Genomic DNA, 57,671 nt, shown 5'->3' with positions numbered 1-57,671 from the left:
CGCCAGCGCCTGCGTCACGCCGGCGAGGCTGCTCGCAAGCTGTTCGCGGCGCGAGCGGTAGAGCGCGGTCTCGGTGCGCACGAGGTCGTCGTCCGACTGCACCTCCGGCGGAAACGCCAGCGGCATGCCGCCCACCTCGGCCGCGAGGCGCGCCGACATGGCGAGCGCGGCGCGCACGCGCGAGGCGCTTTCCTGCACGGTCGACTCGGTCTTGGTCCTGTCGAGCTGCGCGAGCACCTGCCCCGCATCGACGATGTCGCCCTCGCGCACCTTCAGGTCCACCAGGATGCCGCCTTCGAGCGACTGGATCATCTGCTCCTTCGACGAGGGCACCACCTTGCCCGTGCCGGTGGACACCTCGTCGAGCTTGAAAGACCACGCCCAGGCCAGCAGCGCGACCAGCGCCGTCCCGACGATCCACACGACCAGCGAGGCGCGCGGCAGCGGCGGCTCGGCTGGCGAATAGCTCACTACGGGAGGCGTCTTCGGGCGCGGAAGCTGTGCTCCCTGCTTGCCCTGCCCGACCTGTGTTCCCTTTGTGCCTTGCGGGTCAGCAACCCCGGCCGCGGCACCGGCCACCACCGCCACGCTGCGGGCACCTCGTGGGCGGGTTGTCTCAGGCGTTGTTGCCATGCGAAAGCTCTCCAATAATCCGGTCCCTCGGCCCGTCCATCACGATGCGGCCGCTGTCGATCACGATGATGCGGTCCACCCAATGCAGCACCGGCATGCGGTGCGTTGCCACCACCAGCGTGCGCGACCCCAGCCAGGCGCCCACCGACTCGATCACCTGGCGTTCGGTGACTTCGTCGAAGTGCGCGGTCGGCTCGTCCAGCAGCAAGACGGAAGGCTGGCGTATCAGCGTGCGCGCGAGCAGCAGCGCCTGCCGCTGGCCGCCCGAGAGTCCGAGTCCGCCTTCGTGGATCAGGTCGTCCAGCCCCTCGGCGCGCGACTGCACGAAGGGCAAGGCGCCCGCCATCGTGATGGCCTCCAGCACCTGCGCATCGGTCGCCAGCGGCATGCCTATGGTGACGTTTTCGCGGACGGTGCCGTAGAAGAGCCGCGCGTTCTGCGTAAGCAGCCCCATGTCGCGGCGCAGGTCGGCCGGGTCGATCAGCGCGAGGTCGAGCGAATCGAGCGCCACGTTGCCGCGCTGCGGTGCCTGCAGGCCCGCCAGCAGCTGAAGCAGCGTGGACTTGCCCGCGCCCATGCGGCCCAGCAGCGCGACCTTTTCGCCGGCCTGGATCTGCAGCTGCGCGCACGAGAATGCCGGGCTCCTGTCGTCCTTGCCGTAGCGAAACTCGACGCCCGTGACGTTGTAGCGACCCTGCAGTGCTGGCACGTGCACCATCCGCGCGCTCTCGGGCTGGTCGACCGGGCGCTGCATGAGCTGGTCGAGCCCGGCGCGCGCCACCTTGGCCTGCTGCCAGCGCGCGAACACGCCCGACAGCTGCGCCAGCGGCGAGATCATGCGCGAGGCCAGGATCGACGAGCCGACCAACGCGCCGGTCGTCATGTCGCCCCGCATCACGAGGAAGCAGCCCGCGAGCAGCATCACCGCGTAGACGATGGTCTGCACCTCCTGTGTCCAGGTCATGAGCAGGCCCGTGAGAAAGCGCTGGCGCATGCTGACGCCGGCCGCGACGTCGTTGGCATGGTTCCACTGGTTCTGGAAGCGCGGCTCGGCGCGCATGAGCTTGATGTCCTCGATGCCCTCGACGGCCTCGACCAGCAGCGCGTTGCGCAACGCCGATTCGCGCATGCCTTCATTGGCCAGCCGCGCGAGCGGCTTCTGGATCAGCAGCCCCGGAATCACCAGCAGCGGCACCGCCGCCAGCGCCACCAGCGCGAGCGGGCCGGCCACCATCCACAGCACGACCAGGAAGAGAAAGAAGAACGGCAGGTCGGCCACCGCACCGATGGTGGTGGAGGTGAGCAGCTCCCGCACCTGCTCGACCTCGCGCACCTGCGCGATGAAGGAGCCGGTGGACTTGGAGCGCGCGTCGGTGCGCACCCGCAGCGCATGGCCGAAGACGAGGTCGGACACCTTGAGGTCGGCGCGCTTGCCGATCACGTCGGAAATGTGCGTGCGCGACATGCGCAGCAGGAACTCGAAGGCCACGGCGAGCATGACGCCGCCGAACAGTACCCACAGCGTGGGTTCCGACTGCGCGGGCACCACGCGGTCGTAGATCTGCATCGAGAAGATCGTCGAGGCCAGCGCCAGCACGTTGGCGAAGACCGAGGCCAGCACGATGTCGCCGTAGCGGCGCCAGTCGCGCAGGGCGATGGCCCAGAACCAGTTGGGCTTGTAGGGCTTGACGTAGTCGTCCACACGCGCGTCGGGCACGGCGGTGTTGGGCCGCAGGATGGCGACGCGCTTCGCGCGCCGGCGCAACTCATCGATGGGCAGCGCCGTCTCCAATCCGTGGTCGCCGCCTTGCAGCACGCCCAGGCTGCCCTTGCCGTCGGAAGCGCGCACGACACCGATCTCGCCGTTGTCGAACTCCACCACCAGCGGCAGCCGCCACGGGTCGATCTGCGCGTTGGAGAACGCGTCCAGCCGCAGCGCCAGGCCAAGCTGCCGCGCCATGTGGTCGAGCAACGTGTCGAACGGCGCGCCGCGCTCCCATGCAAGCGAGACGCGCACGCTCTCTTCTGAAGCGCCAATGCCGTAGTGGCGGGCGACGAAGAGCATGGCGTCGAGCCAGCTCGTGTACTGCGGGGGCAGACTCATGGAAGCAGTTCCATTCCTTGGACGGTGGTGTTGTTGAGGCCGTAGTACGTGCGGCCCTGGCCGGTGGCGCCGATGTAACCAATGCGGCTTGCCCAGAGGTCGTGCAGCACGCCCTCTTGCTCAGCTGCGGCCTGGTGGATCTCCTGCTCGGCATTGAGCAGGTCGAGGATGGAACGGGAGCCGAGCTTGTATTGCTCGCGGTAGAGGTCGCGCGCCTCGCCGATGCTTCGGCGCCTATCTGCGAGCACGCCCAGGCGCTCCCGCGCGCCGATGACCTGTTCCCGGAAATTGCGCGCCAGGTCGCCCGCGTTCAGGCGGGCGGTTTCGACGCGCATGCGCGCGGCCTCTTCGGCGGCGACTGCTGCGCGCACCTGGGCGTCGAGCGCGCCGCCCTGGTAGAGCACGCTCGAAAGATTGAGCATGACCGAGTGGTACATGCCGTTGCGTTCCAGCGTGCTGGGGTTCACTCCGCCCATGGCCTTGTTGGCGGAAACGTCGAGGCTGATGGTGGGGTAGCGCTGGGCCCTGGCCACTTCGACCTGGGCCGAGGCCACGCGCCGCTCTGCCTCTGCAGTCAACACATCGGGCATGAGGCTGGCGTCGGGTAGCTGGTCGATGCGCAACTCGCTGGCCAGCCGTTCCGGCAGCGGAGCCACGGCCGGCGGTACCGACTTGCCCAGCAGCGTGCCCAGACGCTCCCTCCACTGCGCGAGCTGTGACTTGACCTGCAGCAGATTGGCACGCGCGCTGTCGACGCGCGACTCGGCCTGGATCGGGTCGGCCTTGGTGCTGATGCCCGCGCCGGCGCGCAGCCGTGCCGTCTCCAGAACCTTCTCGACGGCATTGACCTGCTCCTGCGCGATCGCGACCAGCGACTGGTAGCGGTGCGTCATGACGACGGCCTCGGCCGCCTGCTGCGCGACGGTATCGATCTGCTTGAGGATCGCGGCCTGCTGGCGCCGCACCTGTGCCTCCGACTGGTTGACTGCGCCGTCGACCTTGCCGAAGTCGTAAAGCATCTGGGATACGGAGGCCGTGGCCAGTGTGCCGGCGCCGCGCCCCCGGCCAGCGCCGGATGCACCGTTGTTGGCGCCCCCGCCCATGCCCACGCGCACCGCCGGGTAGTAGCCGGCGCGCGCCACGTCGACGCCGCCCGACTGCTGAGCCAGCGCGGCGATGGCGTCGGAGATGGACGGATGGCGCGCCACCGCCTGGCGCACCGCATCGGTCAGCTCCAGCGGCGTCGTGGTCTCGGGCGCCGAGGGCAGCTCGGGGCCGGGCCGCACGCCCATGTCCCGGACCAGCGCGCTCGGTGCGAGCCGCCGCGCCACCGTCAATCCGCCGGAGATGATCTGCGCAGCGGCCGGCATGCTGACGAAGGCCAGCCATGCGGCTGTGGAGGCCGCGCAGAAGGCGGTAGGGCCTGGTTTCACTCGGGTCGCTCCTCTTTGGAAATGCTGTCGGCCGCGCCAAGCTCGCGCAGCCGGTTCATGTAGATGGCCACGCGCTGGCGGCTGGCGGCCGGAAGGCTCGCCAGTTCGGCAGCGGCGGCTTCGGGTGGCACCACGCCCAGCGGCGCGGCCACGAACAACCAGTTGATGACGTGGAAGATGCCCTGCCATCCGTGGATGGCGTAGTTCTGTACGTCGATGAGCCGCGGCGTGCGCTGCTGGAAGCACTGCCGCAGCTCGGAGTAGCTGGGCGGCAATGGCAGGGCCGCCACGTCGCGCCAGAAGGCTGTGTCGCGCCGCGGGCAGTCGTAGTGCATGCGCAGGAAGTCGCGAATGCCCGACCAGCACCGCGCATTGGCTTCGTTGAAGCCATCAATCAGGTGGCCCGACACCACGCCGTCGCCGGCGGTGACGATGCGCTCGAAGTTGCGCAGCTGCTCCAGCATCTGGCCGATGGAGGTTGCCTCCAGCGGCTCCACGAAACCCGAGGCCAGCCCGATCGCCATGACGTTGCCGACCCACACCTGCTCGAAGTGGCCGGGCTCGAAACGCAGAGTGCGCATCGGCTCGACATCAGGGCCGATGCAGCGATGGATCTCGTCGATGACCTGCGTCTCGTCGGTGTGGGCGCTGCTGAAGACATAGCCGGCGCCGACGCGCTCGACCAACGGGATCTGCCACATCCAGCCGGCCGGCATCGCGATCGCGCGCGTCACCAGCGACGGGTTCTGCTGCGGATGTGGCATGTGAAACGGCACGGCGCGGTCGAGCAGCAGATGCTCGGAAAACGAGCGCCAGCGAATGCCGAGCTTCTTGCCGATGCCCAGACGTGCCAGCCCCGAGGCGTCGATGAGCAGGTCAAGGTCGATGATTTCGCCGTCATCGATGCGCACGCCGCGCGCCATGTCCTGCGCGTCGCACATCAGCTCCTCGACGTGGGCTTGCTGGTGCACCACGCCGCGCGAGACGGCCACGCGGCGCAGGTAGTCCGCCAGCTTGTGGCTGTCGAAATGGAACGACGCCGACAGGCCCGACCTTGCTCCGAGCTGCAGCATCGCCGCCGCCTCCTGCTGCGATGCATTCGACGCGATCGCGGCAAAGCCGGGGATGTAGCGGTGAAGCTCGACGCCCTCGCGCACCATGCCGGAGAACAGCGGACGGAAGCCGCCCTCCATCCAGTCGGTTTCCTGCAGGCCGGGCCGGCCGAAGAGGTGGTAGTAGCGGTCGTCCTCGGCGCCGGTGCGCCAGCCTTCGTAGGAGAAGCCCAGCTTGAAGGCCGTGCCAGTTTCGCGCACGAATTCGTTGACGTCGATGCCGTTGCGGCGCAGCGCGTCGATGAGGTTGAGCAGTCCGCCCTCCCCCACGCCGACGATGCCTATTTCGGGCGACTCGATCACCCGGATCTCGACCTGTGGTGCGAACACGCGGCGCAAGGTCAGGGCCGCGAACCAGCCTGCGGTGCCGCCGCCGATGACGACGGCGCGGGTGGCATTGCGAAGATTGAGCATGTGTATGTTTCCCTGGGCCGGACCGGGAAAAAGGGGCACACCGGGTGCGCCCCTTTTCTTTCATCCAGTGATGAGCGTCAGGCCAGGACGAGCTGGTGGTTGGCCAGCAGCGTGGCGAGGTCGGTGGTCACGCCGTTGAGGGTGATCAGCGCCGTTGCCGAATAGGCACTCCCCGATCCGTCACGGTCGATGTTCAACGTCGTATTGCCACCGCTGACCGTCACGCTCAGGTAGTTGCCGATGGCATCCCCCGAATCGATGGTGGCCACGCCATTGATGTAGCGCGCCGCGCCATCCGCGTCGGCGGTGTAGCCCACCAGCAGATCCTTCAGCTCGATGCGGTCTGCATTGGCCGTGGCTTCGAAAGTCCCGACCTCGAACGAACTGACCGCGTCCGCACCGTTGCCGCCCGTGGCATCGGTGGTTGCGAGCAGCTTGTACAGCAGCGTGTCCTTGCCCCCGCCCGTGAGCTTGAAGGTGTCGTTGCCGGCACGCCCCTCGAACACGTTGTCTCCCGCGTTGTCGGTGAAGGTGTCCGCGCCGCTGCCGCCCGCCAGGCCTTCGATGTTCTTGAAGGTCGCCGTGCCGAAGCCGGTGTTCTGCGCGCCGGTGTTGCCCAGGTCGATCGTGAGCGGTGCACTGTCGGCGAGCTTGTAGTCGACGATGTCGATACCGCCGGTGTTGCTCCAGGCCCTTACGCCGGACACCGTTACCGCGCCGCCACCGCCTTCGAACTTGTCGTTGCCGCGGGTGGCGAAGAAGGTGTCGTTGTACCCGGTGCCGACGATGCCGTTGCCGATGTTGGCATCGGCAACGTTGCTCCCGGATTCAGTCGTCAGCACAAAGGCGTGGTTCGCCTCGCCGGCCTTCAGTCCGGTCCAGGCGGCATTCACGTTTTCGATCGTGTTGCCGCCCAGGTTGCCCAGCCCGCCGACGTCTGCCGCCTTGCCATTGGCGATGCGCAGGAGTGCCAGCGTGTAGGTTTCCTTCGGGTCGAGCCCGTAGAAATCGACGATCGCCGAGCTGTCGTTGGTCTGGTTGCCGGACTGCGGATTGATCATCTGCGTGGCCACCCGCTTGCCCGACGAGTCGAACAGCTGGACGGTGTTGCCATACAGCGCGTTGATGCCCTGCGCATCGAAGATGCGGAAGTGCAGCGACGTGCCGTCGGCCACCGTGCTGGTGTTGGCGATGAACTTCGTGTTGCCCTTCTGGGTGAACGCCAGCAGATCCCTGTCGCCATCCCAGTCGATATCGGCTGCGATGGCACCGGTCACGGCGTTGTTTGTCAACGGGTCGCCGGTCCAGTTGCCGATCGTGCTCGACCCGCCAAGCAGATTGACCCTGCCGAACTCGATCTTTCCAGCCGAACTGTTGTTCGTATAGAGATTGATCTGGCCGGTGTTGCCGATGGCCGTCAAGCCGCCGGTGGCACCGAAGCCCGGCAGTTCGATGGCGTCCATCTTGCCGTCGCCGTTCCAGTCGACTGCGAGCGAGGGGCCGCCCTGCTGCCAGGGAGGGGTGCCGCTCCCGCCCCAGTCGGCGAAGGTAAACATGTTCGTCGGCGTATTGCCGATCTTGTCGCCATTCCAGTCGTCCATCGCCAGCTTGCCGGTGCCGTCGTTGAACAGGAGGCGGCTCTGATACTGAGAACCGACCGCCGGGCTGTAGCCACGACCCATGAACAAGTCCATGTAGCCGTCGCCGTTGAAGTCGGCCCAGGTCATGGAGATGCCGTTGCCGTAGCTCGGGTCGTCGTCGGCGCGCTGGAACGTCTGCTCGATGATCTGCGTGTTTTCCCAGGTGCCGTCGCCCTTGTTGGTCGCGACGACCAGGCGATACGGATCGGAGCTCTTCGCCGTGGATGCCAGGGCCGGATCAGCGGAAGGCCCGCCGATTTTCGTGAGGCCCGCCGTCGCGTGATAGACGATATCGACCTTGCCGTCGTTGTTCAGATCGACGCCCGACAACTCCATGTCGAAAGTGGCGTTCTGGTAGTTGCTCGAATTCGCAGGGCCGGGAGTGGCTGCCTGGTCATCGGTGTAACCGCTGTCCTTGGTCATGCCGAGGATGCTGCCGTCGACATTCAGCACGACCTGGGAGTCGTACCCTCCTCCGCTCGTGGAGTCGTTGGGCGTCTGGTCGCCATAGGCCAGGTCGATAAAACCATCGCCCGTCTTGTCGAAGGCCATCACGCCGCCGTACCAGCTGAACGTGTTTGCGCTGCCCAGGGTGAGCTTGTCGCCGCCTACGGCGGACGGCCCACCGACCTGCACCGCGGTGTAGCCGCTGCCATTGAAGATGAAAGCCTGCTGACCATCGTCATAGGTGCTGTCTTCAGCAAACAGGTCCATGTGCCCGTCGCGGTTGAAGTCCATGAACGTGGCGTTCTGAACGTAGTTGCGTCCGACATATCCCGAGTCGTACCCCAAGCTCCCCGCTTCGTTGGTGTTGCTCCACAGATGGGTTTGATTGAAGTTGCCAAGCGAAGCGCTGTCGGTCCCGCTGGCATCCAGCATCGTCTGGTTGGTGTGGATGCGCCACATGCCGTTCTCGCCGAGCGTGTAGGCGGTTGCCTTCTGGTTCGGGTCACTGGCCGCGGAGCCGACCGTCACCGTAGGCGCGGCAGAGACGATCAACTCGCCCTTGGTATCGTCGGAAGCGATCAGCACACCGGAAGCGCTCTTGACAACGGCCTTGACGTCGTAGGTTCCAAGCGCGATCGCCGACGGCACCTGCACATACCAGGTGTTGTGCTGCGAATCGACGACCACTGCGCCATTGGCCGAGCTGTAGGTCTTGCCGTCAATGGTGACCTCGATGAACTCGCCGTTGGTCAGCTTGAAGGGCATCGTACCGGTGACGAGTGGCGTCGTGTCCACGGTCACCTGGCTGTTGACCGTCACGGCATAGTCGACGGTGATCGTGAACGTAGCCCAAGCGCCCCCCCGGTTGCTCACCGCGTCCTCGACGCGGGCGGTGTAGCTGTAGGTCTTGCCATCGGCCAGACCCGCGTCCTCGAAGGTCCATGTCGCGCCGCCGGTCATGGTGGCGTTACCCAGACGGGTGCCGTCGCGATAGACAGCCACAACCTCGCTCGCGCCGAGCGAGCCTGCAAGCGTGCCGTTGAGCACCGGATTGGCGTCGTCAGTCGTGGTGCCGCTGCCGAAACTCCCCTTGGACGAGCCCTGGTCGTCGGTGTAGCTCGTGATCGCTACCGTCTGGGTTGGCGCCTGTTGATTGCCGCCCGAGTTCACGACGACCGTCACTCCCTGCTGGATCCAGATGTCTCCAAGCGTGTTTTCGGCTGGCAGCGTGCTGTTGTGATAGATGCTGTAGCTCACCCCACCAACGTTCGTAGTTCCCGTGTTGCTCCAGCTGTCGGTCCCGCGGAGCAACTCCACCGTGTCGCTGGCATCCCCGGTCACACGCAAGTGGCCTTGGCCCGCGCCATTGCCGGTACCGGTGCTGCTCTGCTGGCTCAGGACATCGGCGATCCGCAACTTCAAAACGTTGCCCGTGTTGCCCGCGCCCCGTCCCAGATCGAAGTTCTCGAAGCCCTTCACCTTCAGGCCCAGTTGCGACAGGTCGAGCGTGACGTTCGAGCTGTCGATGGCCAGGGTGTCGATCCACAGGCCGCCGTCCACCCGGACCACGCCATTGATTTCGTTGATGTGGATGCTGTCGTTCCCCGCGCCGCCATACGCGCTGTCTCCTGCCTGCACACCGGTGATGACGTCGTTGCCGGCGCCGCCGGAGAGCCTGTCTCTGCCAGCCGTCGCCTTGATGACGTCGTCGCCAACAGTCATCAAGTTGGTGAAGTTGAATGCGTCGGCATAGACCACTTCCAGGTAGCCCGCCGCAGGCGTCCAAGGCATGCCCTGGTATGCGGAACCGAGGGCCAGGTCGGCCTGGCCATCACCGTTCAGATCGGACAACGCCACGTTCACACCGAGCATCGATCCGGAGTTTGCATCGCCCTTCTGTCTATAGGTGAAGCTCGCGCTGTTCGCCAGCTTGGCACCCGAATAGGTTGCTGCGACGCTCATCGTCCCCGAGTAGCCGCCTTGCTGGCCATACACGATATAGACCGCGCCGTTGTTGATGCCTCCAATGTCGGCCAATGGTGCGCCAATGGCGATGTCGTCGATACCGTCGCCGTTGAAGTCGCCCACCGAAGTCCCGTTGCCGAACATCGCATCCGGCGTGCTGTCCGATGCCGTGATGACGAAGCCATCGGCAGACGAGAGGTTGGCGAGGTTGATGTTGGACTTCACGCCACCGGCCTTGCCGTAGACCACGTAGACGCGACCTGGCCCACTTTGCTCTCCCGCATCCGGTCCGAATTGCGGCGAACCGATGATCAGGTCCGCAATGCCGTCTCCATTGACGTCGCCAGAGGAAGTGGGCATGCCGGTGTTCGACAGATACCCGTACGGCTCCGGATCGATGTAGGTGCCGAGGAACTGGCTTGCCTGCTCGCCATAGACGCGGAAGCCATTGGCGATGTTCGTGTAGTCGGTCTGCAGGCTGTAGTCCTGCGGGAAGCCTTTCGCCGTGCCATAGATCACCTGAATGGCCCCGGCATCGCCCAGGTTGGCCACGGGGTTCCTGGCGTTGTACAGGCTGTAAGCAAAGTCCGAGTACCCATCCCCATTGATGTCCCCGATGTTCACCACGTTAACGGGATAACCGTTCGTGTTGTCGTTGTAGATGACAGTGTGGGGTCGCGAGCTTTCCGTGGACGAGCCGCGACTGTCCGAGACATAGCTCGACGGGCTTGAGCCGGTAAAGCCGACGTAGTAGTTGGCCCACGCTGCAGTGCCCGCTGCCCCGGCATGCCCATAGATGATGGCCGTGCCCGAGGAGCCAGTTCCCCGCTGCCAGTCCTGCATGACGATGTCGGCATACCCGTCGCCGTTCACGTCCACGAGCGCGCCGCCCGCACCGAACCAGGTCGATCCCCCCTCGCGCTGCACGATGGCAACACCGTCGCTGTCGCCGCCAGACGAGATGATGGTGCGGACATCCACGTTCACCGGTGTGGAAGTGGCGCTCGCGGAAGACCTCCCGAAGATGACCCAGTCGCTGTTCAGGTTGTCGTCGTAGACGATCACGTCCGAATAACCGTCGCCATTGACGTCGCCATAGCCCTGCACGGCAGTCAGGATGTTGGAGTCGGAAATATCCCCCGACGTATATATCTTCAGCCCGTCGGTTCCAGGCAGGTGTGCAATATCGCTCAGGTCTGGCAGCCCTTGCTTGCTGCCATAGAGAATGTTGACGCTCCATTTGTTCGCGCTGCGTTGGGCGGACGATCCATGAGGTGCCACGACCGCGAAGTCGTTGTAGCCATCTCCGTTGAAATCGCCGATTGCCTGCACGTCGTAGCCGAAGTTGTCATGGCTGGCGCTACCGGAAATCTTGCTTGTGCCGCCACCCACGGTCACCGTTGCCGGTGCCGAAAGGTTGCCGTTGTAGTCTTGCGCCACAGCCGTAACGATCGCGCCGACATTCACCGGCGCGCTTTTCGCGTCGATGCTCCATGTGCCGTCAGCGGTGACCGTGGCCGTGAATGGAAGCACGTAGTCGACCACGCCATCGGCGTTGCTGTCGACGCTGAGTCTCACGGTGATCGGCCTCGTTGCGGTGGGGGAAACCACCGGCATGTCGGCGTCCGAGGTCGTTCCCGAGAAGCTGTTGCCATCGGATTTCTGGATGGTGACCGCAGGCGGCGTTGTGTCGGCAGCCTGCGTTCCCTTGCTCGAAGCATTGCCGGCAAGGTCGTAGGCAACGGCTGAGACGACCGTGTTGGCCGCGATGGGCGTCGACGAAGTCCAGGTCCAGTTGCCGTTGGTATCCGCCGTGACGCTCGCCTCGACAGACCCGTTGTTGCCCACGTCGATCGCGACAAGTGCATAGGCTTCAGTTGTGCCTGCAACCAGGGTGCTGCCGACGCGTTGCAGGTCGAGCCCAGGGCTGGTCCGGTCCACCGTTACCGCGATGTTGTTGGCCGCCGCCGTGCTGTTGCCCGCCGCATCCGTGAGGGTCGCGCGGAAGAGATATTTGCCGTCGGACAGGTTGTTCTGCGCGGCGGTCGTTGCCTTCCAGACCAGACCGCCGTCGGTGGATACCTCATAGCTTGCGGTCGAGGCGTCGGCACCGGTCAACACGAGATCGAAAGTGTTGTCGTTGCTGTTGTGGTCAGACGATTGATTGGCTGCCAATGTGCCCGCCGCGGGGAAGCTGTCCGAGTAGTTGCCCAGGCTCAGTGTTGCAACGGGCGGCGCCACGGTGTCGACGGTGAAGGTCAGCGGTGTCGACTTCGGACCCTCGTTGCCGGCCGCATCGACGTTGCTCGTCGTCAGGCTGTGTGCGCCGTTGGCCAGCTCCTTGCCAGGCTCGGGCGTAAAGCTCCAATTGCCCCTGCCGTCCGCCGTTGCGGAGCCGATCAGCGTGCCGTTGTCGTAGACCCTGACGATGCCGTTGGGCTCTGCTCCCGCTCCCTTGAGTACAGGGTGGGTTTCGTTGGTCGTGCTACCCGAGGTGATCGGACCGCTGACCGGATCGATGTTGTCCATGACGCTGTCTACGGAAGGCGCCGTGGAGGGCGCGACCGTGTCGACCGTGAAGGCCAGCGGTGCCGACCTGGGCCCTTCGTTGCCAGCCGCATCGACGTTGCTCGTCGTCAGGCTGTGCATGCCGTTGGCCAGTTCAGACCCCACTGCGGGCGTGAAGCTCCACTTGCCTGCGCCGTCCGCCGTTGCAGTGCCGATCAACGTACCGTTGTCGTAGATCCTGACGGTGCCGTTCGGCTCTGCTCCCGCGCCCTGCAACACAGGGCGGGTTTCGTTGGTCGTGCTGCCCGAGGTGATCGGGCCGGTGACCGGTGCGGTGTTGTCCATGACGCTGTCGATGGAAGGTGCCGCAGACGGTGCAATCGTGTCGACTGCGAAAGTCAGCGGTGTCGACTTCGGACCTTCGTTGCCAGCCGCGTCGACGTTGCTCGTCGTCAGGCTGTGCGCGCCGTTGGCCAGTTCCTTGCCGGCCTCGGGCGTGAAGCTCCACTTGCCCGCGCCGTCGGCAGTTGCAGAGCCGATCAGCGCGCCGTTGTCGTAGACCCTGACGGTGCCGTTGGGCTCTGCCCCCGACCCCTGCAGTGCCGGACGGGTTTCATTGGTCGTGCTGCCCGAAGTGATCGGGCCGATGACCGGTGCCGTGTTGTCCATGACGCTGTCGATGGAAGGCGCTGCCGTAGGCATGCTCTGGTCGACGGTGAGGGTGAAAGCAGCCGAGGTGGCGCCTCGGTTGCCCGCCGCGTCCTCGACGCGGGCGGTGTAGCTATAGCTGGTGCCGTTGGCGAGACCGGCGTCCTGGAAGGTCCAGGTCGCGGCGCCGGTCACGGTGGCAGCGCCAAGGCGAACGCCGTCGCGATAGACCACCACCTCGCCCGCGCCGAGCGTGCCGGCAAACGTACCGTTGAGCTGCGGCGTTGCATCGTTGGTCGTGCTGCCTGACGTGAAGGTGCCTTGCTGCGGGTCCTGGTCGTCGGTGTAGCTCGTGATCGCCACCGTCTGGGTCGGTGCCGTCCGGTCGAGCGTGATCGCGTAAGCCGCACTCGGAGCGCCCTGGTTGCCGCCCGAGTTCACGACGCGGGCGGTGTAGCTATAGGTCGTGCCGTCGGCAAGGCCCGCATCGCTGAAGCTCCAGCTGGTGTTCGTCACAGTGGCTGTGCCGACCACCGTGCCATCGCGCAGCACCTGGACCACGTCGCCTGCGTTCAGGGCGGTCGAGATCGAGCCGCTGAACGTTGGCGTGGTGTCGTTGGTCGCGCCACCGTTGGCCACATTGCCCTGCACCGGATCTGTGTCGTCCTGCACCTGCAGGATCTGCACCGTCTGGGTGACACCCGAGGTGTTGACGGTGAAGCTCAGGCTGTTCGAGGCGGCACCGGCGTTGCCGGCAGCGTCCATTACTCTGGCCTCGTAGGTGTAGGTCGTGCCGCTCGAGAGGCTTGCGTCCTCGAAGGTCCAGGCCGTGCCGGTCACCTTCGCGGTGCCGACGTGCGCGCCGTTGCGGAACACATGCAGCTGCTCGGTGCCATTCAGCGCCGCCGAGAGCGTGCCCTCCAGCGTCGGCGTGTCGTCGTTGGTGCTGCCGTTGGCCGCGATGTCGCCCGAAACCGGGTCGACGTTGTCGATGGCGCGGGTGAGAACCACCCTTTGCGTCGGCGCCGTGGTGTCGATGCGGATGGTGTAGGCGTTGGAGTCGGCACCCGGATTGGCGGCCGCATCCTGGATGCGGGCGGTGTAGACGTAGGTGCCGCCGCTGGCGAGGCCGCTGTCGGCATAGGTCCAGTGCGTTGCATCCGTCATGGTCGCGGTGCCGACCTCCTTGCCGTCACGCAGCACGACGACCTTCTCGCCGGCCTGCAGCGCTGCGGTGATCGAGCCCGTGATCTGCGGCGCCGTGTCGTTGGTGTCGCCGTTGTTGGCCACGGTGCCTTGCTGCGGATCGACATCGTCGATCACTGCCGTGATCGTGGCGGTGGTGGCCGAGCCGGTGGTCTGCAGCGTGATGGCATAGGGCGAAGAGGCCGCACCGGCATTGCCGGCTGCGTTCTCGACCCGGGCGGTGTAGCTATAGCTCGACGCGTTGACGAGGCCGGTTGCGTCGATGAAGGACCAGCTGGTGCCGGAGACCGATGCGTTGCCGATCCTGGCGCCGTCGCGATAGACCACGACCACTTCGGTGCCGCCGAGGCCAATCGACAGCGTGCCTCGCAACTCGGGCTGCGAGTCGTTGGTGGTGCCGCCGTTGGCGATGTTGCCCTGGCCCGGATCGACGTTGTCGAACACGGTCGAGATCGTTACCACCTGCTTCGGCACCGAGGTGTCGATGTTGATGGCATAGCTGCCCGAGATGGCGCCGCGGTTGCCGCCCGCGTCCTCGACGCGGGCGGTGTAGCTGTAGGTCTGGCCATTGCTCAGGCCTGCATCATTGAAGGTCCAGTTGGTCGCATCGGTCATCGTCGCGGTGCCGACCACTGCGCCATCGCGCAGCACCACCACCGTCTCGCCGGTATTCAGCGCGACCGAGATCGTGCCCGCCACCTGCGGCGTCAGGTCGTTGGTGTGGCCGTTGTTGGCCACCATGCCCCGCTGTGGATCGAGGTCGTCGTTGACCGCAGTCACAACCGTCGATTGCGTTGGCGCAATGGTGTCGACCGTGAAGGTCAGCGGTGTCGACTTCGGCCCCTCGTTGCCAGCCGCGTCGACGTTGCTCGTCGTCAGGCTGTGCGCGCCGTTGGCCAGTTCCTTGCCGGCCTCGGGCGTGAAGCTCCACTTGCCCGAGCCGTCCGCCATTGCGGTGCCGATCAGCGTGCCGTTGTCGTAGACCCTGACCGTGCCGTTCGGTTCTGCACCGGCTCCCTTCAACTCGGGGCGGGTGTCGTTGGTCGTACTGCCCGATGTGATCGGACCGGTGACCGGTGCCACGTCGTCCATGGCGCCGTCGATGGAAGGCGCCGCCGTGGGCGCGCTCTGGTCGACTGTGAGCCTGAAGGCGGCCGAAGCACCACCCCGGTTGCCCGCCCCGTCCTCGACGCGGGCGGTGTAGCTGTAGCTGGTGCCGTCGACGAGGCCCGCGTCCTGGAAGGTCCAGGTCGTGGCGCTTGTCATGGTGGCGGCGCCCAGACGGATGCCGTCGCGATAGACCGCCACCACTTCGCCCGCAACGAGCGTGCCGGCGAGCGTGCCGCCGAGCTGCGGCGACGTGTCGTTGGTCGTGCTGCCAGATGCGAAGGTGCCCTGCTGCGGGTCTTCGTTGTCCGTGTAGCCCGTGATCGCTACCGATTGGAGCGGCAAGCCGGTGTGCACGGTCAGTGTGAAGTCGGCCGAGGCCGTGCCCTTGTTGCCTGCCGCATCAGCGATCACCGCCGTGTAGTTGTGGGTGCTGCCATTGGCCAGTGCCGGCGTGGCGAAGGTCCACGTGGTGTTTGTCACGGTGGCCGTGCCCAGCAACGCGGTGCCTTCGTAGATCTGCACGACGTCGCCGGTCTTCAGGCCCGAGACCGTGCCCTTGAGCACCGGCGTGGTGTCGTTCGTGCTGGTGCCGCTGCCGTATTCGCCGGTGTTGGGCGCAACGTCGTCGGTGTAGGCGGTGATGGCCACGGCGTTGTCCGTGGTCGGTGCGCTGCTGTCGATGACCACGACTTGAGAGGTCGCCTGCGTCGCGTTGCCTGCCGCGTCCACCACGCGTGCCAGGAAGGTATGGCTGCCATCGGGCAGCGAGACGCCCGTGTTGTCGTACTGGTAGGTGCTGCCGCTGACCAGCGTGGCGTTGTTCCAGGTCTTGCCGTTGTCCAGCGAGACCTGCACCGTGGCACCCGCCTCCATTGCCGCGTCGATCGTGACCGTTGCCACGAGAGTGCGGTCGCTGGTGACGAAGTCGCTGCTGCTCGTGCCGGTGTCAGTGCTGATCGCGCCGAGCGTGGCCTTGATCGCGGGCGCCGTGGTGTCCACGTTGATCACGAAGTCGCCCGAGGGCTTGCTCTCGTTGCCCACCGGGTCGATGGCCGTAGCGGTGAGCCTGTGCGCCCCCTCCGCCAGCGGTGTGGTCGGCGTGAAGCTCCAGCTGCCGTCGGCCTTCACCGTCGTGCTGCCGATGGCGCCGCCGTTGTCGTAGACCTGAATAACGTCGCCCGGTGTCGCACCGCTGCCGGTGAGCGTGGGCGTGGTGTCGTCGCTGGCGCCGCCGCTTGCGAGCGGGCCCTGCACCGAGCCGACGTCGTCCGAAGCTCCGCCGATGGCCGGCACGTTCGGCGCGCTCGTGTCGATGGTCAGCGCGAGGCTGGCTGCGCCGTTCTTGCCTGCGGCGTTCACCGCGGTGGCCGTGTAGTTGTGAGCCCCCTCGCCCTGCACTGGCAGCGTGAGGCTCCAGTTGCCGTTGGCATCCGCCGCGGTGGAGCCGAGAACGGCCGCACCTTCCTTGACGGTCACGACGGCACCCGCCGTGGCCGAGCCCGCGAGCGTGGGCGTGGTGTCGTCGGTTGACGCGCCGGCGGCGAGATTGCCTTGCTTGCTGCCCTTGTCGTCCAGCGCCTGGGCGATGCTGACGACGACATCCGTGGTGTCGACCTTGAAGTCCAGCGGAGCGCTGGCGACGCTGGTGTTGCCCGCGGCGTCGGTGAGCGTGTGCGTGATGCTGTGCGCGCCCTGGCCCAGTGGCGTGCTGGGCGTGGAGCTCCAGCTGCCATCGGCCTTGACAGTGGCACTGCCGAGGAGAGTGGCACCGTCGTACACCCTGGCGGTGTCGCCGGCCTGGGCGCCGCTGCCGCCGAAGGTTGGGGAGGCGTCGTCGGTGGTGCCGCCGGCCACGATCGGACCGGTGACTGCGCCCTGGTCGTCCGTGGCCCCGACCACGCCCGGAGTCGCCGGTGCCGTGGTGTCGAGCAGGATCGGGTAGGCGCCCGTGGCTGGGCTGGTCTGGCCCGCGCCATCGACTGCAACGGCGCTCAGGTTCTTGACACCGTCGCCGCTCAATGGGCTGGTGGTCACGCTCCACGTGCCGTTGGCGGCTACGCTGGCCGATCCGACGGGCACGCCGTCGGCGCGCACGATCACGATCGTGCCGGCCGTGCCGGTGCCGTTCAGCGTGAGGGTGTTGTCGTCGGTGCTGGCGTTAGGGGCAACGCTGCCGCTCACGCCACCCTTGTCATCGTTCACACCGGTGATGGCCGGTGCTGCGGGCGCATCGCCCAGCAGGGTGAAGGTCGAGGCGAGCGTCACGGAGCTGACGTTGCCCGCCGCATCCACCGCCTGCGCGGTGAGGCTGTGCGGGCCCGTGGCCAGGGGCAGCGCGGGCTCGAAGCGCCAGCTGCCGTCGGCATTCACTGCCGTGCTGCCGATCAGCTTGCCGTTGTCGTAGACGTTGATGCTCGACACCTGCGCGGCGTCTGCCTTTCCGGTGTACACCGGCTTGCTGTCGTCGGTCTGCGCGCCAGTGGCGATGGGGCCTGTCACGGCACCCACGTCGTCCAGCACCTGGATCAGGGACGGGTCCAGCGCCGCGGGCGCCGTGGTGTCCACGTTGAGCGTGAAGGCACCCGAACGCGGGCTCTCGTTGCCGGCCGGATCGGTCAGCGTGTAGCTGAGCTGATGCGTGCCCTCGCCGAGCGGGTTGGTCGGCGTCAGCGTGCCGGTGGCCGGGTCGTAAGTCGCGGCAACCTTGGTGCCATCGACATACAGCGATGGTGTCGAGCCAGCCGCAACCGTGCCGATGTTGATGCCGGGCGTGGTGTCGTCGGAGGTCGCGGCGACGCTCGCCGGATTCCTGATCGCGCCGGCATCGTCGGCATAGCTCGTCGCGGCGGCCGGAGCAGCCGGAGCGGTCGTGTCGACGGTGATGGCGAGTGCCGGTGACGGCTTGCTCTCGTTGCCGGCCGCATCGGTCAGCGTGTAGCCGATCTGATGTGCGCCCTCGCCCAGGGGGTTGGTTGGCGTCAGCGTGCCGGCAGCTGGGTCATAGGTCGCTGCAACCTTGGTGCCGTCGACATACAGCGACGGCGTCAAGCCAGCCGCAACCGTGCCGATGTTGATGCCCGGCGTGGTGTCATCAGTGGTCGAAGCGGTGCTTGCCGGGTTCTGGATCGCACCGACGTTGTCGGCATAGCCTGCCGCAGTGGCTGGCGTGGCCGGAGCGCTGGTATTGACGGCGACGGCGAGCGCCGGGGCCTGCTTGCTCTCGTTGCCCGCGGCATCGGTCAGCGTGTAGCCGATCTGGTGCGCGCCCTCGGTCAGCGGCGTGTTCGGCGTCAGTGTGCCGGCGACCGGGTCATAGGTTGCGGCGACCTTGGTGCCGTCGACATACAGAGACGGCGTCAAGCCGGCCGGCACCGTGCCGATGTTGATGCCGGGCGTGGCGTCATCGGTGGTCGAAGCGGTGCTTGCCGGGTTCTGGACCGCGCCGATATTGTCGGCATAGCCTGTTGCTGCGGCCGGGGTGGCCGGGGCGGTGGTGTCCACGTTGACCACGTAGTCGCCCGAGGGCTTGCTCTCGTTGCCCACCGGGTCGACGGCCGTGGTGGTGAGCCTGTGCGCGCCCTCGGCCAGCGGCGTGGTCGGCGTGAAGCTCCAGCTGCCGTCGGCCTTGACCGCCGTGCTGCCGATGGGGCTGCCGTTGTCGTAGACCTTGATGACGTCGCCCGGCGTCGCGCCGATGCCGGCAAGCGTGGGCGTGGTGTCGTCGGTAGCACTTCCGCTCGCAAGCGGGCCTTGCACCGAGCCGACGTCGTCTCCGGCCTTGCCGATGGCCGGCACGCTCGGCGCCGTCGTGTCGATGGTCAGCGAGAGGGTGGCCTCGCCCTTCGTGCCGGCGGCGTTCACCGCGGTGGCCGTGTAGTTGTGCGCGCCCTCGCCCTGCTCTGGCAGCGTGAGGCGCCAGTTGCCACCGGCATCCGCCGTAGTGGAGCCCAGAACGGTCGTGCCTTCCTTGACGGTCACGATGGCTCCTGCAGTGGCCGTGCCCACGAGCGTGGGCGTGGTGTCGTCAGTGAGCGCACCAGGGGCGAGGTTGCCCCGAATGCTGCCGTGGTCGTCCACCGCGTGGCCGACGCTGACGACGACACCCGAAGTGTCGACCGTGAAGGCCAGAGGTGCACTGGCGGCGCTGGTGTTGCCCGCGGCGTCGGTGAGCGTGTGCGTGATGCTGTGCGCGCCCTGGCCCAGTGGCTTCTCGGGCGTGAGGCTCCAACTGCCGCCGGCCTTGACCGTGGTGCTGCCGATGAGGGTGGCGCCGTCGTACACCTTGACGATGTCGCCGACATTGGCGCCGCTGCCACTGAAGGCGGGCGAGGCATCGTCGGTGGTGCCGCCGGTCGTGATCGCGCCGATGACAGCGCCCTGGTCGTCCGTGACCACGACCACAGCCGGTGTGAGTGGCGCCGTGGTGTCGAGCACGATCGGGTAGTCGCCCGTGGCCGGGCTTGCCTGGCCCGCACCATCCACCGCGATGGCTTTGAGGTGCTTGACGCCGTCGCCGCTCAGAGGGCTGGTGGTCACGCTCCAGGTGCCGTTGGCGGCCACGCTGGTCGAGCCCACGGCCACGCCGTCGGCATACACAGTCACGATTGTTCCGACAGTGCCGGTCCCGCTGATGGTGGGCGTGTTGTCGTCGGTGCTGGCGTTCGGGGCAATGCTGCCGCTCACGCTGCCCTTGTCATCGCTCACACCGGTGATGGCAGGTGCCGCGGGCGCATCACCCAGCAGGGTGAAGGTCGATGCCGGGGTGACAGCGCTGACGTTGCCTGCCGCGTCCACGGCCTGCGCGGTGAGGCTGTGTGCGCCAGTGGTCAGGGGCAGCGCGGGCGTGAATCGCCAGCTGCCGTCGGCATTGACGGCCGTGCTGCCAATCAGCTTGCCGTTGTCGTAGACATTGACGCTGGCCACTTGCGCGGGGTCGGCCTTGCCGGCGTAAGTCGGCTTGCTGTCGTCGGTCTGCGCACCGGCGGCGATGGGCCCCGTTACGGCGCCTACGTCGTCCAGCACCTGGATCAGGGACGGATCCAGCGCTGCGGGCGGCGCTGTGTCCACGGTGACGGCGAATGCCGGTGACTGCTTGCTCTCGTTGCCTGCGGCATCGGTCAGCGTGTAGCTGATCTGATGCACGCCCTCGCCAAGCGGGTCGGTCGGCGTCAGCGTGCCCGTGGCTGGGTCATAGGTCGCGGCGACCTTGGCGCCATCGACATAGAGCGACGGTGTCGATCCGGGTGCAACCGTGCCGACGTTGATGCCGGGCGTGGTGTCGTCGGTGGTCGCGGCTGTGCTTGCCGGGCTCTGGACCGCGCCGAAATTGTCTGCATAGCCCGTCGCGGCAGCCGGCGCGGCCGGGGCGGTCGTGTCGACGGTGACGGCAAGTGCCGGTGACGGCTTGCTCTCATTGCCGGCCGCATCGGTCAACGTGTAGCCGATCTGGTGCGCGCCCTCGGCGAGCGGGGATGTCGGCGTCAGGGTGCCCGTGAGGGGGGCGTAAGTCGCGGCGACCTTGCTGCCGTCGACGTAGAGCGATGGCGTCAAGCCGGCCGCAACGGTGCCGATGTTGATGCCTGGCGTGGTGTCGTCGGTGGTCGCGGCGACGCTTGCGCTATTCCGAACCGGACCGGCATCGTCGGCGTAGCCCGTCGCGGCGGCTGGAGTGGCTGGCGCGGTCGTGTCGACAGCAACGGCGAGTGCCGGCGACTGCCTGCTCTCGTTGCCGGCCGGATCGGTCAGCGTGTAGCTGAGCTGGTGCGTGCCCTCGCCGAGCGGATTGGCCGGTGTCAGCGTGCCGGTGAGCGGGTCATAGGTTGCGGCGACCTTGGTGCCGTCGATATACAGCGATGGCGTCAAGCCGGCCGCAAGCGTACCGATGTTGATGCCGGGCGTGGTGTCGTCCGTGGTCTTTTCGACGCTCGCCGGGTTCTTGACTGCACCGGAGTCGTCGGCATAGCTGGTCGCAGCTGCTGGAGCGGCCGGCGCGGTCGTGTCGACGTTGATCACGAAGTCGCGCGATGGCCTGCTTTCGTTGCCCACCGGGTCGATGGATGTGGCGGTAAGCCGATGCGCCCCCTCGGTCAGCGGCGTGGTCGGCGTGAAGCTCCAGTTGCCGCTGGCCCCGACCGCAGTGCTGCCGATGGCGCTGCCGTTGTCGTAGATCCTGATGACGTCGCCCGGCGTCGCACCACTGCCGGTGAGGGTGGGCGTTGTGTCGTCGCTGGCTGCGCCGTTGGCGAGCGCCCCCTGCACCGAGCCGACGTCATCCGCTACCCCAGCGACAGCCGGCACATTCGGCGCACTGGTGTCGATGGTCAGCGCGAAGCTGGCTTCGCCGTTCTTGCCCGCGGCATTCACCGCGGTGGCCGTGTAGTTGTGAGCCCCCTCGCCCTGCACCGGCAGCGCGAGGCGCCAGTTGCCGCTGGCATCGGTCGTGGTGGAGCCAAGAACGGTCGTGCCTTCCTTGACGGTCACGATGGCGCCGGCCGTGGCCTTGCCCTCGAGCGTCGGCGTGGTGTCGTCAGTGCGTGCACCGGGAGCGAGATTGCCCCGCACGCTGCCCTGGTCGTCCGCGGCACGGGCGATGCTGACGACGACGTCCGTGGTGTCGACTTTGAAGTCCAGCGGCGCGCTGGCGACGCTGGTGTTGCCAGCGGCATCGGTGACCGTGTGCGTGATGCTGTGCGCGCCCTCGCCCAACGGCTTGCTGGGCGTGACGCTCCATGCGCCATCGGTCGCCGCCGTGGTGCTGCCGATGAGGGTGGCGCCGTCGTACACCTTGACGGTGTCGCCGGCCTTCACTCCGTTGCCGCCGAAGGTTGGCGAGGCGTCGTCGGTGATGCCGCCGGCTGTGATCGGGCCGGTGACTGCGCCTTGGTCGTCCGCAGCCACAACGATGGCCGGAGTGGCCGGTGCCGTGGTGTCGAGCACGACCGGGTAGAGCCCCGTGGCCAGGCTGGCCTGGCCCGCGCCGTCGACCGCGACGGCGCTCAGGTTCTTGACGCCGTCGCCGCTCAAAGGACTGGTGGTCACGCTCCAGGTGCCGTTGGCGGCCACGCTCGCCGAGCCCACGGCCACGCCGTCGGCGTATACGGTCACGACTGTGCCGACCGTGCCGGTGCCGCTCAGCGTGGGCGTGGTGTCGTCGGTACTTGCGTCCTTGGCGATGTTGCCGCTCACGCTGCCCCTGTCGTCGCTCACGCCGGTGATTGCCGGAGGCGTGGGCCGATCGCCCAGCAAGGTGAAGGTCGATGCGGGCGTGATGACGCTGACGTTGCCCGCTGCATCCACAGCCTGCGCGGTGAGGCTGTGTGCTCCTTCGGCCAGTGGCAGATCGGGTGTGAAGCGCCAGCTGCCGTCGGCGTTCACCGCCGTGCTGCCGATCAGCTTGCCGTTGTCGTAGACATTGATGCTCGACGCCTGCGCCGGGTCGGCCTTGCCGGTGTACTCCGGCTTGCTGTCGTCGGTCTGTGCGCCGGCGGCCAGCGGGCCCTTCACGGCGCCCACGTTGTCCAGCACTTCGATCCTGGAGGGGTCCAGCGCCGGAGGCGGCGTGGTGTCGACGCCGACCCTGAAGGCACCGGAACGCGGGCTCTCGTTGCCGGCCTGATCTGTCAGGGTGTAGCTGAGCTGGTGTTCGCCCTCGGCGAGCGGGGAGCTCGGCGTCAACGTGCCGGTGGCCGGGTCGTAGGCTGCCGCGACCTTGGTGCCGTCGACGTAAAGCGACGGGGTCAGGCCGGCCGCAACGGCGCCGATGTTGATGCCGGGCGTGGTGTCGTCGGTGGTCGCGGCAACGCTTGCCGGGTTCTTGACCGCACCGGCATCGTCGGCATAGCTCGCCGCATCGGGCGGAGCAACCGGGGGCGTTCGGTCAACGGTGATCGAGAAACTGCCCGAATGCACGCTCTCATTACCCACCGGGTCGAGGGCCGTGGCGGTGAACCGATGCACGCCCTCCTTCAGCGGCGTATTCGCCATGGTGAAGGCGAAGCTCCAACTTCCGTCGTCCTTGACCGTCGTGGTGCCGATGGCGATGCCGTTGTCGTAGATCCTGATCTTGTCGCCTGGCGTCGCACCGCTTCCGGCGAACGTGGGCGTGGTGTCATCGGTGAAGCCGCCGTTGGCGAGCGGGCCCATCACCGAGCCGGCGTCGTCCATGACCTCGGCGATGGACGGCACGGCCGGCGGGGTCGCGTCGATGGTCAACGCAAGGGTAGCCTTGCTGTTGGTGCCGGCGGCGTTCACCGCGGTGGCCGTGTACTGGTGCGCTCCCTCGCGCTGCACCGGCAGCGCGAGGCGCCAGTTGCCGCTGGCATCCGCCGTGGTGGAGCCGAGAACGTTCGCGCCCTCCGTGACAGTCACGACGGCGCCTGCCGTGGTCTTGCCCTCGAGCGTTGGACTGGTTTCGTCGGTGAATCCGTCGGGGAACGTCTTTGACTGGCGCCCGGACGCCAGCTTGAGGTTGACGGGCACGCTCGTGGTGTCGACCTTGAAATCCAACGGCGCACCGGCGGCGCTGGTATTGCCCGCGGCATCGGTGGCCGTCTGCGTGATGCGGTGCGCGCCCTCGCCCAGCGGCGTGCCGGGCTTGACGCTCCAGCTGCCGCCGGCATCGACCGTCGTGCTGCCGATGACGCTGCCGTTGTCGAAGACCTTGATGACGTCGCCCGGCGTTGCGCCGCTCCCGTCAAACGCGGGCATGGTGTCGTCGGTGGTGCTGCCGTTGGCGAGCGGGCCCCGCACCGGGCCGGCGTTGTCCGTGACCGCAGCGATGACCGCGGCCGGAGGGGTCGTGTCGAGCACAGCACTGTCGGCCACCGCCGACGTGGAGACATTGCCGGCAAGGTCACGGCTGATCGCGCTGACGCGGATCGCCCTGCCTTCGGTCGGGTTGGCGAACGAAACATTGACGAAACCGTTGGCGACATCCGCCGCGGTCAGCGTGACGCTGGGCGTGGCCGTGCCGTCGGTGAGGCTGATGACGTCGCCCACGGCGGCGCCGGACACGAGCGTGACCTTCGCGGTCACGTCGGCGCCCTTCTCGCTGGCGTTGATGAAGCCGTCGTTGTTGGCGTCGTTGACGATCGCGACGCTGATGACCGGCGCAGTCCTATCGACCGTGGCCGTGGCTTCGGGGCCGGTGTTGCCAGCCGCGTCGGCGGCGGCAGCGCGCAGCACGGTGCCCTCCGGCAAGGTGGCCGCCGGCGCGACGCTGTACTTGCCGTTGAGCGCAACAGTCGTGCCGACGACGTTGCCTGCGCCGTCCTTGATCGTGACCACGGAGTTGGCCTCGGCGGTGCCCGTGATCGCACTCCCGTTGGTCGGGTTGATGGTGGGCGCGGCCGGAGGCTTGCTGTCCACCGTCGCCGTGGCCTCGGGGCTGGGGTTGCCAGCCGCGTCGGTGGCAACGACGTGCAGCACGGTGCCGTCCGGCAGAGTGGTCGCCGGCGTGACGCTGTACGTGCCGTTGGGCCCGGCGGTGGCGCTGCCGATGAGGTTGCCTGCGCCGTCCTTGATCGTGACCAGGGAGCCGGCTTCAGCCGCGCCAGTGATCAGGCGGCCACTGGTCGGGTTGATCGTCGGCATATCGACCGCCGCGCTGTCGACCTTGGTCGTGGCTTCGGGGCTGGTGTTGCCCGCCGCATCGGTAGCGACAACGTGAAGCACCGTACCGTCCGCCGGGACGGTTGCCGGTGTGACGCGGTACGTGCCGTTGGCCGCGGCGGTGGCGCTGCCGACGATGTTGCCCAGGCCGTCCCTGATCGTGACGACCGAGCCGGCTTCGGCCGTGCCCGTGATCGGGTCGCCGTCGGTCGGGTTGACCTTGGGCGCACTCGGGGGCGTTCTGTCTACTGTTGCCCTGGTTTCGGGACTGGTGTTGCCAGCCGCATCGGTGGCGGCAACGTGGAGCACCGTACCGTCCGCCGGGACGGTTGCCGGCGTGACGTGGTACGTGCCGTTGGCAGCGACGGTGGCGCTGCCGATGACCTTGCCCGAGTCGTCCTTGATCGTGACGACAGCGCCGGCTTCGGCAGTGCCCGCGATCCGGCTCCCGTTCGTCGGGTCGACCTTCGGTGCAGCGGGCGGCGCGCTGTCGACCGTGGCCGTGGCGGGCTGGCTGGCGTTGCCCGCTGCGTCCGTTGCCACGACGTTGATCACCGTGCCGTCGACCGGAGGCTTCGCCGGGGTGATGGTGTAGGTGCCGCTGGGCCCGGCAGTCGTGCTGCCGATGACGTTGCCCAGGCCGTCCTTGATCGTGACGACTGAGCCAGCTTCGGCCGTGCCCGTGATCGGGTTGCCGTTCGTCGGGCTGACGGTCGGCGTAGCGGGCGGCATGCTGTCGACCTTGGTCGTGGTGGGCAGGCTGGCATTGCCGGCCGCGTCCGTCGCCACGACGTTGATCACCGCGCCATCGGCCGGAGGCTTCGCCGGGGTGAAACTGTAGGCGCCATTGACTGCGGCGGTCGTACTGCCGATGAGGTTGCCCAGGCCGTCCTTGATCGTGACGACCGAGCCGGCCTCGGCCGTACCGGTGATGGGGCTGCCATCGGTCGGGTCGACGGTCGGCGCGGCGGGTCGCGCGCTGTCGACCGTGGTCCTGGCTTCCGTACTGACGTTGCCGGCGGCATCAGTGGCGACAACATGCAGTTGCGTGCCGTTTGCCGGAGGCGTTGCGGGCGTGACGCTGTACGTGCCGTTGGCAGTGACGGTGGCGCTACCAACGAGCTTGCCCGAGTCATCCCTGATCGTGACCAGGGAGCCGGCTTCGGCCGTGCCGGTGATCGGGCTGCCGGCGGTCGGGTTGACGGTCGGCGCATCGGGCGCCTTGCTGTCGACCGCGGCCGTGGCGGGCAGGCTCGCGTTGCCGGCCGGGTCTGTTGCGACGACGCTGATCACCGTGCCGTGGGGCGGCGGCGTGGTGGGGGTGACGGCATACGTGCCGTTGGGCGCAGCGGTTGCACTGCCGATGACCTTGCCCGCGCTGTCCTTGATCGTGACCATGGAGCCGGCTTCGGCCGTGCCCGTGACCGGGCTGCCGTCGGTCGGGTTGACAGTGGGCCTTGCCGGAGCCGCGCTGTCGACGGTGGTCGTGGCCGGCTGGCTGACATTGCCGACCGCGTCCGCGGCCACGACGTTGATCACCGTGCCGTGGATCGGCGGCGTGGCCGGCGTGATGCTGTAGGCGCCGTTCTGTGCCGCGGTCGCCTGGCCGATGACGGTGCCGTTTGCGTCGATGACCGTGACCACCGAGCCGGGCTCCGCAGTGCCGGTGATCGGACTGCCGTCGGTAGGGTCGACTGTGGGCATCTGGGGCGGCGTGCTGTCGACGGTCGTCCGGGCGTCGGGGCTGACATTGCCGGCCCGATCCACGGCGACGACACGAAGCTCCATGCCGTGCGGCGGCGGCGTGGTGGGGTGGACGACATAGCTGCCGTCGGGCGCGACGGTCGCGCTGCCGATCTCCTTGCCCACACTGTCGGTGACCTTGACGATCACACCCGGCTCTGCGGTGCCGGTGATCGAACTGGCATTGGCCGGGTTGACGGTGGGCCTGGCCGGGGGCGTGGTGTCGCCCGATGCCGCGAGTGGGAGAACCGGCAGTTGCTGACCACCGCCTCCGCCGCCACCACCGGCAGCGCCCGCGACGGCCAGCCCGCCTCCGACCAGCCAGGGCAGCACGCCGAAGTTGAAGTCCTGGTGCAACAGCAAGGGTTCGATGGAATCGATGCCCGTGTAGCCGACCACCAGGTCACCCTGCCCTTCACCGAATCCGGCCAGCCACAGGCCATCCTTGTCGTCGCTCAGCACCAGGTCGTTCTTGTTGCCGTCGAACGACGCGAAGAACTCGCGAATGGTGATGACCTCGCCGGAAACGGCGGTAATGACCAGATCGTTGCCGACACGGCGCATTCCCTTGATCTGTTCTTTGGACAGGCCGATGCGGACAACCGATGCCTCTTTCAGAAGAATCTCGTTCATCGAGACCTGATTGGCTCCGCCGCCGCTCTTGCTTATTACTTTCAACGAAATCATTTTTTAATCCCTGACCTTTTAATCAACAACAATCTGAGCCTCCAGGCAATTCGACATTCATTCCATCGTCGATGTCACCGTGTGCAATTTGTATCCGTGCCCGAATACGGATCTGAGCATCAGTCCATTTATCGGCTCTATTTTCAATTTCCTGCGGATCTTGAAAATGCACACATCCAGTGCGCGAGAACGTAAATTGACCATGTCCCGCCACAAGAGGCTGTACAGCTCGTCTCTGTTCAACAGGCGATCCCTGTTGCGAAACAACTCGAGGGCAAGGTCGTATTCGCGAGGCTGCAGGCGCATCTCCCGTCCTTCATGGAAAACCCTGCGCTCGCCGATCTGAAAGCGATAGCCTCTATAAACCAGCAATTCATTGCTCACCGAGCTCGGCGCGGCAAGGCTCGCCTGACTCAGCAAACGCTGCGCCTTCGATTTGATTTCCTCCAGATTGAATGGGGGAAGAACAAAATCGAAATTCTTTTCACCGGGAAATTCGCTGCCGATGCGCCGCAATGTATCCATGCTGTCGGCATTGGCCGCAAACAGCACCGGCGCGTCGGTCAGCCCACGGATCGCCTGCAGCCAATGGACGTCGGCACCTGAAGGCAGGGTCAGGAGCAGCACGCCAAAGCGCCGGCCCGCGTGCAGCGCATTCGCGAAGTCGCTCAGCAAATCGAATGCGACGGGGGGAAGCCCGGTCGATTGACGCTGCTGCGCGAGCAGATCAACCGCGGTTTGCGCCATCGAGCGCTCCCACGAACAAGAAAACCGGCGCTATGGTGATGGCACCGACCGCGCTCCATTCAGATGCTTGCAGACGCAAGCCGTGGGCGCGGGACTCTGACGAAATCATTCCGACCTCTCCGTTACAACAATCAATGGATGTCGCGGAGAGGCGTCTCGCCGCACTCCGCTATGCCCTTTTGGGCAGCGGAATGTATCGGCTCACAATCACATTAGACAATGACAATTAAAGACAGTTAATGACCGTCGTTAGCAAGCTCGGAAGCTTAAGAAATGCGAACTTTCGACTCATACCATGCAGGAAATCGCGCTTTCAGCTCGGCACCCAGAAAAGATGCACATACGCGGCCTCATTTGCCACTTGTTAATGACGGAGATTGGCAATAAATGCCCCATCCGAGACAATGAAACCGTTTTCTTTTCGCGTCGAAAACTTCACACTTTCAGTGCCGGCGCCTCGAAACTTGCCGCATGGGGCGCTTCCTGGTCTTGATGCCCGAGGTCCAGCGGCAATGTCAGGCAGAACACCGTGCCTTCGCCGTCGCTGGCAACCAGCGTGACGTCGCCGCCGTGCTGCTGGGCGATGGTGCGTGAAATGTGGAGGCCGAGCCCCGAGCCGGGCACGTTGGCAGACGTGGCGCCCCTGAAGTAGCGTTCGAACAGGCCGCTTCTCTCGAACTCCGGAATCGGCGCTCCCTTGTTCGAAACGGTCACGCTGAAAGAGTCCGCGCTGGTGTCGCATCGAACATCGACTGCCGAATCCGCCGGCGAATATTTCAGGGCGTTCTGGACCAGATTCCGGATTGCCATTTCGATTCTTGTCTGATCGCCCCGACACATCGCCTGGCCCCGCGCCACGCTGATACTCAATCGGGCGTTGTCCTCAGGCAGCCCGATGCTGCGGATGTTCCCGATCACGTCCCAAAGATCGAAGCTCCGGGCGACGGGCCTCGAGCCGACTTCCAGCGCGTCGTCCAGCAGGATGTTCTCGATCAGCGCGGCGAGCCGGCGGATCGCCTTGCGGATCTTCCCGACGCTGCGCTTCACCCGGTCGTCCTGCCCGGACGGAGACAGCTCCAGCGCGTGCGCCACCGCGTCGACAATGGCCAGCGGCGTGCGGAACTCGTGCGAGACGATGGCCACGAACTCGCGCTGCCGGACTCTCTCCTCAAGCGCCTGCTTGGCGACCTTCATCGAGTCGAAGGCGCGCTTGCGCTGGGCTCTCAGCTTCAGTTCCGCCTGCCTGGAACGGCTGGCCACCGCGAAGTTGAGCAACGCCAGGTTCGCCAGCTGCGAGAACGGGATCAGGGTTTCGAGAATGAACGATTGGTCCACCTGCACATAGCCCAGGAGCACCAGCGAGAAGAAAATCCACGACAGATCCACCACGCCGAAGACCACCGCCGCAAGGAGGTACTGGCGGGCGCCTCGGCCGACAACGATCCACACGACGAATGCAAGGTTGAAAAGCGCGACGACTATCTCGAGATACACCGCCGGCTGGATGATGTTGCCGATGCCCCACCAGAGGGAAAATGGAATCATCGCGGCGAAGGCGGCCGCTGCCAGGTACATGAACCGCGCCGCCCAGACCGAGTACTGGCCATAGTTGAAGAACCGGCATGCGAACACGGCCGCAATCGACATCAGTGCGCACGACGTCACATCGACAAAGCGGTCGGCGCGCAGCGGGTCATCTGGGAAGAACAACGAGCTCGAATACCCCTGCATGGCAACAATTGCGACCAGCATGGCCACCAGGAACAGCGCATAGATCGGATAGATGCTGCTTCGCAGCCACACCCAGAAAATCAGGTTCATGAGCACCATGACGCAGATCGCTCCCGCGAACGCGGAAAAGAATATCGTCCGGTTGATTTCCGATCTTTCGAGGGTCGATTTCTGCCAGGCATTCAGATCGAAAACGGTCGGCCCATGCGTTTTTATTCGCAGGTAATAGGTTCTGGGCGAAGAATCCAGGGCCACCGGAAAAGCCAGCACGCTGGTCTGTATGGCCCGGCTGGCAAATGGATGCCTATCTCCCAATTGATGGAGGGATATTTTTCCAGCCGGATCCTGGCTGTACACCCTCACATCGTCGACCCAGGTCGGAAATATCTGCACGACCCAGTCGGACGCTGCACCAGGCTCTTGCTGCAATGAGAAGCGGATCCAGAAAACGTCGTCCGAGTGCTTCTGGAGATAGCGGACATCCCTGGGTATAAACTTTATGCCACTACCTGCCGATAAGATGTCTTCGATGGTGATATTCCCGGGTGCATCCCGGAATATTTCCACTTCCCCAGCCAATGAAATCGGCCCTTCCTTGCCTTTGCTTTCCTGCAGAACAAGGGCTTCCGCGCCCTGAGCAAACAGCCAAAGCAATACCGCGAGAAAAAGAACAAGGCAGGGTTTTGCTTTCATGCTATTGATATATCCGGCTTACCTTCGACGCCCAGCACTCTCGATTCTGAAAAACCGAAGAGAGGCGCACCATGACTACAAGACCCGACACCGATAAAAAAATAGTCGTCTATCTGATCGAAGACGAAGAAGACCTTCAGGAAGCGCTTGTCTACAGCCTCAACCAGCTGGGCTTCGCAGCCTCCGGATTCTCGACGGCCTCCGAGTTCTACCGGGCCTATGCCGTCAGCCGCTGCGACATCGTCGTCATCGACATCGAACTGCCGGACGAGAACGGATTTTCGATTGCCCAGCACCTGCGTTCCGCCAGCAACGTCGGCATCGTGTTCGCTACCGCGCGCGGCGAGCTCAACGACCGCGTTCGCGGCTTGCGCGGCGGCGCCGACGCCTATTTCGTGAAGCCGGTGCATGCCGAGGAGCTTGCGGCCACGCTCGAAGGCGTCTACCGGCGCATCAAGGCATCGAAGAGCAGCGCCGAACGGGGGCAACCACCGGCGGCCCCGCGCGGCACGGGACGCTGGACGCTCAAGGAAGGCGACTGGATCCTCTGCGACCCCGACGGGCGAGGGCTTCGCCTCACCATGTCGGAGCGGGCCATCGTGGCCTGCCTCTTCAAGCAGCGCAACAAGCCCGTCGACCGCTCGCAGCTCGCGACCGCGCTTGGCGGTGATCTCGAGAATTTCGATCTTCAGCGCGTGGATGCGGTGGTCAGCCGCCTGCGGCGCAAGGCGCTTGCGGCGGGCATGTCGCTGCCGCTGCACGCGGTCAGGGGCACCGGCTACCAGTTCCAGGCATGAGGCACGACAACCGCAGCGCGCGGGCTACTTGAACTCGTCCACCGTCACGCCCAGCTTGCGCACCTTGTCGTGCAGCGTCTGGCGCGCAATGCCCAGTGCGGCAGCCGTGGCCGGCTGGTCGCCGTGCTGGCGGCGCAGCTCCTCGACGATCACCGCGCGTTCGAACGACTCCACCTGCTGGGGCAACCCGCGCGGCAGGGCGGGCACGCCTTCGGCGCTGTTGCCGCCGCGCGTCTGCGTCAGGCGCTCGCCGAGCAGGCCCAGCACGAAGCGGTCGGCCACGTTGCGCAGCTCGCGCACGTTGCCGGGCCAGGCGTAGGCCATCAGGTCGGCCAGCTGCGCATTGCTCAAGAGCGGCGCGGGACGCTCGTAGCGGCTTGCGGCCTGCAGGGTGAAGTGCTCGAACAGCAGCGGAATATCTTCACGCCGCTCGCGCAGCGGCGGCAGCTCGATGAAGGCCACGCCCAGGCGGTAGTACAGGTCGGCCCTGAACTTCTGCTGGTCGCTCATGGCCTTCAGGTCGTCCTTGCTCGCGGCCACCACGCGGCAGTCGAAGGGAATGGTCTTGTTGGAGCCGATGCGCTCGATGCTGCGCTCCTGCAGCGCGCGCAGCAGCTTGATCTGCACCGCCATCGGCATGCTCTCGATCTCGTCGAGGAACAGCGTGCCGCCGCTGGCGTATTCGAACTTTCCCACGCGCATGCGGCTGGCGCCGGTAAAGGCGCCGGCCTCGTGGCCGAACAGCTCGCTCTCAGCCAGCGACTCGGGCAGGCCGCCGCAATTGAGCGGCACGAAATGCTGTCGGCGGCGCGCGCTGTGGTCGTGCAGGCAGCGCGCGACCAGCTCCTTGCCGGTGCCGGTCTCGCCGTAGACCAGCACGTCGGCGGAGGTTTCGGCCAGCGTCTTCACGGTCTGGCGCACCTGCTGCATCTGCGCCGATCGGCCGATCAGCACCGACTGGATGCCCTGCCAGTTCTCCAGCGCGTCGCGCAGCGCGCGCACCTGCAGGCTGAGCTGGCGGCGCTCGATGGCATGGCGCACGATGGCCACCAGCCGCTCGGAGCTGAAAGGCTTTTCGATGAAGTCGTAGGCGCCCTCGCGCATGGCCTGCACGGCCATCGCGATGTGGCCGTGGCCGGTGACCAGGATCACGGGCAGTTCGGCATCGACGTTGCGCAGCTCGGGCAGCCACTCGGTGCCGCTCAGGCCCGGCAGGCGCACGTCGCTGATGACGACGGCCGGCACGCCGAAGCCGATGTGCGGCCGCGCGCGCTCGGCGCTGGCGAAAGATTCGACCTCGAAACCGGCCAGGGTCAGCACCTGGGTGGTGCTGATGCGAACGTCTTCGTCGTCCTCGACCAGCAGCACCCGGATGGCAGGGGCTTCGCTCACTTGGGGGTCACTCCTGTTGTGCAATGGAAAGGGGGGAATGGGAGGGGACAGGTGGGTTGTGGATCACGGCAATGGCAGCGGGCAGGTCGATGACGAAGCATGCCCCGCCGCCGTCCAGGTTGGCCGCGCGCAGCGAACCGTCCATGGACCGCACCAATTGTGCCGAGATCACAAGCCCCAGGCCCAGCCCCGAGCCCGCGGCCTTGCCGGTGACGAAGGGTTCGAACAGGCGCGGCAGGATGTCGGGGCGAATGCCCGGGCCGGTGTCTGTCACCGACAGGAGCACGCGCCCCTCCTTCGGCCGCGCCTCCAGGCGCAGCGTGCGGACCGGCGCGTCCTGCATGGCGTCGATGGCGTTGCGCATCAGGTTGGCGAGCACGCTGCCCAGCGCGGCGTCTTCCGCCATGACGCTCAGCGCCGGGGGTTGCACGTCGACCTCGATGGTCACGCGCTGCTTCTTCGAGGCCTCGGCGACGATCACCTGCGCGTCGGCGATGGCATGCGACAGCTGCACGGGCGCCAGCGGCAGCTCGCCCTTGTAGGCGAAGGTTCGCAGCTGCGAGGTCAGCCGCGCGAGCCGGTCGACCATGCCGCGGATACGCTCGAGGTTGCCGCGCACGTCGTCCAGGCGGCTCTTGTCGAGCAGGATGGTGGCGCTCTCCGACAGCGTGCGCATGGCCGTGAGCGGCTGGTTGAGTTCGTGCACCACGCCGGCAGACATCTGGCCCAGCGCGGCCATCTTGCCGGCGTGCACCAACTCGCCCTGTGCGGCGCGCAGCTGCGCAGTGCGCGCCACCACGGTCGATTCGAGCGTGTCGTGCGCCGCCTGCAGCGCGGCCTGGTTGGCCAGCTTCTGGCGTACCGCGCGGCGGCGCTGCCACAGCGCGACGGCCACAAGCAGCAGCACCGCCATCGCGAGGCTGGCGGTAATGGCTGCATTGCGCGCCGCCACGCGCAGCGGCGCCAGGTCGTCGAGCACCACCAGCTGCCACGGCGCGCCGCGCAGGGTGCGGGCCGAAGCGAGCTGGTCTACGCCGTCGAGCGAGATCACCTGCACGTCGCGGTCGAGCGCTTCTTTCTGCGTCCACTGCAGCGGCTGCAGGGTGGCCTCGCCGTAGGGGCGCGAGCGCAGCACCTCGGCGCGCTGCAGCGCATCGAGCGGCAGCAGCGGGCGGAACTTCAGGTTGTCGCGCGTGGAAAGAATGACCACGCCGCGCTGGTCGATCAGCGCCACGTCGCCGGGCAGTTTGCGCCAGGCGCGCTCGGTCTCTTCGAGGTTGATCTTCACGGCCACCACGCCGCGCGCGGACTGGCCGCGGCGCAGCGCATACGAAAGGTAGTAGCCCGGCCGCTTGCTGGTGATGCCCACGCCGTAGAAGCGGCCCCTGCCCTGCCCCAGCGCGTCGATCACGTAGGGCCGGAACGACAGGTCCTGGCCGACGGTGGTGCCGGGCTTGTCCCAGTCCGATGCCGCCAGCGAAGTGCCGGAGGCGTCGAGCACATAGAGCATCTCGGCACCGGCGGTGGCGTTGACGCCGTCGAGGTAGCGGTTGACCACGTCGCGCAGGCGAGTGTCGGTCGGCGTGCCGAGCAGCGCCGGCACGACGGGCGTCATCTCCAGCAGCGCGGGGAGGTAGTCGAAGCGGGCCAGGTCGGCGTCGAGCCCGGTCGCGAGCATGTCGAGCCGGTGTTCGGCCGCCTCGCGCAGGCGCGCCAGGCCGGCCTGCATGGCGATCTGGTGGCCGGCGAAGGCGGCCACGGCCACCAAGGCCAGTGCGCCCCACCAGCGCGGCAGGCCGCGCCATCCCTTGGCATTGTCGGAAGGTCCATCGAAACGCCGGGCCGGCTCCCTTGAAATCATGGGAGCGTTATTGCACAAGGCCGGGCCGTCCGCATCGGTGGCAGCCCGATGGCCCTGCGCCGCCCCGCTTTCGCGGGGCCGGTAAGGAAGGGGTCAGGCCTGCCGTGCCGGGCTGGCAGGCATGTGCGCCTCGGTCGCGTCGAGCACGCGCTCGGGCTCGTCGGCTTCCACCGTGCTCTCCTGGTCCAGGTGCTGGTGCATGCGCACGGTGTCGAGGTCGCCGGTCCACTTGGCGACCACGATGGTGGCCACGCCGTTGCCGATCAGGTTGGTCAGCGCGCGAGCTTCCGACATGAAGCGGTCGATGCCCAGGATGAGCGCCAACCCCGCCACCGGCACATGGCCCACCGCCGACAGCGTGGCCGCCAGCACGATGAAGCCGCTGCCCGTGACGCCCGCAGCGCCCTTCGAAGTGAGCAGCAGCACGGCCAGCAGCGTGAGCTGCTGCGTCAGCGTCATGTCGGTGTTGGTCGCCTGCGCGATGAACACCGCCGCCATCGTCAGGTAGATCGAGGTGCCGTCGAGGTTGAACGAGTAGCCCGTGGGCACCACCAGCCCGACCACCGACTTCTTCGCGCCCAGGTTCTCCAGCTTGGCCATCATGCGCGGCAGCACCGACTCGCTCGACGAGGTACCCAGCACGATCAGCAGTTCTTCCTTGATGTACTTGATGAACTTCCAGATGCTGAAGCCGTGGAACCTTGCAATGAGCCCCAGCACCACGAAGATGAAGAACAGGCAGGTGGCATAGAAGGTGGCCATCAGCTGGCCCAGCTGCAACAGCGAGCTCACGCCGTACTTGCCGATGGTGAAGGCCATGGCGCCGAAGGCGCCGATGGGCGCGACCTTCATGATGTAGCCGACGATCACGAAGAGCACGTGCGAGCCCTTCTCGATCACGTCGAACACCAGCGTGCCGCGGCCGCCGAACTTGTGCAGCGCGAAGCCGAACATCACCGCGATCAGCAGCACCTGCAGGATCTCGCCCTTGGCGAAGGCGTCGACCACCGTGTTCGGAATGATGTTGAGCAGGAAGTCAGTAGTGCTCTGCATCTTGCCCGGGCCCGTGTAGGCCGCAATGCTCTTGGTGTCGAGCTGGCTCACGTCGACGTTCATGCCCGCGCCGGGCTTCACGATGTTGATGATGACCAGGCCCACCACCAGCGCGATGCTGCTCACGATCTCGAAGTACAGCAGCGCCAGGCCGCCGGTCTTGCCGACCTTCTTCATGTCTTCCATGCCGGCGATGCCCACCACCACCGTGCAGAAGATGATCGGCGCGATGATCATCTTGATCAGCTTGATGAAGCCGTCGCCCAGCGGCTTCATCGAAGCGCCGGTGTCGGGGTAGAAATGCCCCAGCAGCACCCCGAGCACGATGGCCGTGATGACCTGGAAATACAGGGATTTGTAGAAGGGCTTGGGTGCGGTGGTGTGTTCCACGGGGTGGCTCATCGGGTTGTCTCCAATTTCGTGGCCAGGCTCCGCAGCGGGGCGCGCGGCCGGCCCCGTGGTTCAGCAATCGACATGCCACGCACGGCACCGGTCGCACCGCGCGCTAAGTCCTTGATTTGATGGACCTTTTGGTGAGCGTGCGAACCGCGACCCGCCGACGATCCGGATGGCGCGGGCAACGCCCGTCCGATCCGCCGGATCAACGCCTCGGGGAAAACCCTAGCCCTCATTCAACGATGTCAGACTTGCCGCATGAACGACAACGCCCAGCCGGCAGCAGCCACGGACAGCGCCTCCAAGCGCATCGCGCTCACGGTGGCGGCCGCCTTCTTCATGGAGACGCTGGACGCCACCATCATCGTCACCGCCCTGCCGGCCATCGGAGCCGGCTTCGGCATGGGCGCGCTGGACGCGAGCCTGGGCGTCACGGTCTACCTGATCGCGATGGCGGCGCTGGTGCCGGCGGCGGGCTGGTGCGCCGGGCGCTTCGGGGCGCGGCGGGTGTTTGCGCTCGCGGTCGGCACCTTCACCGCGGCCTCGCTCGCCTGCGGGCTGGCGCCCACCTTCGAGGTGTTCGTTGCGGCGCGCGTGCTGCAGGGCGCGGCCGCGGCCTTCATGTCGCCGGTGGGCCGGCTCGTGGTGCTGCGCGAAACGCCGAAGCACCGGCTGATAGAGGCCATCGGCACCATCACCTGGCCGGGGCTCATCGCGCCGGTGATCGGCCCGCCGCTGGGCGGGCTCATCGCAACGCACGCGTCGTGGCGCTGGATCTTCCTGCTGAACGTGCCGCTGGGCCTCGTGGGCCTGTGGCTGATCATGCGGCTGTTCCCGCGCCGCACCGACGTGGCTCCGACGCGCTTCGATGCAATCGGCTTCGTGCTCACCGCCGTTGCGCTGGCCGCGCTGGTCGAAGGCCTCACGCGCCTGGGCGGATCGCAGCCAGGCTCGGCCACCACCCTCGGCCTGCTGGCAGCCGGCGCCGTGGCCGCAGCCGCCGCGGTGCGCCATGCGCGACGCACGACGGCGCCCCTGCTCGACCTGCGCGCGCTGGCTGTGCCGACTTATGCGCTGGCCACCGCGACGGCCGGCTTCGTCTCGCGCATCGCGATCAACGCCTCGCCCTTTTTGCTGCCGCTGATGTTCCAGATCGGCTTCCGCATGAACGCGTTCCAGGCGGGCTCGATGCTGCTGGTGTACATGGGCGGCAACCTCGTGATGAAGAGCGCCACCACGGCGGTGCTGCGGCGTTTCGGCTTTCGCAATGTGCTGACGGTGAACGGTGCGATCTGCGCCGCCACGCTGTTCGGCTGCGGGCTGCTGTCGCCGGGCGACCCGTTGCCGTGGGTGTGCGTGCTGCTCTTCGTGGCAGGCATGGCGCGCTCGATGAACTTCACGGCCATCAACACGCTCGCCTTTGCCGACGTGCCCGATGAATCGCGCGCCGGCGCAAGCACGCTCGGCACGATGCTGCAGCAGGTTTCGCTCGCGCTCGGCGTGGCGCTGGGCGCGATGGTGCTCGGCGCGTCGAAGGCGCTGCGCGGCGCGCCGGCCGTGCAGCTCGCGGATTTCCATCACGCCTGGTATGTGGTCGGCCTGCTGATGGCCATCGCGACACTGATGACGCTGCGGCTCGACCGCCATGCGGGCATGGCAGTGTCGCGAAGGCCGTGAGAACATCGTTCGCCCTGCTGTTTCCCTTTCGGAGATTTCTTCCATGCCACTGCACATCGGCATCGTCGGCTGCTCGGCCGAAGGCGCTGCGCTCTGCTATCGCACGCTGTGCGTCGAAGGCGCCCAGCACATGGGCCAGGCCCACGCGCACCCCGAGGTTTCTATGCACACGCACTCGCTCGCCGCGTATGTGGACTACCTCGATCGCGGCGACGTCGACGGCGTCGCGCAACTGATGCTGTCGTCGGCGGGCAAGCTTGCGGCGGCTGGTGCTGATTTTCTGATCTGCCCCGACAACACGATCCACCAGGCGATGCATCGGGTGCTGCCGCAGTCGCCGCTGCCGTGGCTCCACATTGCCGAAGTGGCTGCAGCAGAGGCGGTGTCGCGGGGCTTTCGCCGCGTGGGCGTTCTGGGCACGCGCTGGCTGGTCGACAGCGAGGTCTACCCGCAGGCGCTGTCGGCCGCCGGGCTGGAAGCCGTGCGGCCTGATGCCGATGAGCGTGCAACGCTTGGCCGCATCATCATGGACGAACTGGTGCGCGGCGTGGTCCGGCCCGAGTCCACCGCGGTGCTGCAGCAGATGATCGACGGCCTGAAGGCGCGCGGCTGCGATGCAGTGGCGCTGGGCTGCACCGAACTGCCACTGGTGCTGAACGACGGCAACTCCGCGCTTCCGACACTCGACTCGACGCGCCTGCTGGCACGCGCGGCACTGCGGCGTGCAACGGCCGGCTGAGCCCCCCGCCTATTTGCGCGCCTTGTCGATCTCGGCCATCAGCTCTTTCACGGTGGCCTCGCCGACCGAGGCCGAGTACTTGTCGATGACCGGCTTCACCTTCGTGCGCAGTTTCGCCATCTCCTCGGGCGGCAGCTCCGACACGGTCATGCCCGCCTTCTTCAATGCGTCGAGCGCGCTGTCGGCGGCGCCGCGCGAGGCCTCGCGCTGGAACACGGTCGATTCGGCCGACGCCTCGGTGATGATCTTCTTCTCTTCCGCGCTCATGCCGTCCCAGGTCTTCCTGCTGATCAGCAGCGCCTGCGGGTTGTAGATGTGCCGGGTCTGGGTGATGTACTTCTGCACCTCGGCGAACTTGGACGACAGGATGGTGGTGTTCGGGTTCTCCTGCCCGTCGACCGCCTTCTGGTCGAGAGCGGGATACAGCTCGGGGAACGGCAGCGGAGTGGCATTGGCGCCCAGCGCGCCGAACAGGTCGATGTAGATCGGCGACTGGATCACGCGGATCTTCAGCCCCGCGATGTCGTCCGCCTTCACGATCGGCCGCTTGCTGTTGGTGAGGTTGCGAAAGCCCAGGTCCCAGTAGCCCAGGCCATGCAGGCCCTTGTCTTCCAGCCTGGCCATCAGCTTCTGGCCGAAGGGTCCGTCGGTGACCGCATCGGCCTCCTTGCCGCTGTTGAACAGGAACGGAAAGTCGTAGGCCGCGAACTCCTTCACCTGCGCCGAGAGAATGCCCGCGTTCAGCACCGTGAGTTCGACCGTGCCGCCCTGCAGCGCCGACACGGTCTGAAGATCGCCGCCGAGCGCGCCGCCCGCGAACAGCTTGACGGTGATCTTGCCGCCCGACTTGGCGGCCACGAGGTCGGCGAACTTCTGCGCGCCCTGCGCCTGCGGATGGCCGGTCTGGTTCTGGAACGCGAACTTGAGCGTCCGCTCCTTGACTTGCGCACCGGCGCCGCACATGGCGAACAACGCAACGGCGGCAACCAGCAGTTTCAGCATCGAAGGCTTCTTCATGGCAACGTCTCCTTGTATGTATATGTCTATCCGTGGAACAACCTGGCCGGCCCCGTCACCAGCCACGGGAACAGCACCATCAGGAACATGACGGCGAACTCGGCGATCATGAAAGGCACCACGCCGCGCGTGACGTCGTCCATCGAGATCTTTCCGACGCCGGCCACCACGTTGAGGACCGTGCCCACCGGCGGCGTGACCAGGCCGATCGAGTTGTTGATGATGAAGAGCACGCCGAAGTAGACCGGGTCGATGCCCGCGGCCTTCACGATGGGCATCAGCACGGGTGTGAGGATCAGGATCGTCGGCGTCATGTCCATCGCGGTGCCCACGATCATCACGAGCACCATGATCGCGATCATCAGCAGGATCTGGTTGCCCATGAAGGGCTGCAGCAGCCCCACCACCTTCGAAGGCAGGTCGGCCACCGTGATGAGCCACGCGCTCACCATGGCCGCGGCGATCAGGAACATCACGATGGCGCTGGTCTTGGCCGCGCCCACGAACACCGCGTAGAGGTCTTTCCAGCTCAGCTCGCGATAGACGACGGTCGACACGAAAAGCGCATAGACGGCGGCCACCACGGCCGCCTCGGTCGGCGTGAACACGCCCATGCGCAAACCTACGAGGATGATCACCGGCAGCATCAGCGCCCACAGCGCCTTGCGGAACGCGGTGAAGACTTCGCCGCCCGACTTGCGCGGCGGAGGCACGATCTTCTCGCGCCGCACCAGCCAGGCCCAGGTGATCCACAGCGCGCCGCCGATCAGCAGGCCCGGCACGATGGCTGCGAGGAACAGCTTGGAGATCGAGACGTTGGCCGCAACGCCGAAGATCACGAGCCCGATGCTCGGCGGTATCACCGGGCCGATCACGCCGGTGGCCGCGATGAGCCCGCCCGCGCGCGCCTTGTCATGGCCTGCCTTGACCATCATCGGCAGCAGCAGCGCCGTCAGCGCGGCGGCGTCGGCCACGGCCGACCCCGAGAGCGCCGAGAGCAGGCAGCCCGCCATGATGGTCACGTAGCCAAGGCCTCCCTTCACATGGCCGACCAGCGCGAGCGCGAAATCGACGATGCGCTTGGAGAGGCCGCCCACGTTCATGATCTCGCCGGCCAGCATGAAGAACGGCACGGCCAGCAGCGGAAAGCTGTCGGCGCCGCCGATCACGTTCTGCGCAAGGATCTGCGCGTCGAACAGGTCGAGGTGCCACATCAGCGCGACGCCGCTGGCCAGCAGCGAGAACGCGATGGGAATGCCCATCGCCATGGCAAGGAGCAGCGAGCCCACGAAGACGACGATGGTCACTTGCGTGCTCCCTGTTGTGCATCGCCTTGAGCGGTGCTGTCTTGCGAACCGAGGATCTGCTGCAGCTGCACCGCTTCCTCGGACTCCTGCACCATCACCAGATCGCTCTCGGCAATGCGCCCGGTGAGCAGGCGCAGCAGGTCGAGCATGAGGATGAACGCAGCCAGCACCGAGAACACCACGCCTGACATGTACACCACCGCCATCGAGGCGCCGGTGACCGGCGCTGTCACGTCCCAGTTGATGCGCGTCTGCGCCGTGCTGCCCTGGAACAGCAGCCACACGATGTAGAGCATTACCACGTGCCCTATCGCAAGGCAGATCTTCTTGCCGATGGGCGGCAGCTTCTGCACCACCATGTCGACGCCCAGGTGGCCGTGCTCCTTCAGCGCGACGACCGCGCCGAGAAAGGTCATCCAGATGAAGAGCCAGCGCGAGACTTCCTCGGACAGGGTGATGCCCGAATTGAAGCCGTAGCGCAGCACCACGTTGCCGAAGACCAGCACGACCATGACCGCAAGCGCGGCTGCGATCAGGGCTTCGATGCCGGCGCAGCACCCGTCGATCCATCGATTCATGGGCGTATTCCCGCTCAGGCCGGCGCGGCCTGCCGCTGCATCTCGACCAGTGCACGCAACGCGGCCAGGTACGACTGCGGGCCCAGGCCCTGGACCGTGCCTTTCACCGCCGGCGAGATGATCGAATGCGCGCGCCATGTCTCGCGAGCGGCGATGTTGGACATGTGCACCTCGATGATGGGGAACGGCATCGCCTTGATCGCATCGTGCAGCGGCACGCCGTGCTGCGTGAGGCCGGCCGGGTTGACCAGCGCACCCTGAGCCTCGTCGATATGGGTGTGCAAAAAGTCGATCAGGTCGCCTTCGTGGTTCGACTGGAGGATGTCCAGCGTCACGCCGAGTTCGGTGGCGAGCTGCTGCAACTGCGCATTGATTTCGGCCAGCGTCGTCTTGCCGTAGATGTGGGGTTCGCGGCGGCCGAACAGGTTGAGGTTGGGGCCGTGCAGGACGAGGATCTTCATGAGGCGCCTTCGGTCGGAGGTCTTACTGCTTGCGGATGCGCGCGAGTTCGTCGGTGTAGAGCTTGACGATGGCGGGGTCATAGCTCGCGGCGAAACGCTCGGTGACAGGCTTGGCAATCTGCCGCATGCGGGCCTGCTCGGCGGGCGCGAGCTCGTTGAACTGCGCCCCCTTGGCCTGCAAGTCGCCTACGGCGCGCTGCGCGGCGGCGCGGCTCACCTGGCGCTGATAGCCGCGCGCTTCGTCGGCGGCCTCGCGCATCATCTTCTGCTCGGTAGGGCTCAGCGAGTCCCAGAACTTCTTGCTGACCAGCACGATGTTGGCCGCATACACATGGTTCGTGGCACTCACGAACTTCTGCACCTCGTAGAACTTGTTCGACAGGATCACCGCGTACGGGTTCTCCTGGCCATCGACCGCCTTCGACTCGAGCGCACCGTACAGCTCGGCGAAAGGCATCGGCACCGGGTTGGCCTTGAAGGCCTTGAAGGTTTCGAGGAACACGGGGTTCGGAATGACGCGGATCTTCAGGCCTTCGAGGTCCTCGGGCTTGGTGATGGGCCGCTTGCTGTTGGTGACGTTGCGAAAGCCCAGGTCCCAATAGCCCAGCGCCACCAGCCCCTTCTCCGGCAGCTTCGCGATCAACGCCTGGCCCAGCGGGCCGTCGAGCAGCGCATCGGCCTGCGCAAAGCTGCCCACCGCGAACGGGAAGTCGACAAGGCCGAACTCCTTGACGATGCCCGCGAGCGACGTGGTGGCCGGTGCCGACATCTGCTGCACGCCGCCCTGCAGCGCCGACTGCTGCTGCATCTCGTTGCCCAGCTGCGAGGCCGGAAACTCCTGCACCTTCATCTTGCCGCCGCTCTTGGCCGCGAGCAGTTCGGCAAAACGCTTCACGCCGAAGCTCACGGGGTGGTCGGCGTTGTTGAGGTGGCCGAAGCGGATCACACGGTCCTGCACGCCCTGCGCGAGCGCGGGAATGGCCAGGGCGAGGGTCAGGCCGGCCGCTGCCAGCTGGCGATGAAGCGTTCTCAAGATGTGATCTCCAGCTGTGTGAAGGTGCAAGGGCGGCGCGATCTTAGGGCGGAATTGGAAAATATTTCCACTAGTGAAAACACTTGGCAAAAGCGCTAGAGTGACGTCATGACAGCCATACTCGAACGCAGCTTCAAGGTCCTCGAACACCTGGCCGGCCACCCCGAAGGCCGCGCGCTGTCGGCACTGTCGGCCGAGCTGGAAATGCCGCTGAGCGCCACGCACCGCCTGCTGACCGAGCTCATCCGCTGCGGCTATGTGCGGCAGGACCAGAGCCACGGCGACTACATGCTCACCATCAAGCTGGTGTCGCTGGGCCTGAGCTTTCTCAGCAACAGCGGCATCGTCGACGTGGCGCAGCCGCTGCTCGACCGGCTCGCCGCCGAATCGGGCGAACTGGTGCGGCTGGCTGTGGTCGACGGCGACGAGCTCACCTTCGTCGCCAAGGCGCAGGGTGCAACGCGCGGCCTGCGCTACGACCCGGACATGGGCCTTTCGGTGAACCTCTCCTGCAGCTCCGCCGGCCACGCCTGGCTGTCGACAATGACGGACGAGCAGGCGCTGCAACTCGTGGCGAAGCAGGGCTTCGGCAAGCCCGAGGACTACGGCCCGAAGGCGCCGACCACAGTGAAAGCGCTGCTTGCGTATCTGCGCGCGGCACGCAAGCGCGGCTTCGCAATGATCAGCGAGGTGTTCGCGCCGGCAATGACCGCCATGGCCGCGCCGGTGCGCAGCGGCAACGGCGCGGTGATCGGCGTCATCACCATCGCAGGGCCACTGGTGCGACTGACCGAGGAACGCATGCTCGAACTGGGACCGGTGCTGCTGTCGTCGGCCGAGGACGTGGCGCAGGCCAGCGGGGCTTCCGCGATGTTCAAGCGAAGGGCCTGACCGGACATCGCGCGCCGGCCATGGTGCTTATCTATTCAGAATGGAGCCTCCTCGACAAGCCAAGGAGACATTCATGCACGACATCGCCGCGCTCCAGAAACTGCTGAACACGATCTTCCCCGGCCTGATGGGCGTACGACTCACCGAGCTCGCACCCGACCGCGTGGTCGCGCAGATGGAGGTGCGGCAAGACCTGTGCACCGCCGGCGGCATCCTGCACGGCGGCGCCTACATGGCCTTCGCCGACACGCTGGGCGCAGTCGGCACCATCGCCAACCTGCCAGAGGGCAAGCGCACGACGACCACCGATTCGAGCACCAAGTTCATCGCGGGCGCGCGCCTCGGCACTACCGTCACGGGCACCTGCCTGGCACTGCATCGCGGACGCACCACGCATGTGTGGCAAACCTCGGTGACCAATGCCGACGGCAAGCTGTGCGCGGTCGTCACGCAGACGCAACTGGTGCTGGACGGGGGCGCGTAACGGCGCGAGCCTGCCCCGGCGCCTCTGGCCGACAGCGCCACGGGCATTGCGATGGCGCGCAAAACGGCGTCGGCTGACGCATCCGCGCGCGCAACGGTGCCAGCATCGCCCCGCACTGGAGAACACGCCCATGGAACGACTCTTCGACTCCTTCGCCAACACCTTCGCCCGCATGGCCGGCAGCCCGGCGGCCTTCCTGATCTGCGTGGCCGTGGTCGTGGCCTGGGCGGTTTCGGGGCCGTTCTTCGGCTTTTCGGAGACATGGCAACTCGTGATCAACACGGGCACCACCATCGTCACCTTCCTGATGGTCTTCCTCATTCAGAACACCCAGAACCGCGATGGTGTGGCCTTGCAGACCAAGCTGGACGAACTGATCCGCTCCTCCAACGCGGAGGATGACTTCATCGGCATCGAGAAGCTCACGGACAGGGAGTTGATTGCGCTGCACGAGCGCTGCGAGGCGGCTGCGAAGAAAAGCCAGGAGACGCTGGAGAAAGCCCGGACCGAGCGCAAGCGCCGCGGCCACCATAACCACCGCGTGGACCGAGGCAGCAACGCCCGCTCAATCGATCCATAGCTGCCGGCAAGCAGCCATATTCAATATGGTGATGAGCTGCTTGTTGCGCCGTATCAGGCACGCAGTTGTGATGCGACTACCTCGCGGAACGTCGTCAGCTGATCGTCGATGCGCACGTGATACGACGCCAGATCCGCTCGCGCGTTCACGCGCACGCTCCCTCATTCCGTCGAAGAACCCGCTGCGGCGCCCGACGCAGCGCCACAGTCACACTCTCTTCAGCACAACCCCGAATCATTCGCGCTGCAAGCAGGCGATGACATCGAAAACATTCGCGACGTGCAATGCGCATATGCATGCCTCGAGAAGCTTGGCGTTCCACAGCAGGTGAATGACTGCGAAGAGGTCTATCCAACCCGCTCCGAACTCGGCGCGTTGATCCGCCTCGTCAATGAGGAACTGCGGCGGCGCATCGAAGCCGCGGGCGGCACGATCAACTCCTTGCGTGGCGCCCTGCTACGCGAACAGGCGCCGCAATGACGCCGATTTGCTAGCGCAAAAGCAAAAAGGCGCTACAACCTCGAAAGTTGTAGCGCCTTGCGGAATATGGTGGCCTGGGGCGGAATCGAAAGAACCGCGACGGGCCGCATCAACCTTCATTCATTCTCACATTGCTATTCCTGGGGGTACACGTTTGGGTACACCAAACTGACCAGCGGTTGTGAGGGCAAAAGTGGCATCGAACCACGGCCCGCCCGACCAACCTTGCCCAATTATCTCATCCTCGGCACTCATGGAAGCCAAGCCGGTTCCGTTGCATTTTCTCCCTTTTCATTGACAAATGACTAATAAATGCAACAGACTCCAGCATGGCATCCTCCGCCTCGACATTCGAGCAAGCCGTTCTGGCGCTGGCCGAACAGCGGCCGCTGCTGCGGGCGCGCGATCTGGCAGAGCATGGCCTCCCGACGATGGCGCTCAGCCGACTGGTGGCCACAGGCAGGCTCGAGCGGGTTGCCCGAGGTGTCTACAGCCTGCCGGAACGCACACTCAGCGAGCACCGCTCGCTGGCGGAGGTAGGCCTTCGCGTGCCGCAAGGCATCGTCTGCCTGCTGTCGGCGCTGCGCGTTCACGGGATCGGCACGCAAGCGCCGTTTGAGGTGTGGATCGCGATTCCCCACAACTCGCCAACGCCCAAGCTCGACCAGCCCGCGCTGCGCGCCATCCGCATGTCCGGCGCCGCGCTGTCCGAAGGCGTCGAAACCATGCAGATTGATGGTGTCAGCGTACCGGTCTTCAATGCGGCCAAAACCATTGCCGACTGCTTCAAGTTTCGCAACAAGATCGGCCTGGACGTCGCGCTGGAAGCGTTGCGCGATGGATGGATACAGCGCAAGGTGACGGTTGACGCGCTCTGGCAATACGCCATGATCGATCGCGTCTCCAATGTGATGCGCCCCTACCTCGAAAGCGTCATCACATGAGCCGCAACATCGCCGCCTCGATCCGCGCCCGCTTGAAGCAGCATGCGAATGCCAGAAAGCAGGACTTCAACCTGACGCTCACCCACTATGGCCTTGAGCGCCTGCTGTACCGGTTGTCCATCTCACCGTATGCCCCAAACTACCTGCTCAAGGGCGCATTGCTGTTCTCGCTCTGGTATGACCAGCCGCATCGGCCCACCCGCGACGCCGACCTGTTGGAGTTCGGTCCTGACGACGTGGAGTCGGCGGTGAGCACCTTCCAAGAAATCTGCCAGATCACGGTGGAGGATGGGATCGCTTTCGATGCAGCGTCGGTACAAGGCTCTGTCATCCGCAAGGAAGCCGGCTACGGCGGCGTGCGGATCGATCTGCGAGCGACACTGGATGGCGCACGAATCCCCCTGCAGGTGGACATCGGATTTGGCGATGCAGTGACGCCAGCGCCGGAAATCGTCAGCTATCCAGTCCTGCTCAATGACCTGCCCACACCACAGCTGCGCAGCTACCCCAAGTACACCGTGGTGGCTGAGAAGTTCCATGCAGTTTGTCTCCTGGGCATGGCCAACACCCGGATGAAGGATTACTTCGATCTCTGGGTACTGATGACCGAGGGTGGGCTGGACACCACCGAACTGCAGCGTGCCATTGCGGCCACGTTCGAGCGCCGGAAGCTCGCGATGCCCAGCAGCCTTCCTGTCGGATTGAGCGACAGCTTCTCTAATGACGGGGCGAAGAAGGCACAGTGGGCAGCATTCTTGAAGAAGAACCGGCTTGAAGCCATGGACCTGGCAAATGTCGTGACACGGCTGCGGGAAGAGCTCCAGAAGTGCTGCGTTTTCTGACACCTCCAGCCAGCTTCACCCAGCGTTCTCACCTCACCCCAGGCCCGACGCGAGCGCTGGATCAAGTAGATGCGTTGGATGGAGAGCGAGCACCTAGCTTCGCCGGCCACCAGTCTGACGGTCAAGTACTCCACGATAAAGCAGACAGGCAGCGCTGCAAGGTCTCCTCCATCGGATTTCTGGCGGCCAGTTCCGTCGTGACCACCGGCACTCAGGCCTTGGCTCGTTCAGCGCGGGATGGTCGAAGTCCGTCGACCATCTGCGCGAGTTGGGCCAGAAAGTCCTTCAGGCGCCGAACGCGCTCGCCGGCCTGCATCATCAGGAACGCTTGCTTGAGTTGCTCGGCCCTGGCCTCCCCCCGTCGGCGCCCCAACGCACGAGCTTCGCGCGCGAGCACCCACGTCGATCACGCATTCCTCGACGAAGCGCTTGAACGGTGGAGACCATTTGCCCCAGGGCAATGGCGCATGCCCCGGACACCAGCCCAAGCTCAAGCCAGCGCGGGCTCGCCGGAGGTCTGTTGCACTGGGATGTGCGCGCGCTCTTCCTTAATGCGATTCGCGCCGTCCACAAACACCAGCTTTGGCAGGTGTCCCGACACGCGTTCCTCCGGCACCAGGCCAAAGGCGGCAATGATCAGCAGGTCTCCCACGGAGGCCCGACGCGCGGCCGACCCGTTGACCGAGATCATGCCGCTGCCGCGCTCGCCACGAATGGCGTAGGTCACGAAGCGCTCGCCGTTGTTGATATTCCAGATGTGCACCTGCTCGTTCTCGGCGAGGTTCGCAGCATCAAGCAGGTCCTCGTCGATCGCGCAAGACCCTTCGTAGTGCAGCTCGCAGTCGGTGACGGTAGCGCGATGGATCTTGGATTTAAGCAATGTTCGAAACATGATCGGGAAAACTTCCGTAAAGATTTCTGAGCCCGTTGCCGGCCGGTCTGATAGCGCGCCTCGTCGCGCGCGGGGGCAAGCCGGCCGAGTGTAGGCAGGCTCCCGATTCGGGGCAATCGCAGATTGCACATCGCACGTGGGCACAATTCAAGAACAACAATTTGAGCGCCTGCATGCGAAGCACCGACATCAAAAAATCGTCTGTAGTCCTTTCGACTGATTGCGCAACCAGGCAAGGCGAACGCTCCGACTGGGACACACTTCGTCGCCTCGTTCCCTATCTGTGGCAATACAAGTGGCGAGTGTTCGCTGCGCTCACCTTCATGATCGCCGCCAAGGTGGCAAACGTCGGCGTGCCGGTGTTGCTCAAGATCCTGATCGATGCCGTCACGCCCAAGCCCGATGTCAAGCAGGTCCTGATGGTTGTCCCGATCGCCCTGTTGCTTGCCTACGGAATGCTGCGCCTTTCCATGACGCTTTTCACCGAGCTGCGCGAGCTGGTGTTCGCCAAGGCCGCAGAAGGAACAGCCCGCAGGATTTCGCTCGAGGTTTTCAGTCATCTGCATTCGCTGAGCCTGCGCTTTCATCTGGACCGCCAGACCGGCGGCATGACGCGCGACATCGATCGCGGCACTCGCAGCGTGCAGGCCCTGATCTCGATGATGCTCTACAGCATCGTGCCCACGCTCGTCGAACTGACGCTGGTACTGGCCATCCTGGGCGTGAAGTTCGGCTTGTTCTTCATCTGGATCACTGTGGGCGCGCTGGCGCTGTACATCTGCTTCACCGTCGCCGTCACGGAGTGGCGCACCAAGTTCCGAAGAACCATGAACGAGTTCGCCTCGGTCGCGCAGACCCGTGCGATCGATTCACTCCTGAACTACGAAACCGTCAAGTACTTCAACAACGAGGAGTTCGAAGCCAGCCGTTATGGCGCCAGCCTCGACCACTACCGCAAGGCGGCCGTCAAGAGCCAGCGCACGCTCAGCATGCTCACCATCGGCCAGCAGTTGCTGGTGACCGGGAGTCTTGTGCTCATGCTCTGGCACACGACCTCGGGCGTTGTCGAAGGCCGCATGACGCTGGGCGACCTGGTGATGGTCAATGCCTTCATGATCCAGCTCTACATTCCGCTGAACTTCCTGGGCGTGATCTACCGCGAGATGAAGCAAAGTCTCACCGATCTGGACAAGATGTTCGTCCTGATGGACGAGAAGCACGAAGTGCTCGATGCGCCTGGAGCCCGGGCACTTGTGGGCTCGGATTCCACCGTGCGCTTCGAGGACGTGAGCTTTGTCTACGAGACCGCGCGGCCCATCCTCAAGCACGTGAGCTTCGAGATTCCGGCGGGCAAGACGGTGGCGGTGGTCGGGCCCTCGGGCTCGGGCAAGTCCACGCTGGCGCGGCTCTTGTACCGCTTCTACGACGTGCAGCACGGCCGCATCACCATCGGCGGGGAAGACATTCGCGAGGTCACTCAGTCAAGCGTGCGCCGCGCCATCGGCATCGTCCCGCAGGACACGGTGCTGTTCAACGACACGGTCGAATACAACATCGCCTATGGCCGCCCGGGGGCGAGCCGCGAAGAAGTGGAAGCCGCCGCACGCGCCGCGCGCATCCACGACTTCATCGTGGCCACGCCCAAGGGCTACGACACGACCGTGGGCGAGCGCGGCCTCAAGTTATCTGGCGGCGAGAAGCAGCGTGTGGCCATTGCGCGCACGCTGCTGAAGAACCCGCCGATCGTGATCTTCGACGAGGCCACTTCGGCGCTCGACTCGGCCAACGAGCGCGCCATCCAGTCGGAGCTGAAGAGCGCCGCGCAGGACAAGACCACGCTGGTCATCGCGCACCGCCTGTCGACGGTGGTCGATGCGCACGAGATCCTGGTGCTGGAGTCGGGCGTGATCGTCGAGCGCGGCACGCACGCCCAACTGCTCGCGAAGCAGGGCCGCTACGCCCAGATGTGGACACTGCAGAAGATCGAGGGCTACGAATAAGCGACAGGTGCCTCAGCATCTCGGCAGAATCGAATCATTCGACGCAAGACCGTCTTTGAATCCTCACTTACCTGGAATCGCGTACCTATGGACCTGACAACATTGTTCTCGCTCAAGGGCCGCACGGCGCTCATCACGGGAGGCTCGCGCGGTATCGGCCGGATCATTGCGCAGGCCTATCTGATACAGGGTGCCCGGGTCTACATTTCGGCGCGAGGTTCCGAAGACTGCGACCGCACCGCGGCGGAGCTCTCGGAGTACGGAGAGGTTTTTTCGTTGCCCGCCGATGTCTCGACACTCGACGGCGCGCAGGAACTCTCGAACGCCTACGCGAAACGCGAAGGCTCGCTGGACATCCTCGTCAACAACGCGGGGACGGCCTGGGGAGCACCCTTTGACGAGTTTCCCGAAGCCGGATGGGACAAGGTCGTTGACTTGAACCTCAAGACGCCCTTCTTTCTGACCCAATGCCTGGCGCCCTTGCTGCGCAAGGCAGTGGCGAGGAGCCTGCCGAAAGTGATCAACATTGCTTCGGTTGATGGCATCTCGGTGGGGCCGCGGGAGACCTATTCGTATGCAGCCAGCAAAGCGGGCCTGATTCAGCTGACGCGATTGATGGCGCTGAGGCTCGCGCCCGAACGCATCGTCGTGAGCGCCATTGCACCTGGCGCATTCGCCACCGACCTCAACAAGAGCGCGCGAGACCATGGCGACGATGTGGCGGCCTACATTCCCTTGGGCCGCATCGGCACGCCCGAAGACATTGCAGGTGCAGCCGTTTACCTCGCGTCGCGCGCCGGCGACTATGTCGTCGGTTCGACGCTGATCGTCGACGGCGGAGCCACACACGCGAGGTGAAGTGCCAGGCCGCTTGGCGTTCTTTGGAACGACTTGACGCGCAGATTTCGCCGCAGCCGCGTTACCGGTGGTCGCCGAGACTCTCCTGGGCACCAGAACATCCGACGGACGACGAGGCTTGCAACCGTTTCATCGCTCCAGCGATGCGCACTGCTACAGCTCTTTCCTTTGCATGAATGCACCGGGCAGCAAGCAACCGCACTGATTGCCGCTGACGCAGCGTGATCCTTGCGATGCCGCGGCAAGACCGCGGCTCTTCAGCACACGGGAGGGATCGCCGAAGACGTCGCTGATCGACGCGCCCGCCCCCCAGCCCCAGCATCCACGATGCATCCCTGCAGACACGCGCAGGAGCCTGGGCGTGCCCGGACGCACGCCCACCGCGATGGACGGCGTCGGATCTGCGCGTCCGGCGAGGTCCCGGATGGGCACGCAGCAGCATCGCCCGACAAGGGCTCACCGGCATCCAATAAGCCTCAAATGTCATGAATTTGGTTTACGCCAATTTCGAAGAGAGCGCCGTATTCAGGTGCAACCGACCGAGCCAATGGAAAAACAACCACAAATTAATTATAAATTCTTATTTGCAAGAAATGGAATCATTTTCCGAAAAATCGAAATTGAAATCAACCCCTTGCAATAAGAAATATGTACGCATTGCGCCTCTATCCGCATTGTGCTGGAATGTCACAACTATTTTCAGTTACACCAATTTCCTCCCAGATTTGGTGGTTGAGCACCGGAATTTGGCAATCGTTTTTCTTTGAAAAAATCTCCATGACCAATCCTTTCGACAACGGCGACGCTTCATTTGTGGTTCTGACCAACGACGAAAACCAGCATTCCATCTGGCCCGACTTCATCGAAATCCCCAAGGGTTGGAAAAAGGTTTACGGCCCTTCTGCCAAGGGTGACTGCCTGGAGTTCGTCGAGAAGAACTGGACCGACATGCGTCCGAAAAGCCTGGCCCAGGCCATGGGCGCTCAGGGATAGGCAGCCGCTGCGCTGCATCCCGGCTCATTCCAAAAAAGCTGTGCGGCTCTCCGTCCGGCGCGCCCATTGCGCGCAGCCGGCCCGGATCGTTTGGCTTTCCCAAAACGTAAGTCAACAGGACCCCATATGGCGTCGACCCCTGCAGATGGCTGGCCGCTGTCTTTCGCGCAGCTCGGACTCTGGTTTGAACGGCAGTTCTATCCGAGCCACCCCTCCCACAACGTCGGCGAATACATCGAGATTGCCGGCGCGCTGAATGCGGAACTGTTCCTGCGCTGCTTGCACACGGTGACCAAGGAGGCCCAAGCGCTGGGAACCACGTTCATCGAGGCGGACACAGCGCCTCGGCAGGTACACGATGGAAAGCTCAGCGAACAGTGCGTCAGCTTCGTCGACTTGAGCGCCGACGTTGATCCCCATCGCTCGATGCTCGAGATGATCGGCCGGAAGATGGAGGCCTCGCTTTCGCCGACCGACCCCGAGCTTTTTTCCTTCTGCCTGTTCAAGCTCTCCGCGGACCGGTTCGCCTGGCACCACCTCTACCACCACATCGTCATCGACGGCTTTGGCTATTCGCTCATCGCACGCCGGGTCGCGGAGCTCTATACGGCAGCAATCGAGGCGCGCACCGCGCCGCGCGCGTGGTTCGAGCCGCTGGGTCAGCTCCTGGACCTCGAGCAGGCCTACCTGTCCTCGGATGCGTTCAAGTCGGATCGAGATTTCTGGCATGGCTACCTCGAGAAACTCCCTGCGCCGACCCGCTTCGGGGATGGCACGCGCAGCTTCTCGCGCCTGCCGATCCGAAGCAGCTGCCGGATGGAAAAGCCGGCACTCGAGGGTATTGCGGAACTGGCTCGGGTGTCCGAGACATCTCTCGCGCGGACGCTGATCGCGGCGGTGGCCGCCTATCTGTTCCGCACCACCGGTGTTCGGGAGGTGTCGATCGGCCTGCCGGTGTCAGGACGGTCCGCCGAGACACGGGCGATCCCGTGCATGATGTCGAACACCCTGCCGATGCACCTGTCGATTTCTCCGGAAATGACGATGCGGGACATCGTCGGGATCGTCGACAGGGAAATCCGCACAGTGCTCGCGCATCAGCGCTATCCGGCGTCGCGCCTGTACCTGGACGCCAAGCGGATCCGGGGCTATGGCAGCGACTTCGGGCCCGTGATCAATGTGATGCCGTTCAAGGAAGGCATCTCCTTCGGCGGCCTGTCATCCAAGTCGTACAACACCTCCGCCCGAACGGCGGCCGACATCTCGTTTTCCTTCTTCATCGGCGAAGACAGCAGCGCCGACGTCTACTGCACGGCGAACGCGTCCGCCTACTCGCTGGCGGACGTGCAGGCGCACCAGGAACGGCTGCTGCGTTTCATCGATTCAAGCCTGGCCCATCCGGAGATCCCCGTCGCGAGGCTGGACATCCTGAGCACAGCGGAACGCCAGCGCGTCCTGACGGACTGGAACGGCAAAGCCCCCGGTTCATTCCCCGACACCCTGGCGGACCTGTTCGAACGACAGGTCGCTGCAACCCCGCATGGGCGCGCCCTCTCGTTCGAGGCAACCGACCTCTCGTACCAGGAACTGAATCAACAGGCGAATCGGCTTGCCCACTATCTGAGTTCCCGAGGCATCGGCCCGGACAGCATCGTGGCGCTGGCCCTGCCACGCTCGACCGAACTGGTGGTCAGCCTGCTGGCCGTCCTGAAGGCAGGCGCGGCGTACCTCGCGCTCGACCTCGACTACCCAGAGGATCGCCTGCGGTTCATGCTCGAGGACGCGCGCCCCCGCTGCGTCATCTCGAAATCCGACGTTGCCCATCTCCTCGCGGACATGGAAACGCTGGGGGTGCGCCTGGACGACGCGTCGCTCTGTGCCGAGCTCTCGAGCCTGCCCGCGACGGACCTGACCGACGCGCAGCGCACGCGCGCCCCCAGTCCGCTCGATCTTGCGTACGTGCTGTACACCTCGGGCTCCACAGGCCGGCCCAAGGGCGTTGCCGGAACCGCAAGAACGCTGCTCAACAGGCTCCGCTGGGACGTGCAGCAGGCCGATGACGCGACGGTGTACGCCCAGAGGACGACCCACAACTTCATCGACTTCGTATGGGAGGTGCTGATGCCACTCGTCGGCGGGCAACGCCTGGTGGTCGTGCCGCCGCAGCTCAGCAAGGACCTCAACGGATTGATCGAACTGCTCGCCGCCGAGAAAGTGACTCGGATCGTCCTGGTCCCGTCGCTGCTCGAAGCGATGCTCGAGGACGAGTTCAAGCTGGGCACCCGGCTGCCGCACCTGCGGTACTGGTCCTGTGGCGGGGAAGCGTTGACGCCGGCGCTGGCCGAGCGTTTCAGGAAGGCGCTGCCGCAGGCCCTGCTGGTCAACCTGTACGGCACCTCCGAGTTCTGGGACGCGGCCGGCTGGGTCAACCAGAGCTTCGAGGGCCATGTCCAGCCCAGCGTGCCGATCGGCACCCCCTTGCCGGGCGTGCAGGTCTATGTGTTGGATGCCCTTCTTCAGCCGGTGCCGCCGGGCGCGGTCGGCGAACTGTTCGTCGCGGGCGCCGGGCTTGCGCGAGGCTACCTCGGTCGCCCGGCGTTGACTGCCGAGCGCTTCGTGGCGAACCCCTTCGGACCGCCCGGCGAACGGATGTACCGCACGGGCGACCTGGCACGCTGGAGTGAAGAAGGCGTGCTCGGGTATCTGGGCCGGGTCGATCACCAGATCAAGCTGCGGGGTTTCCGGGTCGAGCCCGGCGAAGTCGAGGCGCAGTTGGTCAAGCACCCGCTGATCAAGCAGGCCGCCGTTGTGGCGCGAGAGGACTCGACGGCCGGCAAGCGCCTTGTCGCCTATCTCGTCGCGGACGAGACCGCACTGCCCCAGCGCTCGCGCTCCCCAGGGTTCGGACTCTTCTACTTCGCCGATGCGAATCAGGGCCAGGAGAGTGAGCAGCTCTACCGTCTGTATGTGGAGGGCGCGAAGTTCGCAGACCGCAACGGTTTCACGGCCATCTGGACACCCGAGCGGCACTTCACCAAGGTGGCGGCCGCGTTTCCCAATCCGTCCGTGCTGAGTTCGGCCTTGGCCATGGTCACACAGCACGTCCAGTTGCGCGCAGGCAGTGTCGTGATGCCGCTGCACCATCCGTTGCGGGTGGCGGAGGAGTGGGCGGTGGTCGACCACCTTTCCGGAGGGCGCGTCGGCGTCGCGTTCGCTTCAGGGTGGGTGCCCGAGGACTTCGTGCTGGCACCGGACCATTTCGCTGATCGGTACCAGGTGATGCTCGACGGGGTCGCGCAGGTGCGCGAGCTCTGGCGCGGCGGCACGATGGCCGCGCGCAACGGTGCAGGCCACACGTCCCAGGTCCGCCTGCAACCGAAGCCCCTCCAGCCGGAGCTGCCGGTGTGGATCACGGCCACCCGGAGTCCGGCCACCTTCGAGGCGGCCGGTCGGATGGGCGCGAACGTACTGACGGCGCTGCTGAGCCTCACCATTGCAGAATTGACCGAGAACATCCGGATCTACCGCGACGCATTGCGTGCCAACGGGCACGATCCGGCCGCACACAAGGTGACGCTGATGCTGCACACGTTCGTCGGCCCCGACGACGAGACGGCACAACAGGTGGCCCATGAGCCGATGGTTCAGTATTTCCGGGCGCACACGGAACTGCGCAAGAGCGTGTTCAAGGATCTCGAGGGGAACATCCCGAACCAGGCCGTGGGCGAAGTCGACGCGGACCAGCTCATCGCGCTCGCCGTGCGCCGCTACTTCGGCACCTCCTCGCTCATCGGCGGCCCCGAGAGCTGCCTGGAACTGGTGCGCAAGCTGGAGAAGATCGGCGTCGACGAGTTCGCGTGCCTGATCGACTTCGGCGTGCCCACGGACGAAGTGCTCGCGAGCCTGGCACATCTGGCCACGGTGATGAAGCGCTCGCGCCTGAGCTCGCCGCCCGACGCGGGGCAGATGCACACCGAGCTTGCCGCCTCGCTGCCCGACCACATGGTGCCCGCGCACTACGTGTGGCTGGACGCGCTGCCTCTCACGCCCAACGGCAAGCTGGATCGCAAGGCCTTGCCGGCGCCCCATTTCGCAGCGAAAAAGATCCGTGCGCCCGGTACACCCCAGGAGGAAACGCTGGTCAAGCTCTTCGCGGAGATCCTGGGGCTGCCGCAAGTGGGCATCGACGACAGCTTCTTCGACCTGGGCGGCCACTCGCTGCTGGCGACACGGTTGATCAACCGCATCCGCACGGCCATGGGCGTCGAGATCGGCATCCACACGCTGTTCGAAGCCTCGAGCGTGGCGCAGCTGGCCGGCAGGCTGGCCGCCGCGCCCAAGGCACGCACGGCGCTGCGCCCGATCCGGCCAAGCAGTCAGTTGCCGCGGCCCACCGTCCAATACGACAACAGCCTCTGACACGCGGGTAGATCGCGTGCAGGCGGGTTGCGGCAGTTTGGCGCGCCACCACGGCGCGCTGACTGCACGCCCAAGCCCAATCCTTCCTGCCGCTGTCCATGCCGATCGCCCGTCTGTTGAAACCCATCACCTAGTTCGGAACCTTCAATGATTCCCCTGTCTTTTGCACAACGGCGGCTGTGGTTCCTCTACCAGATGGACGGGCCCACGCCCACCTACAACGTGCCGACGGTCGTACGGCTCGAGGGGCGGATGAACGACACGGCAATGGAGGCGGCGCTGGCCGACTTGGTGCAGCGCCACGAGAGCCTGCGCACCATCTTCTCGGACTCGGCGCAAGCGCCGGAACAGCTCATCCTTGCGCCCGAGGCTGCGCGTCCCGCCCTGCGGATAGAGACGGCCAGCGAGGCCACGCTGGCCCAGCAGATCGCCGAGGCCTCCGCGTACGGATTCGAGCTAAACCGTGAAATCCCGTTTCGCGCCTGGCTCTATCACCTGGACGACGGACACCACGTCCTGCTGCTGCTGTGCCACCACATTGCCTGTGACGGCTGGTCGTGGGCGCCGCTGGCGCGCGATCTGTCCACCGCCTATGCCGCGCGCTGCCAAGGCAAGCCGCCGGGCTGGGAGCCCCTGCCGGTGCAGTACGCCGACTACACGGTCTGGCAACACGAATTGCTGGGCAGCGAAACGGACCCCGAGAGCATCATCGCCACGCAGCTGCGCTACTGGCAGCAGGCACTGGCCGAGCTGCCCGAGCAGCTGGAACTGCCCACCGACAGGCCGCGCCCCGCCGTCTCCAACCACCACGGGGGGAGCGTCGCGTTCACGATCCCGGCCGAGGTGCACCAAGGTCTGGTCACCCTCGCCAGGGATGGCGAGGCCAGCCTTTTCATGGTGCTGCAGGCCGCACTCGCGGCGCTGTTCACCCGCATGGGCGCGGGCACCGACATCGCACTGGGCAGCCCCATCGCCGGTCGCACCGACGAGGCCCTGGACGATCTCGTGGGCTTCTTCCTCAACACACTGGTGCTGCGCACCGACACCTCGGGCAATCCCGGCTTCCGCGAGTTGCTCGCACGCGTGCGCAAGACCAATCTCGCAGCATACGCACATCAAGACCTGCCATTCGAGCGTCTGGTCGAGGTGCTGAACCCCACGCGCTCGATGGCGCGGCATCCGCTGTTCCAGGTAGCCTTGGTGCTGCAGAACAACACCCGCGCCAGCTTCGAGTTGCCGGGACTCACGACGGTGAGTTCGCAGTCGCTGGAGTCGATCGCAGCCACACTCGATCTGGCGGTCGAGCTGCGGGAGCAGCGCAGCAAGGACGGAGCGCCGCAAGGCATGACCGGGCGGCTCGGGTTCGCCACCGACCTGTTCGATCTGGCCACCGTGGAGCAGCTCGTGCTGCGCCTGCAGCGGGTGCTGCAGGCCGTGGTCGCCGATCCCGCGCAGCCCATCGGACGCATCGAGATCCTCGCGCCCGAGGAGCGCCAGCAGATCCTGCTCGGATGGAACGACACCGCGCACCCCGTGGCCGAGTCGAC

General features: G+C 65.8%; 31 protein-coding genes (1 of these 31 running past the window's edge). 15 read left to right on the top strand and 16 right to left on the bottom strand.

What is annotated here, in order from left to right; all coding sequences use genetic code 11:
• The 7 genes from BLW48_RS25685 to BLW48_RS25655 all read right to left on the bottom strand — a co-directional run.
• Positions 1-633, bottom strand: the start of a protein-coding gene (locus BLW48_RS25685) for an HlyD family type I secretion periplasmic adaptor subunit (protein WP_256330922.1). The gene continues 687 nt to the left of window position 1, outside the view; the window shows 633 of its 1,320 coding nt (coding positions 1-633); it begins with the start codon at positions 631-633; its stop codon lies beyond the left edge, outside the window.
• A complete protein-coding gene (locus BLW48_RS25680) occupies positions 617-2,737 on the bottom strand; it encodes a type I secretion system permease/ATPase (RefSeq protein WP_093178246.1) in 2,121 nt (706 codons plus the stop codon). Before BLW48_RS25680 ends, BLW48_RS25685 begins: the two co-directional genes overlap by 17 nt.
• Positions 2,734-4,170, bottom strand: a complete 1,437-nt coding sequence (locus BLW48_RS25675) for a TolC family outer membrane protein (protein WP_256330921.1) — start codon at positions 4,168-4,170, stop codon at positions 2,734-2,736. The genes BLW48_RS25680 and BLW48_RS25675 overlap by 4 nt, the downstream gene beginning before the upstream one ends.
• A complete protein-coding gene (locus BLW48_RS25670) occupies positions 4,167-5,696 on the bottom strand; it encodes a tryptophan halogenase family protein (protein WP_093178245.1) in 1,530 nt (509 codons plus the stop codon). The genes BLW48_RS25675 and BLW48_RS25670 overlap by 4 nt, the downstream gene beginning before the upstream one ends.
• A gap of 77 nt (positions 5,697-5,773) precedes the next feature.
• On the bottom strand, positions 5,774-27,259 hold the full coding sequence (locus BLW48_RS25665; protein ID WP_143047782.1) for an Ig-like domain-containing protein: 21,486 nt from the start codon (positions 27,257-27,259) through the stop codon (positions 5,774-5,776).
• A gap of 57 nt (positions 27,260-27,316) precedes the next feature.
• Positions 27,317-28,006 (bottom strand): winged helix-turn-helix transcriptional regulator, encoded by a 690-nt coding sequence (locus tag BLW48_RS25660; RefSeq protein WP_093178242.1) that lies wholly within the window; start codon positions 28,004-28,006, stop codon positions 27,317-27,319.
• A 435-nt stretch (positions 28,007-28,441) separates the two neighbouring features.
• Positions 28,442-30,430: a sensor histidine kinase gene (locus BLW48_RS25655; protein ID WP_093178240.1), complete on the bottom strand. Its 1,989-nt coding sequence runs from the start codon at positions 30,428-30,430 to the stop codon at positions 28,442-28,444.
• A 71-nt stretch (positions 30,431-30,501) separates the two neighbouring features.
• On the opposite strand from BLW48_RS25655, the gene BLW48_RS25650 reads away from it, so the two are divergent.
• Positions 30,502-31,227: a response regulator transcription factor gene (locus BLW48_RS25650; RefSeq protein WP_256330920.1), complete on the top strand. Its 726-nt coding sequence runs from the start codon at positions 30,502-30,504 to the stop codon at positions 31,225-31,227.
• Positions 31,228-31,251: 24 nt separating this feature from the next.
• On the opposite strand, the gene BLW48_RS25645 is transcribed toward BLW48_RS25650, so the two are convergent.
• The 3 genes from BLW48_RS25645 to BLW48_RS25635 form a co-directional block, all read right to left on the bottom strand.
• On the bottom strand, positions 31,252-32,619 hold the full coding sequence (locus BLW48_RS25645) for a sigma-54-dependent transcriptional regulator (protein ID WP_093079292.1): 1,368 nt from the start codon (positions 32,617-32,619) through the stop codon (positions 31,252-31,254).
• A 7-nt stretch (positions 32,620-32,626) separates the two neighbouring features.
• Positions 32,627-34,480 carry a sensor histidine kinase gene (locus BLW48_RS25640; protein WP_093178239.1) on the bottom strand — a complete coding sequence of 618 codons (1,854 nt, stop codon included), beginning with the start codon at positions 34,478-34,480 and terminating at the stop codon, positions 32,627-32,629.
• A 93-nt stretch (positions 34,481-34,573) separates the two neighbouring features.
• Complete coding sequence (locus tag BLW48_RS25635) at positions 34,574-35,935, bottom strand: dicarboxylate/amino acid:cation symporter (protein WP_093079297.1); 1,362 nt, start codon at positions 35,933-35,935, stop codon at positions 34,574-34,576.
• Between the two features lie 252 nt (positions 35,936-36,187).
• Here BLW48_RS25635 and BLW48_RS25630 point away from each other — a divergent pair, with 252 nt between their 5' ends.
• Both BLW48_RS25630 and BLW48_RS25625 read left to right on the top strand, forming a co-directional pair.
• Positions 36,188-37,606 (top strand): MFS transporter, encoded by a 1,419-nt coding sequence (locus tag BLW48_RS25630; RefSeq protein ID WP_093178237.1) that lies wholly within the window; start codon positions 36,188-36,190, stop codon positions 37,604-37,606.
• 43 nt (positions 37,607-37,649) lie between these two features.
• On the top strand, positions 37,650-38,345 hold the full coding sequence (locus tag BLW48_RS25625; RefSeq protein WP_093178235.1) for an aspartate/glutamate racemase family protein: 696 nt from the start codon (positions 37,650-37,652) through the stop codon (positions 38,343-38,345).
• A gap of 9 nt (positions 38,346-38,354) precedes the next feature.
• On the opposite strand, the gene BLW48_RS25620 is transcribed toward BLW48_RS25625, so the two are convergent.
• Genes BLW48_RS25620 through BLW48_RS25600 form a run of 5 tightly spaced genes read right to left on the bottom strand, consistent with a single transcriptional unit; the run spans position 38,355 to position 42,741 of the window.
• Positions 38,355-39,362, bottom strand: coding sequence for a TRAP transporter substrate-binding protein (locus BLW48_RS25620; protein WP_093178234.1), 1,008 nt, complete (start codon positions 39,360-39,362; stop codon positions 38,355-38,357).
• 26 nt (positions 39,363-39,388) lie between these two features.
• Positions 39,389-40,669 carry a TRAP transporter large permease gene (locus BLW48_RS25615; protein ID WP_093178232.1) on the bottom strand — a complete coding sequence of 427 codons (1,281 nt, stop codon included), beginning with the start codon at positions 40,667-40,669 and terminating at the stop codon, positions 39,389-39,391.
• Positions 40,666-41,247: a TRAP transporter small permease gene (locus tag BLW48_RS25610; protein ID WP_093178231.1), complete on the bottom strand. Its 582-nt coding sequence runs from the start codon at positions 41,245-41,247 to the stop codon at positions 40,666-40,668. Before BLW48_RS25610 ends, BLW48_RS25615 begins: the two co-directional genes overlap by 4 nt.
• A 14-nt stretch (positions 41,248-41,261) precedes the next feature.
• A complete protein-coding gene (locus BLW48_RS25605) occupies positions 41,262-41,708 on the bottom strand; it encodes a type II 3-dehydroquinate dehydratase (protein WP_093178229.1) in 447 nt (148 codons plus the stop codon).
• Positions 41,709-41,730: 22 nt separating this feature from the next.
• Positions 41,731-42,741: a TRAP transporter substrate-binding protein gene (locus tag BLW48_RS25600; protein ID WP_093178228.1), complete on the bottom strand. Its 1,011-nt coding sequence runs from the start codon at positions 42,739-42,741 to the stop codon at positions 41,731-41,733.
• A 108-nt stretch (positions 42,742-42,849) separates the two neighbouring features.
• On the opposite strand from BLW48_RS25600, the gene BLW48_RS25595 reads away from it, so the two are divergent.
• The 6 genes from BLW48_RS25595 (at position 42,850) to BLW48_RS25570 (ending at position 46,962) form a co-directional block, all read left to right on the top strand.
• The gene (locus BLW48_RS25595) at positions 42,850-43,632 is read left to right on the top strand and encodes an IclR family transcriptional regulator (protein WP_093079318.1); all 783 of its coding nucleotides are present in this window, start codon (positions 42,850-42,852) and stop codon (positions 43,630-43,632) included.
• 73 nt (positions 43,633-43,705) lie between these two features.
• Positions 43,706-44,116 carry a PaaI family thioesterase gene (locus BLW48_RS25590; RefSeq protein WP_093178226.1) on the top strand — a complete coding sequence of 137 codons (411 nt, stop codon included), beginning with the start codon at positions 43,706-43,708 and terminating at the stop codon, positions 44,114-44,116.
• Positions 44,117-44,246: 130 nt separating this feature from the next.
• The gene (locus BLW48_RS25585) at positions 44,247-44,696 is read left to right on the top strand and encodes a low affinity iron permease family protein (RefSeq protein ID WP_093178225.1); all 450 of its coding nucleotides are present in this window, start codon (positions 44,247-44,249) and stop codon (positions 44,694-44,696) included.
• Between the two features lie 327 nt (positions 44,697-45,023).
• The gene (locus BLW48_RS25580) at positions 45,024-45,176 is read left to right on the top strand and encodes a hypothetical protein (RefSeq protein WP_256330919.1); all 153 of its coding nucleotides are present in this window, start codon (positions 45,024-45,026) and stop codon (positions 45,174-45,176) included.
• Between the two features lie 329 nt (positions 45,177-45,505).
• Entirely contained in the window at positions 45,506-46,120 is a 615-nt protein-coding gene (locus BLW48_RS25575; RefSeq protein WP_093178222.1) for a type IV toxin-antitoxin system AbiEi family antitoxin domain-containing protein, read from the top strand.
• Positions 46,117-46,962: a nucleotidyl transferase AbiEii/AbiGii toxin family protein gene (locus BLW48_RS25570; RefSeq protein WP_093178220.1), complete on the top strand. Its 846-nt coding sequence runs from the start codon at positions 46,117-46,119 to the stop codon at positions 46,960-46,962. The genes BLW48_RS25575 and BLW48_RS25570 overlap by 4 nt, the downstream gene beginning before the upstream one ends.
• Before the next feature lie 490 nt (positions 46,963-47,452).
• Here the strand turns inward: BLW48_RS25570 and panD are convergent, their stop codons facing one another.
• Complete coding sequence (panD, locus tag BLW48_RS25560; protein ID WP_093178217.1) at positions 47,453-47,854, bottom strand: aspartate 1-decarboxylase; 402 nt, start codon at positions 47,852-47,854, stop codon at positions 47,453-47,455.
• A gap of 173 nt (positions 47,855-48,027) precedes the next feature.
• On the opposite strand from panD, the gene BLW48_RS25555 reads away from it, so the two are divergent.
• From BLW48_RS25555 to BLW48_RS25535, 6 genes are all read left to right on the top strand, one after another.
• Complete coding sequence (locus tag BLW48_RS25555) at positions 48,028-49,854, top strand: ABCB family ABC transporter ATP-binding protein/permease (protein WP_093178216.1); 1,827 nt, start codon at positions 48,028-48,030, stop codon at positions 49,852-49,854.
• Positions 49,855-49,941: 87 nt separating this feature from the next.
• The gene (locus tag BLW48_RS25550) at positions 49,942-50,712 is read left to right on the top strand and encodes a glucose 1-dehydrogenase (protein WP_093178214.1); all 771 of its coding nucleotides are present in this window, start codon (positions 49,942-49,944) and stop codon (positions 50,710-50,712) included.
• Between the two features lie 361 nt (positions 50,713-51,073).
• Positions 51,074-51,355 carry a hypothetical protein gene (locus BLW48_RS35085; RefSeq protein ID WP_143047781.1) on the top strand — a complete coding sequence of 94 codons (282 nt, stop codon included), beginning with the start codon at positions 51,074-51,076 and terminating at the stop codon, positions 51,353-51,355.
• Between the two features lie 134 nt (positions 51,356-51,489).
• Entirely contained in the window at positions 51,490-51,705 is a 216-nt protein-coding gene (locus BLW48_RS25545; protein ID WP_093178213.1) for an MbtH family protein, read from the top strand.
• Positions 51,706-51,831: 126 nt separating this feature from the next.
• A complete protein-coding gene (locus tag BLW48_RS25540) occupies positions 51,832-56,124 on the top strand; it encodes a non-ribosomal peptide synthetase (RefSeq protein ID WP_093178211.1) in 4,293 nt (1,430 codons plus the stop codon).
• 147 nt (positions 56,125-56,271) lie between these two features.
• Positions 56,272-57,671, top strand: a 1,400-nt coding sequence (locus BLW48_RS25535) for a condensation domain-containing protein (RefSeq protein ID WP_256330918.1), incomplete at its 3' end; no start/stop codon positions are given.

The organism is Variovorax sp. YR266 (assembly GCF_900107295.1).
Classification (GTDB): domain Bacteria; phylum Pseudomonadota; class Gammaproteobacteria; order Burkholderiales; family Burkholderiaceae_C; genus Variovorax.
This window is presented reverse-complemented; position numbering and strand designations above follow the sequence as displayed.

Excerpts from the sequence above, each read along its gene's own strand:
- BLW48_RS25680 (WP_093178246.1), bottom strand. The coding sequence starts at position 2,737 with ATGAGTCTGCCCCCGCAGTACACGAGCTGGCTCGACGCCATGCTCTTC.
- BLW48_RS25670 (WP_093178245.1), bottom strand. The coding sequence starts at position 5,696 with ATGCTCAATCTTCGCAATGCCACCCGCGCCGTCGTCATCGGCGGCGGC.
- BLW48_RS25665 (WP_143047782.1), bottom strand. The coding sequence starts at position 27,259 with ATGATTTCGTTGAAAGTAATAAGCAAGAGCGGCGGCGGAGCCAATCAG.
- BLW48_RS25660 (WP_093178242.1), bottom strand. The coding sequence starts at position 28,006 with ATGGCGCAAACCGCGGTTGATCTGCTCGCGCAGCAGCGTCAATCGACC.
- BLW48_RS25655 (WP_093178240.1), bottom strand. The coding sequence starts at position 30,430 with ATGAAAGCAAAACCCTGCCTTGTTCTTTTTCTCGCGGTATTGCTTTGG.
- BLW48_RS25650 (WP_256330920.1), top strand. The coding sequence starts at position 30,502 with ATGACTACAAGACCCGACACCGATAAAAAAATAGTCGTCTATCTGATC.
- BLW48_RS25640 (WP_093178239.1), bottom strand. The coding sequence starts at position 34,480 with ATGATTTCAAGGGAGCCGGCCCGGCGTTTCGATGGACCTTCCGACAAT.
- BLW48_RS25635 (WP_093079297.1), bottom strand. The coding sequence starts at position 35,935 with ATGAGCCACCCCGTGGAACACACCACCGCACCCAAGCCCTTCTACAAA.
- BLW48_RS25630 (WP_093178237.1), top strand. The coding sequence starts at position 36,188 with ATGAACGACAACGCCCAGCCGGCAGCAGCCACGGACAGCGCCTCCAAG.
- BLW48_RS25625 (WP_093178235.1), top strand. The coding sequence starts at position 37,650 with ATGCCACTGCACATCGGCATCGTCGGCTGCTCGGCCGAAGGCGCTGCG.
- BLW48_RS25620 (WP_093178234.1), bottom strand. The coding sequence starts at position 39,362 with ATGAAGAAGCCTTCGATGCTGAAACTGCTGGTTGCCGCCGTTGCGTTG.
- BLW48_RS25610 (WP_093178231.1), bottom strand. The coding sequence starts at position 41,247 with ATGAATCGATGGATCGACGGGTGCTGCGCCGGCATCGAAGCCCTGATC.
- BLW48_RS25605 (WP_093178229.1), bottom strand. The coding sequence starts at position 41,708 with ATGAAGATCCTCGTCCTGCACGGCCCCAACCTCAACCTGTTCGGCCGC.
- BLW48_RS25595 (WP_093079318.1), top strand. The coding sequence starts at position 42,850 with ATGACAGCCATACTCGAACGCAGCTTCAAGGTCCTCGAACACCTGGCC.
- BLW48_RS25590 (WP_093178226.1), top strand. The coding sequence starts at position 43,706 with ATGCACGACATCGCCGCGCTCCAGAAACTGCTGAACACGATCTTCCCC.
- BLW48_RS25585 (WP_093178225.1), top strand. The coding sequence starts at position 44,247 with ATGGAACGACTCTTCGACTCCTTCGCCAACACCTTCGCCCGCATGGCC.
- BLW48_RS25575 (WP_093178222.1), top strand. The coding sequence starts at position 45,506 with ATGGCATCCTCCGCCTCGACATTCGAGCAAGCCGTTCTGGCGCTGGCC.
- BLW48_RS25570 (WP_093178220.1), top strand. The coding sequence starts at position 46,117 with ATGAGCCGCAACATCGCCGCCTCGATCCGCGCCCGCTTGAAGCAGCAT.
- panD (WP_093178217.1), bottom strand. The coding sequence starts at position 47,854 with ATGTTTCGAACATTGCTTAAATCCAAGATCCATCGCGCTACCGTCACC.
- BLW48_RS25555 (WP_093178216.1), top strand. The coding sequence starts at position 48,028 with ATGCGAAGCACCGACATCAAAAAATCGTCTGTAGTCCTTTCGACTGAT.
- BLW48_RS25550 (WP_093178214.1), top strand. The coding sequence starts at position 49,942 with ATGGACCTGACAACATTGTTCTCGCTCAAGGGCCGCACGGCGCTCATC.
- BLW48_RS25545 (WP_093178213.1), top strand. The coding sequence starts at position 51,490 with ATGACCAATCCTTTCGACAACGGCGACGCTTCATTTGTGGTTCTGACC.
- BLW48_RS25540 (WP_093178211.1), top strand. The coding sequence starts at position 51,832 with ATGGCGTCGACCCCTGCAGATGGCTGGCCGCTGTCTTTCGCGCAGCTC.